At 73.9% G+C, this 42657-nt stretch carries 4 protein-coding genes; all 4 read left to right on the top strand.

Annotated elements, in window-relative coordinates; all coding sequences use genetic code 11:
- On the top strand, positions 1 to 9897 hold a 9897-nt coding region (locus tag CHF15_RS41310; RefSeq protein ID WP_143681758.1), incomplete at its 5' end, for a type I polyketide synthase.
- 140 nt (positions 9898 to 10037) lie between these two features.
- Positions 10038 to 14999 (top strand): type I polyketide synthase, encoded by a 4962-nt coding sequence (locus CHF15_RS41305; protein WP_089229098.1) that lies wholly within the window; start codon positions 10038 to 10040, stop codon positions 14997 to 14999.
- Between the two features lie 409 nt (positions 15000 to 15408).
- On the top strand, positions 15409 to 30885 hold the full coding sequence (locus CHF15_RS41300) for a type I polyketide synthase (RefSeq protein ID WP_458363521.1): 15477 nt from the start codon (positions 15409 to 15411) through the stop codon (positions 30883 to 30885).
- Between the two features lie 130 nt (positions 30886 to 31015).
- Positions 31016 to 42657, top strand: an 11642-nt coding sequence (locus CHF15_RS41295; protein WP_179280218.1) for a type I polyketide synthase, incomplete at its 3' end; no start/stop codon positions are given.

Here is a 42657-nt window from a genome sequence, read left to right as displayed (position 1 = left end):
GCGGAGTTCTTCGGGATCTCGCCGCGTGAGGCACTGGCGATGGATCCGCAGCAACGGCTGCTGTTGGAGACGTCGTGGGAGGCCTTTGAGCGGGCCGGCATCGATCCCGTGACCCTGCGCGGCAGCCAGACCGGTGTGTTCGTCGGCACCAATGGTCAGGACTATCTGTCGGTGTTGCTGGAGGATTCCGAGGGCCTGGAAGGCCATTTGGGGACAGGCAACGCGGCGAGTGTGGTGTCGGGTCGGCTGTCGTATGTGTTCGGCCTCGAAGGTCCGGCGGTGACGGTCGACACGGCTTGCTCCGCGTCTTTGGTGGCGTTGCACTGGGCGGTGCAGGCGCTGCGCAGCGGTGAGTGCTCGCTGGCGCTGGCCGGTGGTGTGACGGTGATGTCGACGCCGGGCACATTTGTGGAGTTCAGCCGGCAGCGGGGTCTCGCGGCCGACGGCCGTGTGAAGGCATTCGCCGCGGCTGCGGACGGTACGGGCTGGGGTGAGGGTGTCGGTCTGCTGCTGGTCGAGCGGCTGTCGGACGCCCGGCGTAATGGTCACCCGGTGCTGGCGCTCGTGCGGGGTTCGGCGATCAATCAGGACGGTGCGAGCAATGGTCTGACGGCGCCGAACGGACCTTCGCAGCAGCGCGTGATCAGGCAGGCCCTGGCCAGCGCGGGCCTGTCCGCCGGCGACGTGGACGCGGTGGAGGCGCATGGCACCGGTACGCGGCTGGGTGACCCGATCGAGGCGCAGGCGCTGCTGGCGACGTACGGGCAGAACAGGCCCGAGGACCGGCCGCTGCTGCTGGGGTCCATCAAGTCGAACATCGGGCACACGCAGGCCGCGGCCGGTGTCGCCGGTGTGATGAAGATGGTGCTGGCGATGGAGCATGGCGTGCTGCCGCAGACCCTGCACGTCGACGAGCCGACCCCGCAGGTGGACTGGTCGGCGGGTGACATCGCCCTGCTCACCGAGCAGCACGAGTGGCCCGACACCGGACGACCCCGCCGTGCCGGCATCTCGTCCTTCGGGTTCAGCGGCACCAACGCCCACGTGGTTATCGAACAGGCTCCGCCGAACGACGAGGTGCAGCAGGTCGCGCTGCAGGACGAAGAGACGGGATACGTCCCGCTGGTGCTGTCGACGAAGAGTGACATCGCTCTTCGTGAGCAGGCCGGGAATCTTCGTGCGCGGCTGGTTGCCGTTCCGGAGCTGCGGCTGTCGGACGTGGGGCGGACGCTGACGACGGGCCGTTCGGCTCTCGAACGGCGTGTGGTGGTGACGGCGCAGGGCCGTGAAGGTGTGCTGGCCGCGCTTGAGGCACTGGCCGAGGGAGACCTGGCGCCCGGTGTGGTGGCCGGTTCCCCGGTCGCGGGGAAGCTCGCGTTCCTGTTCACAGGCCAGGGCAGCCAGCGCCTGGAGATGGGCAGGGAGCTCTACGCCACCCATCCGGCATTCTCCGAAGCCCTGGATGCGGTCAGCGCTCACCTCGACACCCAGCTCGAACGGCCCCTGCAGCAAGTCCTGTTCGGGGACGACGCGGAGGCGCTGGACCGGACGGAGTTCGCCCAGCCGGCCCTGTTCGCCGTCGAGGTGGCACTGTTCCGGCTGCTGGAGTCGTGGGGTGTGCGTCCGGACTTCGTGTCCGGCCACTCCATCGGTGAGATCGCCGCAGCGCATGTGGCGGGGGTGCTGTCGCTCGAGGACGCGTGCACGCTCGTGGCCGCTCGCGGGCGGCTGATGCAGGCGCTGCCGACCGGCGGTGTGATGATCGCGCTGCAGGCCTCGGAGGACGAGGTCCTGCCCCTGCTGAACGACCGCGTGAGCATCGCAGCGGTCAACGGTCCGCAGGCCGTCGTCATCGCGGGCGACCGGGACGCGGCGCTGGAGATCGTGGCGCGGTTCCAGGATCGGAAGTCGAAGCGGCTGACGGTCAGCCACGCTTTCCACTCACCGCACATGGACGGGATGCTGGCGGACTTCCGTGACGTTGTGACGGGGCTGTCGTTCGAGGCCCCGCGTATCCCGGTGGTCTCCAACCTGAACGGTGCCGTGGTCTCCGACGAGATGGCCTCGGCGGACTTCTGGGTGCGGCATGTCCGGGAGGCCGTCCGCTTCCTGGACGGCGTTCGTGCCCTGGAGGCCGAAGGAGTCACGACCTACTTGGAGCTCGGCCCGGACGGCGTGCTGTCGGCGATGGCGCAGGAGTGCGTGACCGGCGAGAGCGCGGCCTTCGTGCCTATGCTGCGCAAGGGGCGTCCGGAGGCGGAGAGCGCGGTCACGGCGCTGGCGCAGGCACACGTGCGAGGCGTGGAGGTCGACTGGCGGAAGTTCTTCGCCGGGACCGGTGCACGACTCGCGGACCTGCCGACCTACGCCTTCCAGCGGAAGCGCTACTGGCCGGAGGCGGCACTGCCGGGCAACGTCACCGTCGGCGGAACCGTGGACGCCGTGGACGCCCGCTTCTGGGACGCCGTTGAGCGGGAGGATCTGGCGTCGCTGCTGGCCGAGTTGGATGTCTCCGGTGATGCGTCGCTGGTCGAGGTGCTTCCGGCCTTGTCGGCCTGGCGTCGGCAGGGTCGGGAGCGCTCGGAGGTGGACGGCTGGCGGTACCGGGCGGTGTGGAAGCCCCTGGCCGAGGCTTCGGGCGCGCGGTTGTCGGGCTCGTGGGTGGTGGTGGTGCCGGCCGAGGGCGTCGATGACGCATCGGTGGTGGGTGCGCTGTCGGGGCGTGGTGCGGAGGTGCGCCGGGTCGAGGTCGGTGCGGACACGGACCGTGCGGTGCTCGGCGAGCTTGTCGCGGGTGAGTACGCGGGTGTCGTGTCGATGCTCGGTCTCACCGGCACCGTTTCCTTGGTGCAGGCGTTGGGTGATGCCGGGAGCGATGCCCGGTTGTGGTGTGTGACGCGGGGCGCGGTGTCGGTCGGTCGTTCGGACCGGTTGGCGTCGCCGGTGCAGGCTCAGTTGTGGGGTCTGGGCCGGGTCGCCGCTCTGGAGCACCCTGACCGTTGGGGTGGTCTGATCGATCTGCCCGAGACGCTGGACGAGCGCGCACTGTCACGCCTGATCGATGTGCTGGCGGATTCCGGTGAGGATCAGGTGGCGGTACGTGCGTCCGGTGTGTTCGGGCGTCGTCTGGTGCGGGCCTCGATGCCGGGAGGCACAGGGGCGTGGACCGCGTCGGGCACCGTCCTGATCACCGGTGGCACGGGCGCACTCGGTCGTCATGTCGCCCGGTGGCTTGCCGGTGCGGGAGCCGAGCGGCTGGTGCTGACCAGCCGTCGCGGGATGGATGCCCCTGGTGCCGCGGAGCTGCTTGCGGAGCTGGGCGTCGAGGTGTCGGTCGTCGCGTGTGACGTCTCCGATCGTGACGCGCTGCGGGCGGTGCTCGCCGAGCACGCCGATTCCCTGACCGCTGTCGTCCACACGGCCGGCGTCCTTGACGACGGCGTGCTCGATGCCCTGACCCCCGACCGGTTGGAGACCGTCCTTCGGGCCAAGGCCGCGTCGGCTCGTAACCTGCACGAGCTCACGGTCGAACTCGGCATCATCCTCGACGCCTTCGTCCTCTTCTCCTCGACGAGCGGCGCGATCGGCGCCGCCGGCCAAGGCAATTACGCCGCCGCGAACGCCTTCCTGGACGCGCTCGCCGAGCAGCGCCGCGCCGACGGTCTCGCGGCGACGTCGATCGCGTGGGGGCCGTGGGCCGAGGGCGGAATGGCCGCCGACGAGGCGATGGCCGCCCGCATGCTCCGCGGCGGCATGCCGCCGATGGACGCGGGTCTCGCCATCTCGGCCCTGCACCGTGCGGTCGAGGCCGGGGACCCCGCCGTCACCGTCGCGGACGTCGACTGGGAGCGCTTCGCGCCCGGCTTCACCTCCGTCCGGGGCAGCAAGCTCCTCGCCGACCTGCCCGAAGCCCAGCGGGCCGTCGCCCCGCGTGCCGGCGAAGCGGGGGACGGTCCGGGCGACGGGGACGCGGCGCACGGTGCCCACTCGCTCGCGGAGCGGCTGGGGAAGCTGCCCGAGCCGGAGCGGGACCGGATGCTGCTCGATCTCGTACGGAAGGAGGTGGCGGCGGTCCTCGGCCACGCCGGAACCGAGAACGTCGGGGCGGACCGGGCGTTCAAGGAACTCGGCTTCGACTCGCTGACCGCCGTCGAGCTGCGCAACCACCTGGGTGTGGCGACCGGGATGCGGCTGCCGGCGACGTTGGTCTACGACTACCCGACGTCGGCGGCCCTCGCGGATTTCCTGCGAGGCGAGCTGTTCGGTATCCAGCCGCAGGCGCCGGGCCCGGTCCTCGCCTCGTCGCCGGTCGAAGACGACCCGATCGCGATCGTGGCGATGAGCTGCCGCTTCCCGGGCGGTGTGCGGACCCCGGAGGACCTCTGGCACCTGCTGGCGACGGGAACGGACGCGGTCGGGGCGTTCCCGGCCGACCGCGGCTGGGACGCGGAAGCGCTGTTCGGCTCGCAGGCGGGGGAGGAGGTGCCGCAGTACGCCCAGGAGGGCGGCTTCCTCTACGACGTCGCGGACTTCGATGCCGGCTTCTTCGGGATCTCCCCGCGCGAGGCGGTGGCGATGGATCCGCAGCAGCGGCTGCTGCTGGAGACGTCGTGGGAGGCATTCGAGCGGGCCGGCATCGATCCCTCCTCGCTGCGCGGCAGCCAGGCGGGCGTGTTCGTCGGCACCAACGGCCAGGACTACCTGTCGCTCGTGCTGAACTCCGCCGATCGCGACGGGGGTTTCCTGGGCACCGGCAACTCCGCGAGCGTGGTGTCGGGCCGTATCTCGTACGTCTTCGGCCTGGAAGGGCCGGCCGTGACGGTCGACACGGCGTGCTCCGCTTCTCTGGTGGCCCTGCACCTTGCCGCGCAGGCACTGCGCAGCGGCGAGTGCTCGCTGGCTCTGGCCGGTGGCGTGACGGTGATGTCGACGCCGGGGGCCTTCGTGGAGTTCAGCCGCCAGCGCGGTCTCGCGGCCGACGGCCGGGTGAAGGCGTTCGCGGCCGCCGCGGACGGTACGGGCTGGGCGGAGGGTGTGGGCATGCTGCTCGTGGAGCGGCTTTCCGACGCCCGTCGTAACGGTCACCCGGTCCTTGCTCTGGTGCGGGGTTCGGCGGTGAATCAGGACGGTGCGAGCAATGGTCTGACGGCGCCGAACGGCCCGTCGCAGCAGCGTGTGATCCGGCAGGCTCTGGCGAGTGCCGGGCTGTCCGCCACCGAGGTGGACGCGGTGGAGGCGCACGGCACCGGTACGCGACTGGGCGACCCGATCGAGGCGCAGGCGCTGCTGGCCACGTACGGGCAGGACCGTGCGCCGGAGCAGCCGCTGCTGCTCGGGTCGATCAAGTCCAACCTCGGGCACACGCAGGCCGCCGCCGGTGTCGCCGGTGTCATGAAGATGGTGCTGGCGATGGAGTACGGCGTGCTGCCGCAGACGCTGCACGTGGACGCTCCGACGCCGCACGTCGACTGGTCGGCGGGCGAGATCGCCCTGCTCACCGAGCAGCGGGAGTGGCCCGACACCGGCCGCCCGCGCCGCGCAGGCATCTCGTCCTTCGGCGTGAGCGGTACGAACGCGCACACCATCCTGGAGCAGGCACCGCCCGCCCCGCTGACGGCTGACACGGATGCCGACCGGACGGATGAGGGCGCTGTGGCGCCGTCGGTGTGGGTCCTGTCGGGCAGGACCGAGGGCGCGCTGCGTGACCAGGCGGAACGCCTGCGAACCCACGTGGACGCCCACGGTGAGCTTCGCCCGCTCGACGTCGCCCAGGCGCTGGCGACCGGTCGGGCGGCGTTCGACCACCGTGCCGCGATCGTGGCCGGGCACCGTGGGACGTTGGTGGAGGGCCTCGCCGCCGTGGCGGCAGGGGACTCGGTCGCACAGGTGGTGCGCGGCGTGGCGGGCACGGATCAGCGGGTGGCGTTCCTGTTCACGGGGCAGGGCAGCCAGCGACCGGGGGCGGGCCGTGAACTGTACGACGCGTACCCGGCGTTCGCCGAGGCGCTGGACTCGGTGTGCGCACACCTGGACCGCCATCTCGAAGTGCCGCTGCAGGATCTGCTGTTCGGTGACGACGCGGCTCTCCTCGACCGGACGGAGTTCACGCAGCCGGCGCTGTTCGCGGTGGAGGTGGCGCTGTTCCGGCTGCTGGAATCGTGGGGCGTGAGGCCGGACTTCGTGTCCGGGCATTCGATCGGTGAGATCGCCGCCGCCCATGTGGCAGGTGTCTTCTCGCTTGAGGACGCGTGCGCCCTGGTCGCGGCTCGCGGGCGGCTGATGCAGGCGCTGCCGGCCGGTGGCGTGATGATCGCGCTGCAGGCGTCGGAGGACGAGGTCCTGCCGCTGCTCACCGACCGTGTGAGCATCGCGGCGGTCAACGGTCCGGAGTCCGTAGTGATCGCCGGTGACGAGGATGCGGCCGGCGGAGTCGTGGCACATTTCGCGGACCGCAAGACCAAGCGCCTCACGGTCAGCCACGCGTTTCACTCCCCGCACATGGACGGGATGCTGGCGGACTTCCGGAAGGTCGTGGAGGGGCTGGCCTACGCCGCTCCTCGCATTCCTCTGATGTCCAACCTCACCGGGGCTCTGGTCACCGACGAGGTGACGTCGCCCGACTTCTGGGTCCGCCACGTCCGTGAGGCCGTGCGCTTCCTCGACGGCGTCCGCGCCCTGGAGGCCGCCGGCGTCACCACGTACCTGGAGCTCGGCCCCGACGGCGTGCTCTCCGCCATGGCGCAGGAGGGCGTGAGCGGGGACGCGGTCTTCGTCCCCGTCCTGCGCAAGGGCCGCTCGGAGCCGGAGACCGCCGTCACCGCCCTCGCCCAGGCCCACGCTCGCGGCGTGACCGTCGACTGGGCCCGGTTCTTCGCCGGGACCGGCGCCCGCCGCGTCGACCTGCCGACCTACGCCTTCCAGCGTGAGCGCTACTGGGCGGAGTACCTGCCCGAGTACGAGGACGTCGCGTCGGTCGGCATCGACGCGGCGGCCCACCCGCTGCTGGGGGCCGCGGTCGAGCTGCCCGGCTCGGGCGGCTTCGTCTTCACCGGGCGGCTCTCCACGCGGACGCACCCGTGGCTCGCCGACCACATGGCGGCCGACGCGGTCGTCCTGCCGGGCGCGGCGTTCGTCGAACTGGCACTGCGCGCCGGCGACGAGGCCGGGTGCGACGGTGTGGAGGAGCTGACGCTCGAAGCGCCGCTCGTACTCCCCGAGAAGGGGTCCGTGCAACTGCGCGTCACGGTGGGCGGCACGGACGAACAGGGGCGCCGCCCCGTGCAGGTGCACAGCAGGATCGACGCGGCGGCCGGCAAGGACGGACTCGCGGGCGGGGAGTGGACCCGGCACGCCGACGGTCTCCTCTCCGACGGCGCCCTCTCCGGCGGTACGGCCCTGCCGGCCGCGGCCGCCGCGAACGGGGAACCGGCCGCACAGTGGCCGCCCGCCGGAGCTGAGCGGGTCTCCCTTGACGTGGTCCGAGACCGGCTGACGGCCGCCGAGCTCTACCACGGCCCCGCCTTCCGGACCCTGACCGAGGCGTGGGTGCGCGGCGGGGAGGTCTTCGCGGAGGCCCGGCTGCAGGAGGAGCAGCAGGCTTCGGCCGGGCGGTTCGCGCTGCATCCGGCACTGCTCGACGCGGCCTCCCAGGCGCTGGCGGCCGGTCCATCCGGCACGGGCCGCATGCCGGTCGCATGGCGTGGTGTGACCCTGCGCGCCGTGGGCGCGGTCGCCGTGCGGCTGCATGCTGTACCGGTCGGCGAGGACACCGTCTCCGTCGTCGTGGCCGACGGGAAGGGCGAGCCGATCGCCACGGTCGACGCGCTGGTCACGGAGCAGCCCGACCCCGCCCGGTACGCGACGGCACCGGCGGAGGTCCGCGAGTCGCTGTTCCGGCTCGACTGGACCCCGGTACGGGCCTCAGGAGCGCAGGCAGCCACTGCCGCCCCCTTCGCGGTCGTGGGGGACTCCGCCGGCGCGGAGCCCTCCCTGCTCGGCGCGCTGGAAGGCGCTGGGGGCGTCACGGAGACGTACGCCGACCTCGCGGCGCTCGACGCGGCCGTCGCGGCGGGCGGGACGATGCCGCGTACGGTGTTCGTGCCGCTGGCCCGGGCGACCGGCGGGCAGGCCGTCATCGACACGGCCGACGACGTGGCGCGCCTCGCGGACGAAGTGCGCGACACGGCGCACCGCGCCCTTGCGCTGGTGCAGGAGTGGCTGGGCAACGGCAGGTTCGCCGGGGCGCGGCTGGTCGTCGTGACCCGCAACGCGGTGGCGACAAGCGCCGACGAGGCCGAGGATCTGGCGCAGGCCCCGGTGTGGGGTCTGCTGCGTACGGCGCAGACGGAGAATCCGGACCGCTTCGTGCTCCTCGACGTCGACGGGACCGATGCCTCCCGCCGGGTGCTGCCGGAAGCCCTCGACTCCACGGAACCCGAACTCGCCGTGCGCGGGGGAGCGGTGTTCGCGTCCCGCCTGGTCAGGACCGCGGCGACGGAGACCGGCGCTCGCTCCTTCGATCCCGAGGGCACCGTCCTGATCACCGGTGCCGGTGGTGGACTGGCCGGGCTCGTGGCCCGGCACGTGGTGGAGGCGCACGGGGTGCGGCGGCTGCTGCTGGTGAGCCGGCGCGGTGCGGGGGCGGAGCACGCGGCGGAACTCACCGCGCGGCTGCGGGCGTCGGGTGCGGAGGTGACGTGGGCGGCGTGCGACGTGGCCGACCGTGACGCGCTCGCCGCCGTGCTGGCGGGTGTTCCCGTGGAGCATCCGCTCACCGCGGTCGTGCACGCCGCGGGCGTCCTGGACGACGGGATCGTGGACCTGCTCACCCCCGAGCGGATGGACCGGGTGCTGCGGCCCAAGGCCGAAGCGGCGCTCCATCTGCACCAGTTGACCCGCGACCTCGGTCTGTCGGCGTTCGTGCTGTTCTCGGCCGCCGCGGGCACGCTCGGCGGCGCCGGGCAGGCGAACTACGCGGCCGCGAACGTGTTCCTCGACGCGCTCGCCCGGCACCGCACCCGCAACGGTCTCCCCGCGCTGTCCCTGGCGTGGGGCATGTGGGCCGAGGAACGCGGCATGGCGGGCCGGCTGACCGAGGCGGAGCGGGGCAGGGTCGCCCGCGGCGGGATCGCGCCGCTGTCGGCCGCGGACGGGCTGGCGCTCCTCGACGCGGCGCTCACGGCGGACGAGCCCGTGCTCGTACCGGTCGGGATCGACCTGCCGACGCTGCGGGCGAGGGCCGCGGACGGCGCGCTGCTGCCGATGTTCCGGGGCCTCGTACGCACCACCGTCCGCAGGTCCGTGCACGGCACGGGGAGCGCGGCGGAGTCCGCGGCCGTGGACGGCACGGGCGAGCGGACCCTCACCGAGCGCCTCACCGGGCTGCCGGCACCGGAGCGGGAGCGGACCGTCCTGGACCTGGTACGTGGCCAGGTGGCCTCCGTCCTCGGCTATCGGTCGGCCGAACTCGTCGGTGACGGCCAGGCGTTCAAGGAGCTCGGCTTCGACTCGCTGACGGCGGTGGAACTGCGCAACCGGCTCAGCGCAGCCAGCGGTCTCCGGCTGCCGGCCACCCTGGTCTACGACTACCCCAACCCGGCCGCACTGGCCGGGCACCTGCTGGCCGAGACGGCCCCGGAGCCCGCCGAGCGCGAGCTCTCGGTGCTGGACGAACTCGGACGGCTGGAGAGCACCTTCTCCTCGCTGACCCCGGAGGAGCTGTCCGAGGCGGCGGCCGACGACGCCGCGCACGCACGGGTGGCGGTACGCCTCCAGGCCCTGCTGGCGCAGTGGAACGACGCCCGCGGGACGGCCGGCGAGACCGGAGCCGGCGAGATCGAAGAGGCCAGCGACGACGAGCTGTTCGCGCTCATCGACAAGAAGTTCGGCAAGGCCTGAACCGACACGCCGCGGACGCACCGCCGCCCCCGGCGGTGCGTCCGCCCCGACTTCCGACCCCCCGAACCGAGACATCCCGAGATTCCGGGCCCGTGCGAGAAGACTCCACGGTCTCGACCACGCGAATAGGTGAAGCGCCAGTGGCGAACGAAGCGAAGCTCCGCGAGTACCTCAAGAAGGTCACGACCGATCTCGACGAGGCGTACGGACGCCTGCGGGACATCGAGAGCCAGGCTCACGAGCCCATCGCCGTCACGGCGATGAGCTGCCGCTTCCCGGGCGGCGTGCGCTCCCCGGAGGACCTGTGGGACCTGCTCGCGGCCGGTGGCGACGCGCTCACCGGATTCCCCACGGACCGGGGCTGGGAGCTGGAGGGCCTCTTCTCGGACGACCCCGACGACCCCGGCACGTCGATCACCAGGGAAGGCGGTTTCCTCGCCGACGCCCCCGCCTTCGACGCCGGATTCTTCGGTATCTCGCCGCGTGAGGCGCTCGCGATGGATCCGCAGCAGCGGTTGCTGCTGGAGACGTCGTGGGAGGCGTTCGAGCGGGCCGGCATCGACCCGTCCTCGCTGCGCGGCAGCCAGGCCGGCGTGTACGTGGGGGTCAACGGATCGGACTACCTCACCCCACTCCTGGAGGTCGCCCAGGACTACGCCGGGCACCTGGGCACCGGGAACGCCGCCAGCGTGATGTCCGGCCGCATCTCGTACGTCCTCGGCCTCGAGGGCCCGGCGGTCACGGTCGACACCGCGTGCTCGGCCTCGCTCGTGGCGCTGCACCTCGCGGTGCAGGCGCTGCGGGCGGGGGAGTGCTCGCTGGCCCTGGCCGGCGGCGTGCACGTGATGTCGACGCCGGGCCTGTTCATCGAGTTCTCGCGGCAGCGGGGCCTGGCACCGGACGGACGCTGCAAGGCCTTCTCGTCCGCCGCCGACGGCTTCGGACCGGCGGAGGGCGTGGGGATCCTCCTCCTGGAGCGGTTGTCGGACGCGCGGCGCAACGGCCGCCCGGTGCTGGCGGTGGTGCGGGGTTCCGCGATCAACCAGGACGGCGCGAGCAACGGCCTGACGGCGCCGAACGGACCGTCGCAGCAGCGGGTGGTCCGTGCGGCCCTTGCCAACGCGCGCCTTTCGGCCGCGGACGTCGACGTCGTCGAGGCGCACGGCACCGGCACGGCGCTGGGCGACCCGATCGAGGCGCAGGCGCTGCTGGCCACGTACGGCCAGGACCGACCCGAAGAGCGGCCGTTGCTCCTGGGCTCTGTGAAGTCGAACATCGGTCACACGCAGGCGGCGGCCGGTGTGGCGGGCGTGATGAAGATGGTGTTGGCGATGCGGCATGGGGTGGTGCCGAAGTCGTTGCACGTGGATGAGCCGTCGCCGCATGTGGACTGGGCGTCGGGTGCTGTGTCGTTGGCGTCGGACGCGGTGGTGTGGCCGGAGTCGGGGCGTGTGCGGCGGGCGGGTGTGTCGTCGTTCGGGTTCAGTGGGACGAACGCGCACGTGATCGTGGAGCAGGCGCCGGAGGCCGAGGCCGAGCCTGAGGCGGCGGAGTCGCCTGCGGGCGACCTCGCGGTGGTGCCGTGGGTGCTGTCGGGCAAGAGTGCGGCGGCGTTGCGGGGTCAGGCCGGGCGGTTGTCCGGCTGGTTTGAAGGTGCGGTTGGTTCGGCGTCGGTGGCCGATGTGGGGTGGTCGTTGGCGTCGTCTCGGGCGGCGTTGGAGCACCGTGCGGTGGTGCTGGGTGATCACGTTGCGGGGTTGTCGGCGGTGGCGCAGGGTGTGCCGGCGGCGGGTGTGGTGACCGGGCGGGTTGTCGGTGGGAAGACGGTGTTCGTGTTCCCGGGTCAGGGCTCGCAGTGGGTCGGTATGGCGGTGGAACTGCTGGATTCCTCGCCGGTGTTCGCGGAGCGGGTGGAGGAGTGCGCCAAGGCGCTGGAACCGTTCACCGGCTGGTCGCTGGTCGATGTGCTGCGCAGTGTCGAGGGCGCTCCGTCGCTGGAGCGTGTAGATGTCGTCCAGCCTGCCTTGTTCGCGGTCATGGTTTCCCTCGCAGAGGTCTGGAAGTCCGCGGGTGTGCGTCCGGCGGCGGTGGTCGGGCATTCGCAGGGTGAGATCGCGGCCGCGTGCGTGGCGGGGATTCTCTCGCTGGAGGACGCGGCGCGTGTGGTGGCTCTTCGCAGTCAGGCGATCGGCCGGGTGCTTGCCGGTCTCGGCGGGATGGTGTCCGTGGCGCTGCCCGCAGACGAGACGCGCGAGCGGATCGCTGCGTGGGGCGAGGAGCGGATCTCCGTCGCCGCGGTCAACGGCCCCTCCTCCGTGGTGGTGTCCGGTGAGGTCGAGGCCCTGGATGAGCTGCTTGCCTCCTGTGAAGCGGATGGCGTGCGGGCGCGGCGGATCGCGGTGGACTACGCCTCGCACTCGGCGCAGGTCGACCTCCTCGAAGAAGAACTCGGGAAGCTGCTGGCGCCGATCGCCCCTGGCGACGCTGAGGTGCCGTTCGTCTCGACGGTGACCGGCGAGTGGATGTCGGGTCCGGAGCTGGACGGCGGCTACTGGTTCCGCAACCTTCGCCAGACGGTGGAACTGGAGCAGGCTGTACGCACCCTGCTGGAGCAGGGCTTCGGGGTGTTCGTGGAGTCCAGCCCGCACCCCGTCCTGACCGTCGGGCTTCAGGAGACCGTCGAGGACGCGGGCCGTGAGGCGGCCGTCCTGGGTTCGTTGCGCCGTAACGAGGGCGGTCTGGAGCGGTTCTGGCTGTCGTTGGGCGAAGCCTATGTCCACGGTGCGTCCGTGGACTGGGAGGCGGTGTTCGCCGGGACGGGTGCGCAGCGCGTGGACCTGCCCACCTACGCCTTCCAGCCGCAGCGGTTCTGGCCCGAGATCACCGCGAACCCCGATGCCGACATGCCGGTGGAGAACGCGATCGACGCCCGCTTCTGGGAGGCCGTCGAACGCGAGGACCTCGAAGCCCTGGCGGACACCCTCGCTCTCGACACCCCTGAAGCGATGGGTTCGTTGGGCGATGTCCTGCCCGGCCTGTCCTCGTGGCGCCGGCAGAGCCGTGAGCAGTCCACCGTCGACGGCTGGCGCTACCGGGTCACGTGGAAGCCCGTACCCGAGCCCGCCACGACGCGCCTCACCGGCACGTGGCTGCTCGCTGTCCCCGACACGCTCACCGGCTCCGACGCGGAGTGGGCGGCCGCCGTCGAGCGCACGCTCACCGAGCGCGGGGCGCAGGTGCGTACCGTACGCGTCGAGCACGGCACGGCCGACCGTGAGCAGCTGACGGCAACCCTCAAGAGCACGCTCGACGGCGCCGCGGCGGGCGGCGTCCTGTCCCTCCTCGCCCTCGGCGGCGAGGGTGCGTTCGCCGGTGAGCTCACCTTCGTCCAGGCGCTCGGGGACGCCGAGGTGACCGCGCCCCTGTGGTGCGTCACGCGCGGCGCCGTCGCCACCGGTCGCTCCGAGTCGGTGACCGATCCCGCGCAGGCGCTGATCTGGGGTCTCGGGCGGGTCGCCTCCATGGAGCAGGGAGGTCGTTGGGGTGGTCTGATCGATCTGCCCGCCGCGCTCGACGACCGCACGCTGTCGCGCCTGGCGGGTGTCCTCGGCGGGGACGGCGCGGAGGACCAGGTGGCCCTGAGGGCGTCCGGAGTCCTCGGGCGTCGTCTGGTCCGGGCGCGGCTGGCGGAGTCCAAGGTGTTGCGGGAGTGGCGTCCGCGGGGCACGGTGCTGGTGACGGGCGGTACCGGCGCGCTCGGCGCGCACGTCGCCCGCTGGCTCGCGTCCGACGGCGCCGAGCACCTCGTGCTGACCAGCCGCCGGGGCATCGACGCCCCCGGCGCCGCTGACCTGCGCGACGAGCTGACCGCGCTGGGCGCCGAGGTGACCGTCGCCGCCTGCGACGTCGCCGACCGGGACGCCCTCGCCGAACTCCTCGACGCGATCCCCGCCGACCGGCCCCTGACCGCTGTCGTCCACGCGGCCGCGGCGGTGGACGACGGCGTGATCGAGACACTGAGCCCCGAGCAGGTGGAGGCGGTGCTGCGCGTCAAGGTCGACGCGACGCTGCACCTGCACGAGCTGACCCGCGACCTGGACCTGTCTGCGTTCGTGCTGTTCTCCTCCTTCGCCGCGACCTTCGGCGCGCCCGGCCAGGGCAACCAGGCACCGGGCAACGCCTTCCTGGACGCCTTCGCCGAGTACCGCCGGGCGGCCGGTCTGCCCGCCACCGCCATCGCCTGGGGCCCCTGGGGCAGTGGCGAGGGCGACGGCGGCGCGGTCGGCGACCGCATGCGCCGCCACGGCATCCTGACGATGGCGCCGCAGCGCACCCTGTCCGCTCTGCGGCACGCGCTGGACCGGGACGAGACGACCCTGACCGTCGCCGACATGGACTGGAAGCGGTTCACCCTCGCCTTCACCGCGGACCGCGACCGGCCGCTGCTGGGAGAACTCCCCGAGGCCCGGCGCGTGATCGAGTCCGCCGAGCGCGATTCCGCCGACGACCTGGCCGGCGGCGTGCCGCTCGCCCGGCAGCTCGCCGGACAGACCGCGGCCGAGCAGGAGCGGCTGCTCCTCGACCTCGTCCGCACCGCCGTCGCCGCCGTCCTCGGGCACCCGGACCTGTCGGCGGTGGAGGCGAACCGTGCGTTCAAGGAGCTCGGCTTCGACTCGCTCACATCCGTCGAACTCCGCAACCGGCTCGGCGCCGTGAGCGGGCTGAAACTGCCCGCCAGCCTGGTCTTCGACCACCCCACCCCGATCGCCGTCGCCGGTTACCTGCGCGCCGGGATCGTGCCCGACGCGGCGGCGGGCGGGGCGCCGCTGCTGGAGGAACTGGACAGGCTGGAGTCCGTGCTGCAGCAGGGGACCGGTGACAACGTCGTACGGGCCCGGGTGACGATGCGGCTCCAGTCGCTGCTGGCCAGGTGGAACGAGGGCGACCAGCCGGCGCCCGCAGCCTCGGCGGCGCCGGCGGCCGCGGAGGACGGTTCAGCGACGGGTTCGGCCGACACCGTGCTGGACGACGTGGCGCAGCTCCAGGACGCCAGCGACGAGGAGCTGTTCGCGTTCATCAACAGGGGGCTCGGCCGCGACTGAAACGCGGTCCCGGGTTCCGGCCGTCGTCCGCCGGCGGCCGGAACCCGGGACCCCCGAATTCCCGGGCCTACCCGGCCCGCCTGATCCCGGGAATTACGGAACGGATGGCTGCGCATTATTGACGGGGGAGTCTCCGGCCGGTCACCATGGTCGGCACCCCCGAATTGACGCACGGCGGCCACACCCCGGGCACCTGCGATGCAGGGGTGTGTAGGGGGCCGTTAGGGGTTGTCGGCGGAATCGCGAGCTGAATATCCTGACCGCTGGTCAGCCGATTTGATCACCAAAGAGGCGGCTGAATACCAGATGCGATTCCCGGCTTTCCGATAATTTTCTGACGGCGCCTGCTGCAAATAGGTGGTTGCGTTAAATGGCGAACGAAGAGACGCTGCGGGACTACCTGAAGCTGGTGACGGCGGATCTGCATCAGACGCGTCAGCGGCTGCGCGACGCCGAGGCGAAGAGCCAGGAACCGATCGCCATCGTGGGCATGGCGTGCCGCTACCCAGGTGGCGCGACCTCGCCCGAGGACCTCTGGCGGATCGCCGTCGAGGGCGTCGACGCGATCAGCGGCTTCCCTGGCGACCGCGGCTGGGACCTGGAGGCGGTGTTCCACCCGGACCCCGACCACCCCGGCACCAGCTACGCCGACCAGGGCGGCTTCGTCTCGGACATCGCGCGCTTCGACCCGTCGCTCTTCGGGATCTCGCCGCGTGAAGCCCTGGCCATGGACCCGCAGCAGCGGCTCCTGCTGGAGACGTCGTGGGAGGCGTTCGAGCGGGCCGGCATCGACCCGACGTCGATGCGCGGCAGGCAGGTCGGCGTCTTCGTCGGCACCAGCAACCACGACTACCTGGCGGCGCTGCTCAGTTCGTCCGAGAACATCGAGGGGTACATCGGCATCGGCAACGCGGCGAGCGTCGCGTCCGGGCGGCTCTCGTACACCTTCGGGCTGGAGGGGCCGGCGCTGACCGTCGACACCGCCTGCTCGTCGTCGCTCGTCGCCCTGCACCTGGCCGTCCAGGCCCTGCGCAACGGCGAGTGCACGCTCGCGCTCGCCGGCGGCGCCACGCTCATGTCCGCCCCCGGCACGTTCGTCGACTACAGCAAGCAGCGCGGTCTGGCCGACGACGGCCGCTGCAAGGCGTTCTCCCCGGAGGCCGACGGCTTCAGCCTCGCCGAGGGCGTCGGCGTCCTCCTGGTCGAGCGGCTGTCCGACGCCCGCCGCAAGGGCCACCCCGTCCTCGCCGTGGTCCGCGGCTCCGCCGTGAACCAGGACGGCGCCAGCAACGGCCTCACCGCCCCCAACGGGCCGTCCCAGCAGCGCGTCATCCTGCAGGCGCTCTCCAACGCCCGCCTCACCCCCGACGAGGTCGACGCCGTCGAGGCGCACGGCACCGGCACCAGCCTCGGCGACCCCATCGAGGCGCAGGCGCTGCTGGCCACCTACGGCCAGGACCGCCCCGACGGCAGGCCGCTGTGGGTCGGCTCGCTCAAGACGAACATCGGCCACGCCCAGGCCGCCGCCGGCGTCGCGGGCGTCATCAAGAGCGTGATGGCGATGCGGCACGGCGTCCTGCCGCGCCTCCTCCACCTCACCGAGCCGACGCCCCACGTCGACTGGGACGCGGGAGAGGTGTCGCTGCTCGCCGAGGCGCGCGCCTGGCCCGAGGCCGACCGGCCGCGCCGCATCGGCGTCTCGTCCTTCGGCATGAGCGGCACGAACGCCCACATCATCCTGGAGAGCGCCGAAACCGCGACCGAGACGGCGGCCCCGACCGAGACCGAGACCGAGACCGCGGCCACGCGGGCCACCCTGCCCGCCCTGCCGGTCGTCCTGTCCGGCCGGACCGAGGCCGCCCTGCGGGCACAGGCCGCCGCGCTCCACGCCCACCTCGTCACCCGCCCCGGCCTCCACGTCGCCGACGTCGCCTTCTCCCAGGCGCTCACCCGGGCCGCCCTCGACCGCCGCGCGGCGGTCGTCGCCGCCGACCGCGACGGCCTGCTCGCCGGGCTCGCGGCCCTGGCCGGGGCGGAAGCCTCCGCCGACGTCACCGAGGGGAGCGCAACGGAGGGCAAGCTCGCCTTCCTCTTCACGGGCCAGGGCAGCCAGCGGCTCGGCATGGGCCGGGAACTGTACGAGACCTACCCGGCGTTCACGCAGGCGCTGGACGCCGTGTGCGCGCACATGGACACGCACCTCGACCGGCCGCTGAAGGACGTGCTCTTCGGGGACGACGCGGACCTCCTCGACCGGACGGAGTGGACCCAGCCGGCGCTGTTCGCCGTCGAGGTGGCACTGTTCCGGCTGGTCGAGTCCTGGGGCCTGCAGCCGGACTTCCTGGCCGGGCACTCGATCGGCGAGATCGCCGCGGCACACGTCGCGGGGGTCTTCTCGCTCGAGGACGCGTGCACGCTCGTCGCCTCCCGCGGCCGGCTGATGCAGGCCCTGCCGGCCGGCGGGGCGATGATCGCGCTCGAGGCGTCGGAGGACGAGGTCCTGCCGTTGCTCACCGACCGGGTGGGCCTCGCCGCCGTCAACGGCCCCCGGTCGGTCGTCATCGCCGGTGACGAGGACGCCGCCACCCGGATCGCCGCCCGGTTCGAGGGCCGCAGGTCCAAGCGCCTGGCGGTCAGCCACGCCTTCCACTCGCCGCACATGGACGGCATGCTCGACGCCTTCCGCGAGGTGGTGGCCGGGCTGTCGTTCCGGGCGCCCCGCATCGCGGTCGTCTCCCACGTCACCGGCGAACCGGCCGGCGAGGAGATGGCCTCCGCCGACTACTGGGTGCGCCATGTACGTGAGGCCGTCCGCTTCCTGGACGGCATCCGCCTGCTGGAGAGCCGGGGCGTCACCACGTACCTCGAACTCGGCCCCGGAGGCGTCCTGTCGGGCCTCGGCCAGGAGTGCCTGACCGCGACCGGGCACCGGGCCGGCGACTTCCTGCCCGCGCTGCGCACCGGCCGCCCCGAGGCCCGGTCGCTGACGGCGGCCCTCGCCGGCGCCCACGTGCGCGGGCACTCCCCGGACTGGGCCGCGCTCTTCGCCGGAACCGGAGCCCGGCGCGTCGACCTGCCCACCTACGCCTTCCAGCGTGAGGCGTACTGGCCGCGCGACGCCTTCTCCGACATGGCGGCACTCCCCGAGGACGGCCGCCCCGGCGCCATGGACGCCAGGTTCTGGGAGGTCGTCGACAGCGAGGACCTGGCCGCCCTCGCCGACACCCTCGGCATCGAGGGCGACGAACCGCTCAGCGCCGTGCTGCCCGCCCTGTCCGCCTGGCACCGCCGCCACCGCGACCGGGACCGTGTCGACGCCTGGCGCTACCGCGTCCACTGGAAGCCACTGACCGACCTGCCGCCCGGACGGCCCACCGGCCAGTGGCTCCTGGTCCTGCCCGCCGCGCACGAGAACGACCCGTGGGCGCGGGCCGCCCGGGAGATCCTGACCGCGCGCGGCGCCACCGTGCGCGCCCTCGTGGTCGACCCGGCCGCCGACGACCGCACCGCCATCGCCCGGCGCATCGCCGACGCCGACGGGACCGGCGAGCTCGCCGGCGTCCTGTCCCTGCTCGCCCTCGACGAACGGCCCCACCCTGAGGACCCGGCGCTGCCCGCCGGGCTCGCCGCCACCGCCGCCCTCATCCAGGCACTCGGCGACGCCGGAGCGGAGGCACCGCTGTGGAACGTCACCCGGGGTGCGGTCTCCACCGGCCGCTCCGACCGCCTCACCAGCACCGTCCAGGCCCAGGTCTGGGGTTTCGGCCGCACCGCCGCGCTCGAACTGCCCGGCCGCTGGGGCGGCCTGGTCGACCTTCCGCAGACGCCCGACGACCGCGCCGCAGGCCGGCTCGCCGACATCCTCGGCGGCCCCGCCGGTGAGGACCACCTCGCCGTCCGCTCCACCGGCGTCCTCGTCCGCAGGCTGGCCCGGGCCACCCGCCAGGAGCGCCCCGCCGGCGAGTGGACCACCTCCGGCACCGCACTGGTCACCGGCGGCACCGGAGCTCTCGGCCGGCACGTCGCCCGGCTGCTCGCCCGCGCCGGCGCCGACCGCCTCCTGCTGGTCAGCCGGCGCGGCGCGGACGCCGAGGGCACCGGCGAACTCGCCGCGGAACTGGGCGCCCTGGGCGCCGAGGTCACCTTCGCCGCCTGCGACGTCGCCGACCGCGAGGCCGTCGCCGCGCTGCTCGCGGGCATCCCCGCCGAGCACCCCCTCACCACCGTCGTCCACGCCGCCGGCGTCATCGACGACGGAGTGCTGGACGCCATGACGCCGCGCCGCCTCGCGGACGTCCTGCGGCCCAAGGCCCACGCCGCGCAGGTCCTGCACGAGCTGACACGCGACCTCGAGCTGTCCGCGTTCGTGCTGTTCTCCTCCGTCGCCTCCACCTTCGGCGCCGCCGGCCAGGCCAACTACACCGCCGCCAACGCCCACCTGGACGCCCTCGCCGAGCAGCGGCGCGCCGACGGACTGCCCGCCACCGTGCTCGCCTGGGGCGCATGGGCGGAGGGCGGCATGGCCACCGGTGAACTCGTCACCGAGCGGCTGCGGCTGGCGGGCCTGCCCGCGCTGCCACCCGAACTCGCCCTCGCGGCAATGCACTCGGCGCTCACGCTCGACGAGACCTCGGCCGTCGTCGCCGACATCGACTGGGGGCTGCTCGCCCCCGGTCTCGCCTCCGTACGGCCCTGCCCGCTGATAGCCGACCTTCCCGAGGCCGCGCAGGCACTCGCCGCGGCGACCGGGACGGCCGCCGCCCCCGGCGCGGACACCGGCACCTTCGCCCGCCGGATGGCCGACGCCCCGGAAGGCGAACGCGACGCCCTCGCCCTGGAGTTCGTCCGCTCCCAGGTCGCCGCCGTCCTCGGCCACCCCGGAGCGGAGTCCGTCGACCCGGGTACCGCCTTCCGTGACCTCGGCTTCGACTCGCTCACCGCCGTGGAGATCCGCAACCGCCTCGTCGCCCGCACCGCACTGCGGCTGCCCGCCACGCTGATCTTCGACTACCCCAACTCCCACGCCCTGGCGGACTTCCTCCGCGGCGAGGTGGCCGGCGGCCACGGGACGGACGCCGCTCACCGCGTCCCCGTCACGACCGCGCCGGCCGCCGACGACGACCCGATCGCCATCGTCGCGATGAGCTGCCGCTTCCCCGGCGGCGTCCGCACCCCCGAAGACCTGTGGCAGCTCCTGGTCACCGGACGCGACGCGGTCTCCGGCTTCCCCGCCGACCGCGGCTGGGACCTCGAGGGGCTCTACGACTCCGAGGCCGCGGCCGAGAACACCAGCTACGTCCGCGAGGGCGGGTTCCTCCAGGACGCGGGCCACTTCGACCCCGCCTTTTTCGGGATCTCGCCGCGTGAGGCCCTGGCGATGGACCCGCAGCAGCGGCTGCTGCTCGAGACGTCCTGGGAGGCCTTCGAGCGCGCCGGGATCGACCCCGCGACCGTCCGCGGCGAGCAGATCGGCGTCTTCACCGGCACCAACGGCCAGGACTACCTCAACGTCATCCTGGCCGCCCCCGGCGGCGCCGAGGGCTTCATCGGCACCGGCAACACCGCGAGCGTCGTCTCCGGCCGCATCTCGTACGTCCTCGGTCTTGAGGGCCCGGCGGTGACGGTGGACACCGCCTGCTCGTCGTCGCTGGTCGCCCTCCACTGGGCGATGCAGGCGCTCCGGTCCGGCGAGTGCTCCATGGCCCTGGCGGGCGGCGTCACCGTGATGTCCACGCCCGCCTCCTTCATCGACTTCAGCCGCCAGCGCGGACTGGCCGAGGACGGCCGGATCAAGGCGTTCGCGGCCGCCGCGGACGGTACGGGCTGGGGCGAGGGCGTGGGCATGCTGCTCGTGGAGCGGCTGTCCGACGCGCGGCGCAACGGGCACCCGGTGCTGGCTCTCGTGCGGGGTTCGGCGGTGAACCAGGATGGCGCGAGCAACGGTCTGACGGCGCCGAACGGGCCGTCCCAGCAGCGTGTGATCCGGCAGGCTCTGGCGAGCGCCGGTCTGGCGGCCACCGACGTGGACGCCGTCGAGGCGCACGGCACCGGCACGACGCTCGGCGACCCCATCGAGGCCCAGGCCCTGCTGGCCACCTACGGCCAGGACCGCTTGCCCGAGCAGCCCCTGTTCCTGGGGTCCGTCAAGTCCAACCTCGGGCACACGCAGGCGGCGGCCGGTGTCGCGGGCATCATGAAGATGGTGCTCGCCATGGAGCACGGCGTGCTGCCCGCGACGCTGCACGTGGACGCGCCCACCCCGCACGTCGACTGGACGACGGGCGACATCACCCTGCTCACCGACGCCCGGCAGTGGCCCGAGACCGGGCGGCCCAAGCGGGCCGGCATCTCCTCCTTCGGCATCAGCGGCACCAACGCCCACACGATCGTCGAACAGGCCCCGGACACCGCCGAGTCCGCGACTCCCGCCGCGCACCGCGTCGGCCCCGTGCCGTGGGTGCTCTCCGCCAGGACCGACGACGCCCTGCGCGACCAGGCCCGTCACCTGCACTCCCGCGCCCAGGCAGACCCCGGTCTGCGCCCGGAGGACCTCGGACTCTCCCTCGCCACCGGCCGCACCGCCTTCGAGCGGCGCGGGGCGGTCGTCGCCACCGACGCCGCCGGACTGCTGGCCGGCCTTGCGGCACTGGCGGACGGCCGGTCGGCCGCTCAGGTGGTGACGGGCTCCCCGGCGGGCGGCAGGTCCGCGTTCCTGTTCACGGGCCAGGGCAGTCAGCGCCTCGGCATGGGCCGTGAGCTCCACGAGACCTGGCCGGTGTTCGCCGACGCCCTGGACGCGGTCTGCGCGCACACGGACCCGCACCTCGAAGTCCCCCTGAAGGACGTGCTGTTCGGCGACGACGGAGATCTGCTGAACGAGACCGCGTTCACGCAGCCCGCTCTGTTCGCGGTGGAGGTGGCGCTGTTCCGGCTGCTGGAGTCGTGGGGCCTGAAGCCCGACTTCGCGGCGGGGCATTCCATCGGTGAGATCGCCGCCGCGCATGTGGCGGGCGTGTTCTCGCTGGAGGACGCGTGCGCCCTGGTCGCCGCCCGCGGGCGGCTGATGCAGGCGCTGCCGGCCGGTGGCGTGATGATCGCGCTGCAGGCCGGCGAGGACGAGGTCCTGCCGTTGCTGAACGACCGCGTGAGCATCGCCGCGGTCAACGGGCCGGAGTCCGTGGTGATCGCCGGTGACGAGGACGCGGCGAGCGCGATCGTGCAGGCCTTCGCCGACCGGAAGTCGAAGCGCCTGGCGGTCAGCCACGCCTTCCACTCCCCGCACATGGACGGCATGCTCGACGCCTTCCGCGAGGTCGCCGAGGGCGTTGCGTACGCCGCCCCGCGCATCCCTGTCGTCTCCAACCTCACGGGCGCCGTCGTCACCGACGAGATGGGGTCAGCGGACTTCTGGGTGCGGCACGTCCGCGAGGCCGTCCGCTTCCTCGACGGTGTGCGTGCGCTGGAGGCCGCGGGGGTCACCACGTACCTCGAACTCGGCCCGGACGGCGTGCTGTCGGCGATGGCGCAGGAGTGCCTGACCGCCGAAGGCGCGGCCTTCGCCCCGGTCCTGCGCTCCTCGCGCCCCGAGGCCGAGACCGCCGTCGCGGCGCTGACGCAGGCATACGTGCGAGGTGTGGCGGTGGACTGGGCCGCGTACTTCGCCGGGACCGGCGCGCGCCGTGTCGACCTGCCCACCTACGCCTTCCAGCGGCAGCGCTACTGGCCGGCCCTGCCCTCCTTCTACCTCGGCGACGTCGAGGCGATCGGCCTCGACGACACCGCGCACCCGCTGCTGACCGCCGGGGTGGCCCTGCCGGAGTCCGACGGGATGGTGTTCGCCGGACGGCTCGCCCTGTCCACCCACCCCTGGCTGGCCGACCACGCCATCCTCGGCAGCGTCCTGCTGCCCGGTACGGCCTTCGTCGAGCTCGCGATCCGTGCCGGCGACCAGCTCGGCTGCGACCACCTGGAGGAACTGACCCTCGAAGCGCCGCTGGTGCTGCCCGCGACCGGCGGCGTCCAACTGCGGCTGTGGGTCGGCGCCCCCGACCAGGCCGGACGCCGTCCGCTCGCCTTGCACTCGCGCCCCGAGGACGCCGCCGCGGAGGAGTCGTGGACCCGGCACGCCGCCGGTGTGCTCCGCGAGGGGGGCCGGCCGCCGGCGGGCGCCGGTCTCGCCGAGTGGCCCCCGGCCGGGGCCCGCGCGCTGGAGTTGGACGGCCGGTACGACGGCCTCGCCGCCATCGGATTCGCCTACGGCCCCACCTTCCGCGGCCTGCGGTCCGCCTGGCAGCGCGGCCAGGAGATCTTCGCCGAAGTACGGCTGCCCGAGGGCGTCGAGGAGGAGGCCCGCCGCTTCGGGCTGCACCCGGCCCTGCTCGACGCCGCCCTGCACGCCATCGGCCTCGGCGGCGTCGGCGCCGACGACGGCCAGGGACGCCTGCCGTTCGCCTGGACCGGGGTGTCCCTGCACGCGGGCGGTGCCGCCGCCCTGCGCGTACGCCTGACCCCGGCCGGGGCCGAGGGCGTCCGGCTGGAGATCGCGGACGCCTCCGGCGCGCCCGTCGCGGCCGTCGAGTCCCTGGGACTGCGTCCGGTGACCGCCGACCAGCTGGCGGCGCGGCCCGCCCACCACGAGTCCGTCTTCCGCCCCCACTGGACCGAACTGCCGGGCCTGACCGTCCCCGTGGACGGCTCCCCGGTCCGGTGGGCCGCCCTCGGCGACGAGGCCCGCGCCCTGCTCGCCGGTACGGCCGCCGACGCCCACGACGACCTGGCGGCGCTGATCGCGGCCGTCGACGCCGGGGCGGCCGTACCCGACGAGGTTGTCACCGTCCTCGCCGCCCACCCGGGGACCGTTCCCGCGCAGGTCGTGCACGAGGCCGCGCACGACGCGCTCGAACTCGCCCGGACCTGGCTCGCGGACGTCCGCTTCGCCGCCTCCCGCCTGGTGGTCGTGACCCGGGGCGCGATGGCCGCCGGGGACGACCTCGCCGCGGCGACGGTGTGGGGCCTGCTGCGGTCCGCGCAGTCCGAGAACCCGGGCCGGATCGCCCTCGTCGACGTCGACGTCGACGTCGACGGCCACGACCGTACGGCCGACGCCCTGCGGGCGGCTCTCACCAGCGACGAGGAACGCTTCGCCCTGCGCGGCGGCACCGTCCTCGTACCGCGCCTGGCACGCGTCGGGAACCCGACGACCGCAGCGGACGAAGACGCCCGCGACCGCGGCCCCGCCTTCGGGCCCCACGGCACGGTGCTCGTCACCGGCGCCACCGGTGCGCTCGGCGGCCTGGTCGCACGGCACCTCGCCGACCGGTACGGGGTACGGCGGCTGCTGCTCGTCGGCAGGCGCGGCGCCGAGGCGCCGGGCGCCGCCGCGCTCGTCGCGGACCTCGCCGCGTCCGGCGCGGAGGCGACCTGGGCCGCGTGCGACGTCGCCGACCGCGACGCCCTCGCCGCCGTCCTGGCGCGCGTTCCCGCCGAGCACCCGCTGACCGGCGTCGTGCACACCGCGGGAGTCCTCGACGACGGCGTCGTCTCCTCCCTGACCCCGCAGCGGCTCTCCGCCGTCCTGCGCCCCAAGGTCGACGCCGCACTCAACCTGCACGAGCTGACCGAGGACGCGGACCTGACGGCGTTCGTGCTCTTCTCGTCCACCTCCGGCCTCTTCGGCGGCCCGGGGCAGGCCAACTACGCCGCCGCCAACTCCTTCCTCGACGCCCTCGCCGAGCACCGCCGCGCCCGCGGCCTCCCCGCGACCTCGACGGCCTGGGGCCTGTGGGACGTGGCCGCCGGCATGGCCGGGTCGCTGGACGCCACCGACGTCAACCGCATGCGCCGCGCCGGTCTGCCGCCGCTGACCGCCGCCGACGGCCTGGACCTGTTCGACACAGCACTCACCCTGCCCGAGGCGTCCGTCGCCCTCATGCGGGTGGACGCCGACGCCCTGCGCGCCCAGGCGGCGGCCGGAACCCTCGCCCCGCTGCTGCGCGGCCTGGTCCGCGGCGTGGCCCGGCGCACCGTCGACGCCTCCGCCGCCACCGGGGCGGCACAGTCCGAACTGCGGGCGCGGCTCTCCGCGCTCCCCCCGGCCGAGCGGGACCGTGCCGTGCTCGACCTCGTCCGCACCGAGGTCGCCGCGACACTGGGGCACACGGGCGCCGCCTCCGTCGAACCCGGCCGCGCCTTCAAGGAACTGGGCTTCGACTCGCTGACCGCGGTCGAGCTCCGCAACCGGCTCGCCGCCGCGACCGCGCTGCGGCTGCCCGCGACGCTGATCTTCGACTACCCCGACCCGAGCGTCCTCGCCCGCCACCTGCGCGCCGAACTGACCGGCGACACCGCCCCGGCGGACGCGGGGACCGCCCCGGCAGCCGTGGCCGCCGACGACGAGCCGATCGCCATCGTGGCCATGAGCTGCCGCTACCCCGGCGGCGTCCGCAGCCCCGAGGACCTGTGGGAGCTCCTGACGGCAGGCGAGGACGGCATCACGCCCCTGCCGCAGAACCGCGGCTGGGACACCGAGGCGCTGTACGACCCCGACCCCGAGAGCCGGGGCACCAGTTACGCCCGCGGAGGCGGCTTCCTCCACGACGCCGCCGAGTTCGACGCGCACTTCTTCGGCATCTCGCCGCGCGAGGCGCTGGCCATGGACCCGCAGCAGCGTCTGCTGCTGGAGACGACCTGGGAGGCCTTCGAACGGGCCGGCATCGCGCCGTCCTCCGTACGCGGCAGCAGCACCGGCGTCTTCGCCGGCGTGATGTACCACGACTACGGCGCGCGCCTGCACGCCGTGCCCGACGTCGTCGAGGGCTACCTCGGCACCGGCAGCTCCAGCAGTGTCGTCTCGGGACGCGTCGCGTACACCTTCGGCCTGGAGGGGCCGGCGGTCACCGTCGACACGGCGTGCTCCTCCTCGCTGGTCGCCCTCCACCTCGCCGCGCAGGCCCTGCGGCGCGGCGAGTGCTCGCTGGCGCTGGCGGGCGGCGTCACCGTGATGTTCACCCCCGGCACGTTCATCGAGTTCAGCCGCCAGCGGGGCCTGGCCGCCGACGGCCGCTGCAAGTCGTTCGCGGCCGCCGCCGACGGCACCGGCTGGGGCGAGGGCGCGGGCATGCTGCTGCTGGAACGCCTCTCCGACGCCCGCCGCAACGGCCACCCGGTCCTGGCGGTGGTGCGCGGCTCCGCCGTCAACCAGGACGGCGCCAGCAACGGGCTGACCGCGCCGAACGGGCCCTCGCAGCAGCGCGTCATCCGCGCCGCGCTCGCCGGCGCGGGTGTCTCCGCGAAGGACGTCGACGTCGTCGAGGCCCACGGCACCGGCACCACCCTGGGCGACCCCATCGAGGCGCAGGCCCTGCTCGCCACCTACGGCCGGGAGCACACCGGCGACCGCCCGCTGCTGCTCGGGTCGGTGAAGTCCAACCTCGGGCACACCCAGGCCGCCGCCGGTGTCGCCGGCGTCATCAAGATGGTGCTGGCGATGCGGCACGGCGTCGTGCCGAAGACCCTCCACGTCGACGAGCCCACCCCGCACGTCGACTGGTCGTCGGGCGCGGTCTCGCTGCTCACCGAGTCCGTCGCCTGGCCCGAGACCGGCCGTCCGCGCCGCGCCGGCGTCTCCTCCTTCGGCATCAGCGGCACCAACGCCCACGCCATCATCGAGCAGGCAGCCGAACCCGAGCCCCCGGCGGAGGCGCTCACGGAGTCCGGACCTGGCCCCGTCCCCGTGGTCGTCCCCGTTCCCGTGGTCGTGTCGGCGCGGGGCGAGGAGGCGCTGCGCGCCCAGGCCCGCCGCCTGCACGCGCACCTGCGCGACAACCCCGCCACGAGCACGACCGACCTCGCCCTCTCCCTGGCCACGACCCGCTCCGCGCTCGACCAGCGCGCCGCGATCGCCGCCGCCGGGCACGACGACCTCCTGAGCGGCCTGGACGCCCTCGCCCGCGGGGAGGACACCGCCGGCCTCCTGCGCGGCACCGCCCGCACCGGCGGCACGGCCCTCCTCTTCACCGGCCAGGGCAGCCAGCGCCCCGGCATGGGCCGTGAGCTGTACGCGACCCACCCCGCGTTCGCCGCGGCACTGGACGAGGTCTGCGCCGAACTCGACCGGCATCTGGACCGCCCCCTGAAGGACGTCCTGTTCGCCGCCGACGCGGACCTCCTCGACCGCACCGGCTGGACCCAGCCCGCGCTCTTCGCCGTCGAGGTCGCGCTGTTCCGCCTCGTCGAATCACTCGGCCTGAAGCCGGACTTCGTCACCGGCCACTCCGTCGGTGAGATCGTGGCCGCCCACGTCGCTGGTGTCCTGTCGCTCCAGGACGCCGCCGAACTGGTTGCTTCCCGGGCCCGGTTGATGGAGGCCCTGCCGGCCGGTGGCGTGATGATCGCGCTGCAGGCCTCGGAGGCCGAGGTTCTGCCGCTGCTGAACGACAGGGTCGGCATCGCCGCCGTCAACGGGCCGGAGTCCGTGGTGATCGCCGGCGACGAGGACGTCGCGACCGCGGTCGCGCGGTCCCTCGGCGACCGGAAGTCCAAGCGCCTGACGGTCAGCCACGCGTTCCACTCGCCCCACATGGACGGGATGCTCGCCGAATTCCGCAAGGTCGCCGAGGGCCTGGTCTACGCCGCCCCGCGCATCCCGGTGGTCTCGAACCTGACCGGTGCGGTGGTCATCGACGAGATGGGCACCGCGGACTTCTGGGTCCGGCACGTCCGCGAGTCCGTCCGCTTCCTCGACGGCGTCCGCGCCCTGGAGGCCGCGGGCGTCACCACCTACCTCGAACTCGGGCCCGGCGGCGTGCTGTCCGCGATGGCCCAGGAGTGCGTCACCGGCGACGCGGACGACGAAGCGGTCTTCGTCCCCGTCCTGCGCCACGACCGGCCCGAGGCCGAGACCCTCGTCGCGGCGGTCGCCCGGGCCCACGTCCACGGCGCCGCCGTCGACTGGGCGGCGTACTTCGCGGGCACGGGAGCCCGGCGCGTCGGCCTTCCCACCTACGCCTTCCAGCGCAAGCGCTACTGGCTCGACGTGGGCCTCGGCGTCGAGGACGTCCTGGCCGCCGGCCTCGACACCGCCGACCACCCGCTGCTCGGCGCCGCCGTCGACCTGCCCGCCTCCGACGGGCTCGTGCTCACCGGGCGCCTGGCTCTGTCCACGCATCCCTGGCTGGCCGAGCACACGGTCATGGACACCGTCCTGCTGCCCGGCTCCGCCTTCGTGGAACTCGCCCTGCGCGCAGGGGCCGAGTGCGGCTGCGGCACGCTGGAGGAGCTCACCGTCGAGGTGCCGCTCACCCTCCCCGAGCAGGGCGCCGTCCAGCTCCAGGTGGCGCTGGACGCCCCCGACGACGCGGGCCGGCGGAACCTGACCCTCCACGCCCGGCGCGCCGACGCCCCCGCCGGCACGCCCTGGACCCGGCACGCCGCCGGCGTTCTCGCACCCGCCACGGCCGCCGCGGACGCACCCGACCTGGCCGAATGGCCGCCGCCCGGCGCGGAGTCCGTCCCCACCGAGGAGTTCTACCCGGCCGCTGCCGCCGCCGGGCTCGGCTACGGCCCGGCGTTCCAGGGCCTGCGGGCGGCCTGGCGGCGCGGCGACGAGACGTTCGCCGAGATCGCCCTCTCCGAGGAGCACACCACCGACGCCGCCGCCTACGGCGTCCACCCCGCGCTGCTCGACGCGGCCCTGCACGCCATCGGCCTGCGGGAGCCCGACGGCGGCGGCACCGAAGGCGCCCGTCTGCCGTTCGCCTGGACGGGGGTCCGGCTGCACGCGGTCGGCGCCGCCACCGTCCGCGTCCGACTGACCTCCGCCGGGTCCGGGGGAGTGGCCCTGGATCTGGCGGACGCGACCGGCGCGCCGGTCGCCTCCGTGGAGTCCCTCGTCCTGCGGCCCGTCACCGCCGGGCAGATCGGCGACGACCGGGCCGCCCACCACGAGTCCCTGTTCGGCGTCGAATGGACCAGGCTGCCCCTCACGGCCGCCGCGATCCCCTCCGGCGAGCGCTGGGCAGTCCTCGGTGACGACGGCACCGCCGGTCCGCGCGTCGGCGGCGAGCCCCTGGAGACCCACCCCGGACTGCCCGCGCTGCGCGCCGCGCTCGCGGCGGGTACCCCGGCACCGGACGTCGTCCTCGTACCGCTGCCGGTCACGGACGACAGCGGGCAGGCTGCCGACGCCCGGACGGCAGCCCACCACGCCCTGGCCCTGGTCAAGGAATGGCTCGCCGAGGAGCGGCTGGACGACGCACGCCTCGTCCTCGTCACCAGTGGAGCCGTCGCGGCAACAGCGGGCGAGCACGTGACGGACCTCGCCCACGCACCGGTCTGGGGCCTGGTGCGTTCCGCGCAGTCCGAGAACCCCGGGCGTTTCGTGCTCGTCGACACCGACGGCACCGACGCCTCCCTCGCGGTGCTGCCCGCCGCGCTCGCCACCGACGAACCCCAGTTCGCCCTGCGGGCGGGCGAGGCACACGCCTTCCGGCTGCGCCGCATCGCCCGGGGTCCCGCCGACGCCGGGGCTCCCGCCTTCGACACCGAGGGGACGGTGCTGGTCACCGGAGCGACCGGCACTCTGGGCGGGCTGGTGGCCCGTCACCTTGTGGCGGAGCGCGGTGCGCGGCACCTGCTCCTGCTCAGCCGACGCGGCTCCGACGCGCCCGGCGCCGCCGAACTGACCGCCGACATAGTCGCGACGGGCGCCTCGGTGACGTGGGCGGCCTGCGACGCCGCGGATCGCGAGGCGCTGGCGGAGGTGCTCGCCGCGGTGCCCGCCGGGCGTCCGCTGACCGCCGTCATCCACACCGCCGGAGTCCTGGACGACGGCATCATCGACTCCCTCACCCCGCAGCGACTCGACACCGTCCTGCGCCCCAAGGCCGACGCCGCCTGGAACCTCCACGAACTGACCGAAGGCGGCGCGGTGACCGCCTTCGTCCTCTTCTCCTCCGTCGCCGGCTCCTTCGGCGCGCCCGGCCAGGGCAACTACGCCGCCGCCAACGCCTTCCTCGACGCCCTCGCCCAGCACCGCCGCGCCCGCGGACTGCCCGCCACCTCCCTCGCCTGGGGCCTGTGGGCCACCGACGGCGGCATGGCCGGAGCCCTCGACGACGCGGACCTCGGCAGGATGGCCCGCTCCGGCGTCCTCGGGCTCGCGCCCGACGAGGGGCTGTCCCTCTTCGACACCTCCGGCACGCTCGACGACGCGGTCCTCGTTCCCATGCGCGTCGACCTGGCTGCGCTGCGCTCCCAGGCCGCCGACGGCACGCTGCCGCCACTGCTGCGCTCCCTGGTCCGCGTTCCGGCCCGCCGCGCCGCCGACACCGGCGGCCAGGCCGGGACGCGCCCGGGGGCGGGCGCCGCGGGCTCGCTCGACGCACGCCTCGCCGGACTCCCGGCGGACGAACGAGCCCAGCTGCTGACCGACCTGGTCCGCACCCAGGTCGCCGCCGTCCTCGGCCACAACGCCGCGGACGACGTGGACGCCGCCCGCGGCTTCCTCGACCTGGGCTTCGACTCCCTCACGGCGGTCGACCTGCGCAACCGGCTCACCGCGCACTCCGGACTCCGCCTGCCGGTCACCCTCATCTTCGACTACCCGTCGCCCGCCGCCCTCGCCCGCTACCTCGGCGAACGGCTCGGCCACGGCGACCAGGCCCGCCCGCCCGTCCACGCGGAACTCGACCGGCTCGAGGCGGTCCTCGCGGCGGTCGGCCCCGACGACATCGAACGAGCCGGCATCACGTCCCGGCTGCGAGACCTGCTGGCGCAGTGGAACGGAACGCACAGTGCACAGGACAGCGCCGCGGAGGAGCGGCAGATCCAGTCCGCGACCGCCGAGGAGATCTTCGACCTCCTCGACGACGAACTGGGCCTGTCCTGAACGGCCCCGGGCCGGCCGGCGCCCCGACACGACCCGGCCCGGCCCGAGGCCCGGCCCGCGACCTGGCCCACGGCCTCCGATCCACCGGCTCCGCGCGAGCCTTCCGACTTCCAACCCGGGGATGGCGTAAATGGTGAACGAGGAGAAGTACCTCGATTACCTCAAGCGGGCGACGACCGACCTCCGCGAGGCCCGACGGCGGCTGCGCGAGATGGAGGAGAAGGACCAGGAGCCCATCGCCATCGTCGCGATGAGCTGCCGCTACCCGGGCGGCGTCGCCACCCCCGAACAGCTGTGGGACCTCGTCGCCCGCGGCGGCGACGCGGTCTCCCCGTACCCCACCGACCGCGGCTGGGACACCGACGTCCTGTTCGACCCCGACCCCGACAGCGGGATCGACGCCTACGAGAAGGTCGGCGGATTCCTCCACGACGCCGCCGACTTCGACCCCGGCTTCTTCGGCATCTCGCCGCGCGAGGCGCTGGCCATGGACCCGCAGCAGCGCCTGCTGCTGGAGATCTCGTGGGAAGCGCTGGAGCGGGCCGGGATCGACCCCGCGTCCCTGCGCGGCAGCCGCACCGGCGTCTTCGCCGGCCTGATGTACCACGACTATGCCGCCCGGCTGTTCAGCGTCCCCGAGGAGATCGAGGGCTTCCTCGGCAACGGCAGCTCCGGCAGCATCGCCTCCGGGCGCGTCGCCTACACCCTCGGGCTCGAGGGGCCGGCGGTCACCGTCGACACCGCGTGCTCCTCCTCGCTGGTCGCCCTCCACCTCGCGGCCCAGGCGCTGCGCGGCGGGGAGTGCACCCTGGCGCTGGCGGGCGGCGTCACCGTCATGTCGACGCCCGGCACGTTCACCGAGTTCAGCCGCCAGCGCGGACTGGCCGGCGACGGCCGCTGCAAGTCGTTCGCGGCCGCCGCCGACGGCACCGGCTGGGGCGAGGGCGCGGGCATGCTGCTGCTGGAACGCCTCTCCGACGCCCGCCGCAACGGCCACCCGGTGCTGGCCGTCGTACGGGGCTCCGCCGTCAACCAGGACGGCGCCAGCAGCGGCCTCACGGCGCCCAACGGCCCCTCCCAGCAGCGCGTCATCCGCGCCGCCCTCGCCGGCGCCCGTCTGTCCGCCGGCCAGATCGACGCCGTCGAGGCCCATGGCACGGGCACCACGCTGGGCGACCCCATCGAGGCGCAGGCCCTGCTCGCCACCTACGGGCAGGAGCACTCCGAGGAGCAGCCGCTGTGGCTCGGCTCCGTCAAGTCGAACATCGGGCACACCCAGGCCGCCGCCGGTGTCGCGGGCGTCATCAAGATGGTCATGGCGATGCGGCACGGGGTGCTCCCGCGGACGCTGCACGTCGACCAGCCGACACCCAACGTCGACTGGACCGAGGGCGCCGTCGCCCTGCTCACCGAGTCCGCCGCCTGGCCCGACACCGGTCACCCGCGCCGCGCCGGCGTCTCCTCCTTCGGCATCAGCGGCACCAACGCCCACGCGATCATCGAGCAGGCCCCCGAGCCGGCCGGACCGGAGAACGAAGGCGAGCCGCCCGCGGTGGCCCCCGTCGCCGTGCCGGCCCCGTGGAACCTCTCCGCCAAGACCCCGGCGGCCCTGCGCGCCCAGGCGGCCGGACTGCGCGACCACCTGACCGCCCACCCCCACCTGCGGGCCGAGGACGTCGCCTACTCCCTGGCCACCGGACGCACCGACTTCGAGCACCGCGCCGTCCTCACGGCGGACGACCCTTCTCGACTCCGCGATGCGCTGGCGTCCCTCGCGGCCCCAGGGCCCGACAGGGCGACGGCGCCGGTTCCCGGCCTCACGCTCGGACGCCCGGTCGCGGGCAGGACGGCCTTCCTGTTCACGGGGCAGGGCAGCCAGCGCCTCGGGATGGGTCGGGAGCTGCACGCGGCGTATCCGGTGTTCGCCGAGGCCCTGGACGCGGTGTGCGAGCGGCTCGGGTCGGATGTGCTGTTCGGCGACGACCCCGATGCGTTGGACCGTACGGAGTTCGCGCAGCCGGCGTTGTTCGCTGTGGAAGTGGCGCTGTTCAGGCTGCTGGAGTCGTGGGGCGTACGCCCGGACTTCGTGTCGGGCCACTCGGTCGGTGAGATCGCGGCCGCGCACGTGGCGGGGGTGCTGTCCCTGGAGGACGCGTGCACGCTGGTCGCGGAGCGTGGTCGGTTGATGCAGGCCCTGCCGGGCGGCGGCGTGATGATCGCGCTGCAGGCCTCGGAGGACGAGGTCCTGCCGCTGCTCACCGATCGCGTCGGCATCGCCGCGGTCAACGGCCCGCAGTCGGTCGTCATCGCGGGCGACGAGGACGCCGCGATGGAGATCGTCGCGCGGTTCGAGGGCCGCAAGTCGAAGCGGCTGCCGGTCAGCCACGCCTTCCACTCGCCCCACATGGACGGGATGCTGGAGGCGTTCCGCGAGGTGGTGGCGGGCCTGTCGTTCGAGGCCCCGCGCATCCCGGTCGTCTCCAATCTCACCGGCGCTGTCGTCACCGACGAGATGGCGTCGCCCGACTTCTGGGTCCGGCACGTCCGCGAGGCCGTCCGCTTCCTCGACGGCGTCCGCACCCTCGCCGAGCGCAACGTCGTGCACTTCGTGGAACTGGGACCCGACGCGGTGCTGTCCGCCATGGCCCAGGAGGGCCCGGTCGGGGACTCGGCCGCGTTCGTTCCCCTGCTCCGCGCCGGCCGGCCCGAGACCGAGACCGTCACCACCGCCCTCGCCCGGCTCCACGTACGCGGCGTGCCCGTCGCCTGGGACGCGTACTACGCGGGCAGCGGCGCCCGGCGCGTCGACCTGCCCACCTACGCCTTCCAGCGCGAGGCGTACTGGCTCGACGCCGGGCGGCCCGCCGGGGACGTTTCGGCGGCCGGCCTCGGCGCGGCGGACCACCCGCTGCTCGGTGCCGCCGTCGCGCTCGCGGGCCTCGACGGCTTCCTCTGCACCGGCCGGCTCTCCCTGGACACCCACCCGTGGCTGGCCGACCACGCCGTCCAGGGCAGTGTCCTGCTGCCCGGCACCGCGTTCGTCGAGCTCGCGATCCGCGCGGGCGACCAGGTCGGCTGCGGCCTGCTGGACGAACTCACTCTCCACGCACCGCTGGTACTGCCCGAGGACGGCGCCGTCCAGGTGCAGGTGTGGGTCGGCGCACCGGACGCCACGGGCCGCCGCACCCTCGGCGTGCACTCCCGGCCAGAACCGGCCGGGGACAACGCCCAGGACGCGGAGAACGACGCGCCGTGGACACTGCACGCCGACGGCGTCCTCGCCATCGGCGCCCCGGCCCCCGGCTTCGCCCCCGAGGCCTGGCCTCCCGCCGGTGCCACCGCCCTGCCCGTCACCGACCTCTACGCGGGGCTGGCCGGGGCCGGCCTGGAGTACGGTCCCGCCTTCCAGGGCGTACGCGCCGTGTGGCGCGGCGCCGACGGGGCGACGTACGCCGAGATCGCCCTCGCCGACGGTCAGCGCGCGGAAGCCGGGCGGTTCGGTCTGCACCCCGCGCTGCTCGACGCGGCTCTGCACACCATCGGCCTCGCCGGCCTGGTCGAGGACACCGGGCGCGGCCGGCTGCCGTTCTCCTGGAACGGCGTCGCCCTGCACGCCGTGGGCGCCGCCGTGCTGCGCGCACGGCTGTCCGCGACCGGCCCCGACGCCGTGTCGCTGGCGCTCGCCGACGAGCACGGCCGGCCCGTCGCCGACGTCGCCTCGCTCAGCCTGCGCCCCGTCTCGGCGGGGCAGTCCGGCACCGGGCCGCGCGGCCACCGCGACGCCCTGTTCGCCGTGGACTGGATCCCCCTCGACCCGCCCGTGACGACGGCGCCGCCCGCCGGCCGGCGGGACGCGCTCGCCGTCATCGCCGCAGGCGACGTCCCGGGCCTGCCGGCCACCCGCCACACCTCCACGGCCGCCCTGATCGCGGCCTGCGACGCCGGCGCCCCCGTGCCCGGGACCGTCCTGGTCCCGCACGTCGCCGCGTCCGCGCTCAGCCCCGAAGCCGTCCACGAGGCAGCGCACCGCACGCTCGCCCTGCTTCAGTCCTGGCCGGCGGACGACCGCTTCGGCGACACCCGCCTCGTTCTTCTGAGCGAGGGCGCACTCGCCGCCCGGGCCGGCGACCGCGTCCCGGATCCGGTCCACGCCGCCGTATGGGGGCTGGTGCGTTCCGCGCAGTCCGAGAACCCCGGGCGTTTCGTGCTCGTCGACACCGACGGCACCGACGCGTCGCTGGCGGCCCTGCCCGCCGCGCTCGCCACCGGCGAACCCCAACTCGCCCTGCGCGACGGCATCGCGTACGCCGCCCGCCTCACGCGGGTACCCGTCCCGTCCGATGCCGTGGCGCCCGCCTTCGACGGCGGCGGGACGGTGCTGGTCACCGGTGCCACGGGCACTCTGGGCGGGCTGGTGGCCCGCCACCTGGTGGCCGAGCGCGGCGTGCGGCACCTGCTGCTGCTCAGCCGACGCGGGGATGAGGCGCCCGGCGCCGCCGAACTGTCCGCCGAACTCGTCGAATCGGGCGCTTCGGTGACGTGGGCGGCGTGCGACGCCGCCGACCGCGACGCGCTGGCGGAAGCGCTGGCGGCCGTCCCCGCCGACCGTCCGCTGACCGCCGTCATCCACACCGCCGGAGTCCTGGACGACGGCGTCATCGACTCCCTCACCCCGCAGCGGCTCTCCGCCGTCCTGCGCCCCAAGGCCGACGCCGCCCTCAACCTGCACGAGCTGACCCGCGGCCTCGACCTGGCCGCCTTCGTCCTCTTCTCGTCGGCGGCCGGCGTCTTCGGCGCGCCCGGCCAGGGCAACTACGCCGCCGCCAACGCCTTCCTGGACGCCCTCGCCCAGCACCGCCGCGCCCACGGACTGCCCGCCACCTCCCTCGCCTGGGGTCTGTGGGAGGACACCGACGGCATGGCGGGCCGCCTCGACCAGGCCGACCTGGACCGCATGAGGCGCGGCGGCGTGCGGGGCCTCACGGCCGCCGAGGGCCTCGCACTCCTCGACCTCGCCGACGCCCTCGCTGACGGCCTCGGCTCCGCCGACGGCGACGAGCACGGTGGAAGCCTTCGCGGCCTGCTCGTCCCCATGCGGCTGGCCCTGCCCGGTGGCGCCCGGAGCACCGACGTCGCGCCCCTCCTGCGAGGCCTCGTCCGCGGCCCCGGCAGGCGCGTCGTGACGAACACCGGAGACCGTGCCACAGCCGGCTCCGCCCTGGAGCAGCGGCTCCTAGGACTCGACCCGGCCGAGCGGGAGCGACTGCTCCTCGACCTCGTGCGCACCCATGTGGCGGACGTCCTCGGCCACGGCTCCCCGGACGCCATCGACCCCGAACACGCCTTCAGCGAGCTGGGCTTCGACTCGCTCACCGCGGTCGAACTGCGCAACCGGCTCGGCGCCTCGGTCGGCAGCCGACTGCCCGCCACCCTGATCTTCGACTACCCCACCTCCCTCGCACTCGCCCGGCACCTGCTCCTCGCCCTCGCCGGGACGGACGCGGCCACGCGCTCGGCCCTTGCCTACGCACCCGTCACCCAGGGCGCCCTGGCGGACGACCCGATCGCCATCGTCGCGATGAGCTGCCGCTTCCCGGGCGGCGTCACGACCCCCGAGCAGTTGTGGCGGCTCCTGGAGAACGGCGAGGACGCCGTCTCCGGCTTCCCCGACGACCGCGGCTGGGACCTCGACGCCCTGTACGACCCGGACCCGGACCACCCCGGCACCTCGTACACCCGGCACGGCGGCTTCCTCCACGACGCCGCCGCGTTCGACCCCACCTTCTTCGGCATCAGCCCGCGAGAGGCAGTCGGGACCGACCCGCAGCAGCGGCTGCTGCTGGAGACCACCTGGGAGGCGTTCGAGCGGGCCGGCATCGACCCGGCGACGGTGCGCGGCAGCCGGACGGGCGTCTTCGCGGGCGTCATGTACCACGACTACGCCACGCTCCTCGAACGCAGCGCCGACGGCGCCGACGGCTCCCTCGGCTCGGGCAGCACCGGCAGCATCGCCTCCGGCCGCGTCGCGTACACCTTCGGCCTCGAGGGACCCGCCGTCACCATCGACACGGCGTGCTCGTCCTCGCTCGTCGCCCTGCACCTGGCCGTTCAGGCCCTGCGCAACGGCGAGTGCGACATGGCCCTCGCCGGCGGCGTCACCGTCATGGCCACCCCCGGCACCTTCGTCGGCTTCAGCCGGCAGCGCGGCCTCTCCGCCGACGGACGCTGCCGCGCCTTCTCCGCCGACGCCGACGGCACCGGCTGGGGCGAGGGCGCGGGCATGCTCCTCGTGGAGCGGCTGTCGGACGCGCGCGCCAAGGGCCACCCGGTGCTCGCGGTGGTGCGGGGCTCGGCGATCAACCAGGACGGCGCCAGCAACGGCATGACCGCCCCGAACGGGCCGTCCCAGCAGCGCGTCATCCGCGCCGCCCTGGCCAGTGCGGGACTGACCGCGGCGGACGTGGACGCGGTGGAGGCCCACGGCACGGGCACCACGCTGGGCGACCCGATCGAGGCGCAGGCGCTGCTGGCGACCTACGGCCAGGAGCGCGGTGACGGGCAGCCGCTGTGGCTGGGCTCGATCAAGTCCAACTTCGGCCACACGCAGGCCGCGGCCGGTGTCGCGGGCATCATCAAGATGGTCATGGCGATGCGGCACGGGGTGCTGCCCAAGACCCTGCACGCCGACCAGCCCTCCGCGCACGTCGACTGGTCGGCGGGCGCGGTGTCCCTGCTCAGCGAGGCCGTCGCCTGGCCCGAGACCGGCCGTCCGCGCCGGGCCGGCGTGTCGTCGTTCGGCATCAGCGGCACCAACGCCCACACGATCATCGAGCAGGCCCCTGCCGCCCCCACCGCCCCTGCCGTGCCTGAAGGCCCTGCCATGCACGGCTCCCTGCCGCTGCGGCTGTCCGGGCGCAGCACCGCCGCCCTGTCGGCCCAGGCGCGCGGCCTGCGGACGCACCTGGCCGCTCACCCCGGCACACCTCTGCGCGACCTCGCCTACTCCCTCGCCACCGGTCGGGCCGCCTTCGACCACCGTGCCGTTGTCGTGGCCTCGGACGACGCCTCGCTCGCCGCCGCCCTCGACGCCCTTGCCGACGGGCACCCCGCTCCCGGGGTCACGTCCGGCACGGTGAGCAAGGGCGGCCGTACGGCGTTCCTGTTCACGGGGCAGGGGAGTCAGCGGCTGGGGATGGGGCGGGAGTTGTATGACGCCTATCCGGTGTTCGCCAAGGCCTTGGATGCGGTGGGTGAGCGGCTTGGGCTGGGTGTGCTGTTCGGCGATGACGCGGAGGCGCTGGAGCGGACCGAGCACGCCCAGCCGGCGTTGTTTGCCGTGGAGGTGGCGCTGTTCCGGCTGCTGGAGAGCTGGGGCGTGAAGCCGGACTTCGTGTCCGGTCACTCCGTGGGTGAGATCGCGGCCGCTCATGTGGCAGGGGTGCTGTCCCTGGAGGACGCGTGCACGCTGGTTGCGGCGCGTGGTCGGTTGATGCAGGCGCTGCCGGCCGGTGGGGTGATGATCGCGCTGCAGGCGTCGGAGGACGAGGTTCTGCCGCTGCTGAACGACCGGGTGAGCGTCGCGGCTGTGAACGGTCCGGAGTCGGTCGTCATCGCGGGCGACGAGGATGCCGCGGTCGCGATCGTGGAGGCTTTCGCGGATCGGAAGTCGAAGCGGCTGTCGGTCAGCCACGCCTTCCACTCGCCGCACATGGACGGCATGTTGGAGGCGTTCGGGGAGGTCGTTGCCGGGCTGTCGTTCGAGGCCCCGCGCATCGCGGTGGTCTCCAACCTGACCGGTGGTGTGGTCGGCGACGAGATGGGCTCGCCCGACTTCTGGGTGCGTCATGTCCGTGAGGCGGTGCGCTTCCTGGACGGGGTGCGTGCTCTGGAGGCCGCAGGCGTCACGACGTTCATCGAACTCGGCCCGGACGGCGTGCTGTCGGCGATGGCACAGGACTGCGTGACTGGGGACGCCGCTTTCGCCCCGGCGCTGCGCAACGGTCGTCCGGAGCCCGAGACGCTTCTTACCGCGCTCGCCCAACTGCACGTCCGTGGCGGCACGCTGGATTGGGAGGCGTACTTCGCCGGTGCGGGGGCGCGGCGGGTGGATCTGCCCACCTATGCCTTCCAGCGGGTGCGGTACTGGCCGGACACCACCAACCCGCTCCCCGGTGACGCCGCCGGGCTCGGGCTGGCCACCGCGGGCCACCCTCTGCTGGGTGCGGCGGTCACCCTGGCCGACGGCGAGGGATGTGTGTTCACGGGGCGCCTGTCGTTGCGTTCGCATCCGTGGTTGGCGGATCACGCGGTGTTCGGCTCGGTGCTGCTGCCGGGCACGGCGTTCGTGGAGCTGGCTCTTCACGCGGGTGAGCAGGTTGGCAGTCGGGTTCTGGAGGAGTTGACGCTTCAGGCGCCTTTGGTGCTGGCGGGGTCCGGTGCGGTTCAGCTGCAGGTGGTCGTCGGGGAGCCGGATGGCGCGGGTGGTCGTTCGGTGGCGGTGTATTCACGGCCGGACGACGTGGACTCGGTGTGGGTGCGTCATGCGGTGGGTGTGCTGACGGACGACGTTGGCGGCAGCGCCGCCGACTTGTCCGTGTGGCCGCCTGCCGGGGCCTCCGCCGTGAGTGCGGTGAGCGTGTACGAGGCGTTGGGCGCGGCGGGCCTTGAATACGGTCCGCTGTTCCAGGGGTTGCGGGCGGCGTGGCGCCGCGGTGATGAGCTGTTCGCCGAGGTGGCTGTGCCGGCGGAAGCCGAGGCAGGGGCGTTCGGCGTGCATCCGGCGTTGCTGGATGCGGCACTGCACACGGTGGCCCTGGGTGGCGTGCTTGCGGACTCGGAGGGTGGTGCGCGGCTGCCGTTCTCGTGGAACGGTGTGAGGTTGCATGCCGCTGGTGCGTCGGTGGTTCGGGTACGGGTGGCGGCGGCCGGCGACGGCGCGGTGTCGCTGGACCTCGCGGACACGGCAGGTGCACCGGTCGCCACGGTGGAGTCGCTGGCACTGCGCGCGGTCTCGCCCGAGCAGATCGACGCGGCACACGGCACCCGGCAGGACTCCCTCTACCGGCTCGAATGGACCGGACTGCCCGCCGACCGCGGCCCGTCCTCGACAGCAGGGACGACCAGCTGGGCGGTGGTGGGCGCCGAGATTCCCGGTCTGGACGTCCCGCGCCACGCCGACCTCGCCGCCGTGGCTGATGGGTCCGCCGACGTGCCGGACCTCGTGTTCGTCACGCTCGGAGATGCCGAGGACGCAGTGCCGGACGCGGTGCACGCCCGTGCCTCCTGCGCGCTCGCGCTTGTTCACGCATGGCTGGCGGAGGACCGCTTCGCAGGCTCCCGTCTTGTGTTCGTCACCCGGGAGGCCATGGCCGCCGAGGACGCCGACCCCGTCCGTGACCTCGCCGGTGCGGCGGTCTGGGGCCTGGTCCGTTCCGCCGGGACCGAGCACCCCGGCCGGTTCGCCCTCGTCGACGCCGGCGAGCGGGCTCTGCCCACGGAGGCGGTCGCCGCCGCCCTTGTAGCCGGCGAGACCGAGATGCTCGCCCGTGAGGGCGCGGTACGCGTACCGCGTCTGGTGCGGGCGGTGGTGGAGCCGGAGGCCGGGGCGCCTGCGCTGGATGGCACGGTGTTGGTGACGGGTGCCAGTGGTGCGCTGGGTGGGTTGTTCGCGCGTCACCTGGTGTCCGAGTACGGGGTGCGGGATCTGCTGCTGGTAAGCCGTCGGGGTGAGGACGCGCCGGGAGCCTCGCAGCTGACGGCCGAGCTCGCGGATCTGGGCGCCTCGGTCTCCTGGGCGTCGTGTGATGTCGCTGACCGTGAGGCGCTGGCCGCGGTGCTGGACGCGATACCTGGCGAGCGTCCGTTGTCGGCGGTGGTGCACACCGCGGGCATCCTGGACGACGGTGTGGTCGGGTCGCTGACGGCGGAGCGGTTGTCGGCGGTGTTGCGTCCGAAGGTGGATGCTGCGTGGAACCTCCACGAACTCACGCAGGGCATGGATCTGTCGGCGTTCGTGCTGTTCTCCTCGGCCGCCGGTGTGTTCGGCGGTGCGGGGCAGGCGAATTACGCCGCCGCCAATGTCTTCCTCGACGCGCTGGCGGCGCACCGCAGGTCGCAGGGCCTGGCCGCGACATCGCTGGCCTGGGGTCTGTGGGCAGGCGGCATGGCCGGCGAGCTGGGCGCCGGCGAGGTGTCGCGCCTCGGACGCGGCGGAGTGAACGCCCTCTCCGAGGACGAGGGCCTGGCCCTGTTCGACGCGGCCTCAGCCGCTCAGAGCGCGGTGTTCGTACCGGTGAAACTGGACTTGGGCGCGCTGCGCACGCAGGCGGGCAGTGGCATGCTGCCGCCGCTGCTGAGCGGGCTCGTCCGCGTGCCGGCCCGCCGCGCCTCGAAAGCCGCTTCAGGCTCGGAGGCGGAACGCGTGTCCGCGCTCCCGGTGTCCGAACAGAGGGCGCACGTTCTGGAGCTCGTCCGCACTCAGGTCGCTTCGGTCCTCGGATACGCGGGTGCGGAGGCGGTGGAGTCGGACCGGTCGTTCCGTGAGCTGGGCTTCGACTCGCTGACCGCTGTCGAGCTGCGGAACCGGCTCGGCTCCGCGACTGGGCTGCGCCTGCCGGCGACGCTCGTTTTCGACTATCCGACGTCCGTGGTTCTGGCAGAGCACCTGCGGGGCGAACTCGTCGGAGCCGTCCCGGCAGCCGTGGCGCCGGTCGCCGTATTGGTCCGTGACGACGAGCCGATCGCGATCGTGGGGCTGGGGTGCCGGTATCCGGGTGGGGTGGAGAGCCCGGAGGATCTGTGGCGGCTTGTGGTTGAGGGCCGTGATGCGATCTCCGGTTTTCCTGAGGATCGCGGCTGGGATGTGGAGGCGTTGTTCGACGCCGATCCCGACCAGCAGGGGACGAGTTATGCGCGGGAGGGTGGCTTCGTTCGGGATGCGGGTCATTTCGACCCGGCGTTCTTCGGGATCTCGCCGCGTGAGGCGGTGGCGATGGATCCGCAGCAGCGGTTGCTGCTGGAGACGTCGTGGGAGGCGTTCGAGCGGGCTGGGATCGACCCTGTTTCGATGCGCGGTAGCCGGACGGGTGTCTTCGCGGGTGTGATGTATCACGACTACGCCTCCCGGCTGAGCGTGCTGCCGGAGGGTGTCGAAGGCTTCGTCGGTACTGGTAACGCGGCGAGTGTCATCTCGGGCCGGTTGTCATACGCGTTCGGGCTTGAGGGTCCGGCGGTGACGGTTGACACGGCGTGTTCGTCCTCGCTCGTCGCCCTGCATCTGGCGGTGCAGGCGCTGCGGAGTGGTGAGTGTGATCTGGCGCTGGCCGGTGGTGTGACGGTGATGGCGACGCCGGCGGCGTTTGTGGAGTTCAGTCGGCAGCGGGGTCTTGCGTCCGATGGCCGGTGCAAGGCGTTCTCGGCGGACGCGGACGGGACGGGCTGGGCCGAGGGTGCGGGTGTGGTGGTCGTGGAGCGGCTGTCGGACGCCCGCCGCAACGGTCACCAGGTGCTGGCGGTGGTGCGCGGTTCGGCGGTGAACCAGGATGGTGCGAGCAATGGTCTGACGGCGCCGAACGGTCCGTCGCAGCAGCGGGTGATCCGGCAGGCGCTGGCCAATGCCCGGCTCACCGCGGCCGAGATCGACGCGGTGGAGGCGCACGGCACGGGCACGACGCTGGGTGACCCGATCGAGGCGCAGGCGCTGCTGGCCACCTATGGCCAGGAGCACAGTGACGAGCAGCCGCTGTGGCTGGGTTCGATCAAGTCGAACATGGG

Source organism: Actinacidiphila glaucinigra (assembly GCF_900188405.1).
Lineage (GTDB): Bacteria > Actinomycetota > Actinomycetes > Streptomycetales > Streptomycetaceae > Actinacidiphila > Actinacidiphila glaucinigra.
Note: the sequence above shows the minus strand (reverse complement) of the source record. Positions and strands in the feature narration are given on the sequence as shown.